This is a genomic window from Flavobacterium sp. C4GT6 (assembly GCF_036347315.1).
Taxonomy (GTDB): domain Bacteria; phylum Bacteroidota; class Bacteroidia; order Flavobacteriales; family Flavobacteriaceae; genus Flavobacterium.
In genome coordinates, this window is sequence record NZ_JAZGZU010000002.1 from 230,686 (window position 1) to 288,356 (window position 57,671).

The 57,671-nt window shown below is 37.4% G+C and carries 57 protein-coding genes and 1 tRNA gene (2 of these 58 only partly in view); 23 read left to right on the forward strand and 35 right to left on the reverse strand.

Annotated elements, in window-relative coordinates:
• Positions 1-652, reverse strand: the 5' portion of a protein-coding gene (locus tag V3Z67_RS03320) for a Nif3-like dinuclear metal center hexameric protein (protein ID WP_330441961.1). Its footprint begins 443 nt before the window's first position; the window shows 652 of its 1,095 coding nt (coding positions 1-652); its start codon is at positions 650-652; its stop codon lies beyond the left edge, outside the window.
• 95 nt (positions 653-747) lie between these two features.
• Between V3Z67_RS03320 and lpxK the strand changes: the two genes are divergently transcribed.
• Both lpxK and V3Z67_RS03330 read left to right on the forward strand, forming a co-directional pair.
• Complete coding sequence (gene lpxK / locus V3Z67_RS03325; protein ID WP_330441962.1) at positions 748-1,773, forward strand: tetraacyldisaccharide 4'-kinase; 1,026 nt, start codon at positions 748-750, stop codon at positions 1,771-1,773.
• Positions 1,745-2,557: a purine-nucleoside phosphorylase gene (locus V3Z67_RS03330; protein ID WP_330441963.1), complete on the forward strand. Its 813-nt coding sequence runs from the start codon at positions 1,745-1,747 to the stop codon at positions 2,555-2,557. The genes lpxK and V3Z67_RS03330 overlap by 29 nt, the downstream gene beginning before the upstream one ends.
• Before the next feature lies 1 nt (position 2,558).
• Here the strand turns inward: V3Z67_RS03330 and gap are convergent, their stop codons facing one another.
• From gap to recF, 8 genes are all read right to left on the reverse strand, one after another.
• Positions 2,559-3,560, reverse strand: a complete 1,002-nt coding sequence (gap, locus tag V3Z67_RS03335; RefSeq protein ID WP_330441964.1) for a type I glyceraldehyde-3-phosphate dehydrogenase — start codon at positions 3,558-3,560, stop codon at positions 2,559-2,561.
• Positions 3,561-3,590: 30 nt separating this feature from the next.
• Complete coding sequence (gene lipA, locus V3Z67_RS03340; RefSeq protein ID WP_330441965.1) at positions 3,591-4,481, reverse strand: lipoyl synthase; 891 nt, start codon at positions 4,479-4,481, stop codon at positions 3,591-3,593.
• A gap of 127 nt (positions 4,482-4,608) precedes the next feature.
• Complete coding sequence (locus tag V3Z67_RS03345; RefSeq protein WP_330441966.1) at positions 4,609-5,469, reverse strand: energy transducer TonB; 861 nt, start codon at positions 5,467-5,469, stop codon at positions 4,609-4,611.
• 221 nt (positions 5,470-5,690) lie between these two features.
• A complete protein-coding gene (locus V3Z67_RS03350; RefSeq protein WP_035130153.1) occupies positions 5,691-6,266 on the reverse strand; it encodes an RNA polymerase sigma factor in 576 nt (191 codons plus the stop codon).
• A complete protein-coding gene (locus V3Z67_RS03355; RefSeq protein WP_330441967.1) occupies positions 6,257-7,363 on the reverse strand; it encodes a glycosyltransferase in 1,107 nt (368 codons plus the stop codon). Before V3Z67_RS03355 ends, V3Z67_RS03350 begins: the two co-directional genes overlap by 10 nt.
• Positions 7,364-7,467: 104 nt before the next feature.
• Entirely contained in the window at positions 7,468-8,481 is a 1,014-nt protein-coding gene (gene murB / locus V3Z67_RS03360) for a UDP-N-acetylmuramate dehydrogenase (RefSeq protein WP_330441968.1), read from the reverse strand.
• A 42-nt stretch (positions 8,482-8,523) separates the two neighbouring features.
• Positions 8,524-9,192, reverse strand: coding sequence for a DUF2461 domain-containing protein (locus tag V3Z67_RS03365; RefSeq protein ID WP_330441969.1), 669 nt, complete (start codon positions 9,190-9,192; stop codon positions 8,524-8,526).
• A gap of 11 nt (positions 9,193-9,203) precedes the next feature.
• On the reverse strand, positions 9,204-10,283 hold the full coding sequence (gene recF, locus V3Z67_RS03370) for a DNA replication/repair protein RecF (protein WP_330441970.1): 1,080 nt from the start codon (positions 10,281-10,283) through the stop codon (positions 9,204-9,206).
• Between the two features lie 146 nt (positions 10,284-10,429).
• Between recF and V3Z67_RS03375 the strand changes: the two genes are divergently transcribed.
• The 4 genes from V3Z67_RS03375 (at position 10,430) to V3Z67_RS03390 (ending at position 13,623) form a co-directional block, all read left to right on the forward strand.
• Positions 10,430-11,209, forward strand: coding sequence for a tetratricopeptide repeat protein (locus V3Z67_RS03375; protein ID WP_330441971.1), 780 nt, complete (start codon positions 10,430-10,432; stop codon positions 11,207-11,209).
• 5 nt (positions 11,210-11,214) lie between these two features.
• Positions 11,215-11,709, forward strand: a complete 495-nt coding sequence (ribH, locus tag V3Z67_RS03380; RefSeq protein WP_330441972.1) for a 6,7-dimethyl-8-ribityllumazine synthase — start codon at positions 11,215-11,217, stop codon at positions 11,707-11,709.
• Between the two features lie 467 nt (positions 11,710-12,176).
• Positions 12,177-12,383: a DUF1772 domain-containing protein gene (locus V3Z67_RS03385; RefSeq protein ID WP_330441973.1), complete on the forward strand. Its 207-nt coding sequence runs from the start codon at positions 12,177-12,179 to the stop codon at positions 12,381-12,383.
• A gap of 229 nt (positions 12,384-12,612) precedes the next feature.
• A complete protein-coding gene (locus V3Z67_RS03390; RefSeq protein ID WP_330441974.1) occupies positions 12,613-13,623 on the forward strand; it encodes an aldo/keto reductase in 1,011 nt (336 codons plus the stop codon).
• A 19-nt stretch (positions 13,624-13,642) separates the two neighbouring features.
• Here the strand turns inward: V3Z67_RS03390 and V3Z67_RS03395 are convergent, their stop codons facing one another.
• The 5 genes from V3Z67_RS03395 to V3Z67_RS03415 form a co-directional block, all read right to left on the reverse strand.
• Positions 13,643-14,308, reverse strand: coding sequence for a hypothetical protein (locus V3Z67_RS03395; RefSeq protein ID WP_330441975.1), 666 nt, complete (start codon positions 14,306-14,308; stop codon positions 13,643-13,645).
• Positions 14,309-14,419: 111 nt separating this feature from the next.
• Positions 14,420-16,411 (reverse strand): S9 family peptidase, encoded by a 1,992-nt coding sequence (locus V3Z67_RS03400; protein ID WP_330441976.1) that lies wholly within the window; start codon positions 16,409-16,411, stop codon positions 14,420-14,422.
• A gap of 162 nt (positions 16,412-16,573) precedes the next feature.
• A complete protein-coding gene (locus tag V3Z67_RS03405; RefSeq protein ID WP_330441977.1) occupies positions 16,574-17,860 on the reverse strand; it encodes a hypothetical protein in 1,287 nt (428 codons plus the stop codon).
• A gap of 189 nt (positions 17,861-18,049) precedes the next feature.
• Positions 18,050-19,420 (reverse strand): APC family permease, encoded by a 1,371-nt coding sequence (locus V3Z67_RS03410; RefSeq protein ID WP_330441978.1) that lies wholly within the window; start codon positions 19,418-19,420, stop codon positions 18,050-18,052.
• Between the two features lie 64 nt (positions 19,421-19,484).
• Positions 19,485-21,092 carry a DUF6377 domain-containing protein gene (locus V3Z67_RS03415; RefSeq protein ID WP_330441979.1) on the reverse strand — a complete coding sequence of 536 codons (1,608 nt, stop codon included), beginning with the start codon at positions 21,090-21,092 and terminating at the stop codon, positions 19,485-19,487.
• A 423-nt stretch (positions 21,093-21,515) separates the two neighbouring features.
• Here V3Z67_RS03415 and V3Z67_RS03420 point away from each other — a divergent pair, with 423 nt between their 5' ends.
• The 6 genes from V3Z67_RS03420 to V3Z67_RS03445 all read left to right on the forward strand — a co-directional run bounded on the left by V3Z67_RS03420 (position 21,516) and on the right by V3Z67_RS03445 (position 30,994).
• Positions 21,516-22,034 carry a DUF5004 domain-containing protein gene (locus V3Z67_RS03420; protein ID WP_330441980.1) on the forward strand — a complete coding sequence of 173 codons (519 nt, stop codon included), beginning with the start codon at positions 21,516-21,518 and terminating at the stop codon, positions 22,032-22,034.
• A 7-nt stretch (positions 22,035-22,041) separates the two neighbouring features.
• Positions 22,042-23,118 carry a hypothetical protein gene (locus tag V3Z67_RS03425; protein WP_330441981.1) on the forward strand — a complete coding sequence of 359 codons (1,077 nt, stop codon included), beginning with the start codon at positions 22,042-22,044 and terminating at the stop codon, positions 23,116-23,118.
• Between the two features lie 30 nt (positions 23,119-23,148).
• On the forward strand, positions 23,149-26,079 hold the full coding sequence (locus tag V3Z67_RS03430; RefSeq protein ID WP_330441982.1) for a SusC/RagA family TonB-linked outer membrane protein: 2,931 nt from the start codon (positions 23,149-23,151) through the stop codon (positions 26,077-26,079).
• Between the two features lie 25 nt (positions 26,080-26,104).
• Positions 26,105-27,607, forward strand: coding sequence for a RagB/SusD family nutrient uptake outer membrane protein (locus V3Z67_RS03435; RefSeq protein WP_330441983.1), 1,503 nt, complete (start codon positions 26,105-26,107; stop codon positions 27,605-27,607).
• Positions 27,608-27,697: 90 nt separating this feature from the next.
• Positions 27,698-28,951: a glycoside hydrolase family 71/99-like protein gene (locus tag V3Z67_RS03440; protein WP_330441984.1), complete on the forward strand. Its 1,254-nt coding sequence runs from the start codon at positions 27,698-27,700 to the stop codon at positions 28,949-28,951.
• A gap of 21 nt (positions 28,952-28,972) precedes the next feature.
• Positions 28,973-30,994, forward strand: a complete 2,022-nt coding sequence (locus V3Z67_RS03445; RefSeq protein ID WP_330441985.1) for a glycoside hydrolase family 97 protein — start codon at positions 28,973-28,975, stop codon at positions 30,992-30,994.
• 54 nt (positions 30,995-31,048) lie between these two features.
• Here the strand turns inward: V3Z67_RS03445 and V3Z67_RS03450 are convergent, their stop codons facing one another.
• The 8 genes from V3Z67_RS03450 to V3Z67_RS03485 form a co-directional block, all read right to left on the reverse strand.
• The gene (locus V3Z67_RS03450) at positions 31,049-31,654 is read right to left on the reverse strand and encodes a 5'-methylthioadenosine/S-adenosylhomocysteine nucleosidase family protein (protein WP_330441986.1); all 606 of its coding nucleotides are present in this window, start codon (positions 31,652-31,654) and stop codon (positions 31,049-31,051) included.
• Between the two features lie 58 nt (positions 31,655-31,712).
• The gene (locus V3Z67_RS03455) at positions 31,713-32,651 is read right to left on the reverse strand and encodes a Na/Pi cotransporter family protein (RefSeq protein ID WP_330441987.1); all 939 of its coding nucleotides are present in this window, start codon (positions 32,649-32,651) and stop codon (positions 31,713-31,715) included.
• 107 nt (positions 32,652-32,758) lie between these two features.
• The gene (locus V3Z67_RS03460) at positions 32,759-33,523 is read right to left on the reverse strand and encodes an SDR family NAD(P)-dependent oxidoreductase (RefSeq protein WP_330441988.1); all 765 of its coding nucleotides are present in this window, start codon (positions 33,521-33,523) and stop codon (positions 32,759-32,761) included.
• A 113-nt stretch (positions 33,524-33,636) separates the two neighbouring features.
• A complete protein-coding gene (locus V3Z67_RS03465) occupies positions 33,637-34,575 on the reverse strand; it encodes a helix-turn-helix domain-containing protein (protein ID WP_330441989.1) in 939 nt (312 codons plus the stop codon).
• Positions 34,576-34,641: 66 nt separating this feature from the next.
• Entirely contained in the window at positions 34,642-35,352 is a 711-nt protein-coding gene (locus tag V3Z67_RS03470) for a hypothetical protein (RefSeq protein ID WP_330441990.1), read from the reverse strand.
• Between the two features lie 244 nt (positions 35,353-35,596).
• Complete coding sequence (locus V3Z67_RS03475; RefSeq protein WP_330441991.1) at positions 35,597-36,808, reverse strand: TlpA disulfide reductase family protein; 1,212 nt, start codon at positions 36,806-36,808, stop codon at positions 35,597-35,599.
• 68 nt (positions 36,809-36,876) lie between these two features.
• Positions 36,877-37,848, reverse strand: coding sequence for a phosphotransferase (locus tag V3Z67_RS03480; RefSeq protein ID WP_330441992.1), 972 nt, complete (start codon positions 37,846-37,848; stop codon positions 36,877-36,879).
• Positions 37,849-37,891: 43 nt separating this feature from the next.
• Complete coding sequence (locus tag V3Z67_RS03485; RefSeq protein WP_330441993.1) at positions 37,892-38,359, reverse strand: DinB family protein; 468 nt, start codon at positions 38,357-38,359, stop codon at positions 37,892-37,894.
• Positions 38,360-38,586: 227 nt separating this feature from the next.
• On the opposite strand from V3Z67_RS03485, the gene V3Z67_RS03490 reads away from it, so the two are divergent.
• On the forward strand, positions 38,587-39,195 hold the full coding sequence (locus V3Z67_RS03490; protein WP_330441994.1) for a hypothetical protein: 609 nt from the start codon (positions 38,587-38,589) through the stop codon (positions 39,193-39,195).
• Positions 39,196-39,369: 174 nt separating this feature from the next.
• Here the strand turns inward: V3Z67_RS03490 and V3Z67_RS03495 are convergent, their stop codons facing one another.
• Positions 39,370-39,975, reverse strand: a complete 606-nt coding sequence (locus tag V3Z67_RS03495; RefSeq protein WP_330441995.1) for an FMN-dependent NADH-azoreductase — start codon at positions 39,973-39,975, stop codon at positions 39,370-39,372.
• A gap of 113 nt (positions 39,976-40,088) precedes the next feature.
• On the opposite strand from V3Z67_RS03495, the gene V3Z67_RS03500 reads away from it, so the two are divergent.
• The gene (locus tag V3Z67_RS03500) at positions 40,089-40,454 is read left to right on the forward strand and encodes a winged helix-turn-helix transcriptional regulator (RefSeq protein ID WP_330441996.1); all 366 of its coding nucleotides are present in this window, start codon (positions 40,089-40,091) and stop codon (positions 40,452-40,454) included.
• Positions 40,455-40,651: 197 nt separating this feature from the next.
• Here V3Z67_RS03500 and V3Z67_RS03505 read toward each other — a convergent pair.
• Positions 40,652-40,726 (reverse strand) — tRNA-Pro (locus tag V3Z67_RS03505).
• A gap of 162 nt (positions 40,727-40,888) precedes the next feature.
• Between V3Z67_RS03505 and trxB the strand changes: the two genes are divergently transcribed.
• Entirely contained in the window at positions 40,889-41,842 is a 954-nt protein-coding gene (gene trxB / locus V3Z67_RS03510) for a thioredoxin-disulfide reductase (RefSeq protein WP_330441997.1), read from the forward strand.
• Between the two features lie 68 nt (positions 41,843-41,910).
• Here trxB and V3Z67_RS03515 read toward each other — a convergent pair whose 3' ends face one another.
• The 6 genes from V3Z67_RS03515 to V3Z67_RS03540 all read right to left on the reverse strand — a co-directional run bounded on the left by V3Z67_RS03515 (position 41,911) and on the right by V3Z67_RS03540 (position 46,732).
• Entirely contained in the window at positions 41,911-42,747 is an 837-nt protein-coding gene (locus tag V3Z67_RS03515) for a GIN domain-containing protein (protein ID WP_330441998.1), read from the reverse strand.
• An 82-nt stretch (positions 42,748-42,829) separates the two neighbouring features.
• Complete coding sequence (locus V3Z67_RS03520; RefSeq protein WP_330441999.1) at positions 42,830-43,309, reverse strand: nuclear transport factor 2 family protein; 480 nt, start codon at positions 43,307-43,309, stop codon at positions 42,830-42,832.
• A gap of 84 nt (positions 43,310-43,393) precedes the next feature.
• Positions 43,394-44,116: a head GIN domain-containing protein gene (locus V3Z67_RS03525; protein ID WP_330442000.1), complete on the reverse strand. Its 723-nt coding sequence runs from the start codon at positions 44,114-44,116 to the stop codon at positions 43,394-43,396.
• Positions 44,117-44,149: 33 nt separating this feature from the next.
• The gene (locus V3Z67_RS03530; protein ID WP_330442001.1) at positions 44,150-45,853 is read right to left on the reverse strand and encodes a PspC domain-containing protein; all 1,704 of its coding nucleotides are present in this window, start codon (positions 45,851-45,853) and stop codon (positions 44,150-44,152) included.
• Complete coding sequence (locus V3Z67_RS03535; protein WP_035130213.1) at positions 45,850-46,188, reverse strand: PadR family transcriptional regulator; 339 nt, start codon at positions 46,186-46,188, stop codon at positions 45,850-45,852. Before V3Z67_RS03535 ends, V3Z67_RS03530 begins: the two co-directional genes overlap by 4 nt.
• A 91-nt stretch (positions 46,189-46,279) precedes the next feature.
• Positions 46,280-46,732 carry a DUF4870 domain-containing protein gene (locus tag V3Z67_RS03540; protein WP_330442002.1) on the reverse strand — a complete coding sequence of 151 codons (453 nt, stop codon included), beginning with the start codon at positions 46,730-46,732 and terminating at the stop codon, positions 46,280-46,282.
• 156 nt (positions 46,733-46,888) lie between these two features.
• Here V3Z67_RS03540 and V3Z67_RS03545 point away from each other — a divergent pair, with 156 nt between their 5' ends.
• Positions 46,889-47,341, forward strand: coding sequence for a DUF4442 domain-containing protein (locus V3Z67_RS03545; protein ID WP_330442003.1), 453 nt, complete (start codon positions 46,889-46,891; stop codon positions 47,339-47,341).
• A gap of 91 nt (positions 47,342-47,432) precedes the next feature.
• A complete protein-coding gene (locus tag V3Z67_RS03550; RefSeq protein ID WP_330442004.1) occupies positions 47,433-48,341 on the forward strand; it encodes a TIGR01777 family oxidoreductase in 909 nt (302 codons plus the stop codon).
• 49 nt (positions 48,342-48,390) lie between these two features.
• On the opposite strand, the gene V3Z67_RS03555 is transcribed toward V3Z67_RS03550, so the two are convergent.
• Complete coding sequence (locus V3Z67_RS03555; protein ID WP_157482083.1) at positions 48,391-49,062, reverse strand: YceI family protein; 672 nt, start codon at positions 49,060-49,062, stop codon at positions 48,391-48,393.
• A 147-nt stretch (positions 49,063-49,209) separates the two neighbouring features.
• Here V3Z67_RS03555 and V3Z67_RS03560 point away from each other — a divergent pair, with 147 nt between their 5' ends.
• From V3Z67_RS03560 to V3Z67_RS03570, 3 genes are all read left to right on the forward strand, one after another.
• Complete coding sequence (locus V3Z67_RS03560) at positions 49,210-49,767, forward strand: nucleotide exchange factor GrpE (protein WP_442902256.1); 558 nt, start codon at positions 49,210-49,212, stop codon at positions 49,765-49,767.
• A gap of 31 nt (positions 49,768-49,798) precedes the next feature.
• Positions 49,799-50,923, forward strand: a complete 1,125-nt coding sequence (dnaJ, locus tag V3Z67_RS03565) for a molecular chaperone DnaJ (RefSeq protein ID WP_330442006.1) — start codon at positions 49,799-49,801, stop codon at positions 50,921-50,923.
• A gap of 138 nt (positions 50,924-51,061) precedes the next feature.
• A complete protein-coding gene (locus V3Z67_RS03570; RefSeq protein ID WP_330442007.1) occupies positions 51,062-51,517 on the forward strand; it encodes a hypothetical protein in 456 nt (151 codons plus the stop codon).
• A 53-nt stretch (positions 51,518-51,570) separates the two neighbouring features.
• Here the strand turns inward: V3Z67_RS03570 and V3Z67_RS03575 are convergent, their stop codons facing one another.
• Positions 51,571-52,188, reverse strand: coding sequence for an HAD family hydrolase (locus V3Z67_RS03575; RefSeq protein WP_330442008.1), 618 nt, complete (start codon positions 52,186-52,188; stop codon positions 51,571-51,573).
• Entirely contained in the window at positions 52,181-53,239 is a 1,059-nt protein-coding gene (ribD, locus tag V3Z67_RS03580) for a bifunctional diaminohydroxyphosphoribosylaminopyrimidine deaminase/5-amino-6-(5-phosphoribosylamino)uracil reductase RibD (protein WP_330442009.1), read from the reverse strand. Before ribD ends, V3Z67_RS03575 begins: the two co-directional genes overlap by 8 nt.
• 76 nt (positions 53,240-53,315) lie before the next feature.
• Between ribD and V3Z67_RS03585 the strand changes: the two genes are divergently transcribed.
• Positions 53,316-53,816: a GNAT family N-acetyltransferase gene (locus V3Z67_RS03585; RefSeq protein ID WP_330442010.1), complete on the forward strand. Its 501-nt coding sequence runs from the start codon at positions 53,316-53,318 to the stop codon at positions 53,814-53,816.
• Positions 53,806-54,651 carry a peptide chain release factor N(5)-glutamine methyltransferase gene (prmC, locus tag V3Z67_RS03590; RefSeq protein WP_330442011.1) on the forward strand — a complete coding sequence of 282 codons (846 nt, stop codon included), beginning with the start codon at positions 53,806-53,808 and terminating at the stop codon, positions 54,649-54,651. The genes V3Z67_RS03585 and prmC overlap by 11 nt, the downstream gene beginning before the upstream one ends.
• An 11-nt stretch (positions 54,652-54,662) precedes the next feature.
• On the opposite strand, the gene V3Z67_RS03595 is transcribed toward prmC, so the two are convergent.
• Entirely contained in the window at positions 54,663-55,904 is a 1,242-nt protein-coding gene (locus V3Z67_RS03595) for an ABC transporter permease (RefSeq protein WP_330442012.1), read from the reverse strand.
• Positions 55,905-56,072: 168 nt separating this feature from the next.
• On the opposite strand from V3Z67_RS03595, the gene hisS reads away from it, so the two are divergent.
• The gene (gene hisS, locus V3Z67_RS03600) at positions 56,073-57,443 is read left to right on the forward strand and encodes a histidine--tRNA ligase (RefSeq protein ID WP_330442013.1); all 1,371 of its coding nucleotides are present in this window, start codon (positions 56,073-56,075) and stop codon (positions 57,441-57,443) included.
• Between the two features lie 28 nt (positions 57,444-57,471).
• Here the strand turns inward: hisS and V3Z67_RS03605 are convergent, their stop codons facing one another.
• Positions 57,472-57,671, reverse strand: partial view of a hypothetical protein gene (locus V3Z67_RS03605; RefSeq protein ID WP_330442014.1) — the 3' portion only. The gene runs 31 nt beyond the window's last position; only the last 200 of its 231 coding nucleotides appear in the window; the start codon falls outside the window, past its right edge — the gene reads right to left on this strand; its stop codon occupies positions 57,472-57,474.

The window sequence follows — 57,671 nt, forward strand, 5'->3', positions numbered from 1 at the left end:
TGTTAAAAAGAGCTTTCAGTATTTTTGATTCTAAATGTTTTTCAAAAGTTACCTCGACTTTAATCTCTTTATCTTCTACAAAATCACCAGGCAATCCTATAGCGGGATTACTGTCTTCATTTCCCTGATAAGAACCAAACCCCTGTGAGGTAAAGCTGCAGTTTTCATAATTGCCTATGTTTCCGGCTCCGGCATCAAACAATGCATTGCGTAGTTTTTCTACATTTTCGGGTATGGTAAAGGTGATAAGTTTACGGATGTAGTTTTCTTTTGGAATTAAAACAGAAGTGTTTTTTAATCCTAAAGCATCACAAAATATTTTGTTTACGCCATGTTTGTGGTTGTCTAAAGCGGTGTGAACAGCATAAATGGCAATATCATTTTTTATCGCTTTAATAATGGAGCGTTCCACATAGTTTTTTCCGGTGATTTTTTTAAGTCCAGAAAATAGTATTGGATGAAAACAAACTATAAGATTGCAGTTTTTTGCAATGGCTTCATTAATAACGCTTTCCAGAGCGTCATGGCACACCAGTACTCCGGTAGCTTCGTTATTACTGTCGCCGGTAAGCAGGCCTACATTGTCAAAATCTTCGGCATAGGCTAACGGAGCCATTTGCTCTAAAACGGCAAGTATATCTTTTATTTTCATGAAAATGGTATAGCGTAAGCCCAAATTTAAAAATTATTGTGTGTAAGGCAAAGCCGAAGTTGAATTAATAGGGTAAAAAATTTTACATTCGTAGTATGAAATTAATCAGGAAAATTTTACTTCCCTTCTCCTTACTGTATTGGCTGGTTACGGCTATTCGTAATTTTTTATACGATACAGATTTTTTTAATTCACAGCAATTCAATGTGCCTGTTATCGCTATAGGTAATCTGAGTACCGGAGGCACAGGTAAGTCGCCTCAAACCGAATATCTTATACGATTACTGAAAGATAATTACAGGCTTGCGACTTTAAGCAGGGGGTATAAAAGAAAATCGGAAGGGTATGTCTTGGCTGATGCCAACGCTAATGCAGGTATACTGGGAGATGAGCCTTATCAGTTTTACAGTAAGTTTCCTGATATTAATGTGGCGGTAGATGCTAATAGGGTAAATGGTATTGAGAGTTTGTTGCAGTTGAACCCGAGTCCTGAAGTAATAGTACTTGATGATGCTTACCAACACCGTAAGGTTAAAGCAGGTTTTTATATACTGCTTACTGCTTATGGTGATATTTATGCCGATGATTATTTATTGCCTGCCGGAAATCTGCGTGAGGGCAGGAACGGGGCTAAAAGGGCTGATGTAATTGTGGTAACCAAATGCCCTATGAATCTAACAGAAGCTGAGCAGGAAAAAATTAAGAAAAAATTACGGCCTAAACCCGAGCAAAAGGTGTACTTTACTGCTATAGAATATGATGCTGTTGTTTATGGTGATAACAGTGAAATATCTACAAAAGAAGTAAAGGAGAAAGAGAAGGTGCTGGTTGCCGGAATAGCCAAACCAAAACCGTTTTTCGATCAGTTAAAAAACAGTTCTGATGTGTGTTTGACCTATCCTGACCATCATGATTTTTCAGCTAAGGATATTGATGATATACTTGCTGTTGCAAGAGACAGGATTGTGGTAACTACCGAAAAGGATTATGTGAGGCTTAAAGATAAAATGCCTGCTGGAAAACTGTTTTACCTGCCTATAAAAACTTCTTTTATTACTAATGGAGACGATTTTAATAAAGCAGTTTTAAACTATGTGGGAAAAAGTACAGCAAACGGTTAAATACCTTAAAGAAAAAACCGCTTATACTCCATCGTTCGGGCTCATATTAGGTTCCGGACTCGGTAACTTTCCTGATGATATTGATGTTGAGTTTACTATTCCTTACAGTGAAATTCCAAATTTTCCGCAAACTACCGTAGCCGGACATAACGGTGATTTAATATTTGGTAAAATAGGTAACAAAAATGTTGTTGCCATGCAGGGACGCTTTCATTATTATGAAGGGTACAGTATGCAGGAAGTTACTTTTCCTGTTAGGGTAATGAAGTTTTTGGGTGTAGAGCATCTTATCGTCTCTAATGCTTCGGGAGGAGTGAATCCGTTTTACAGAGTAGGGGATATTGTCCTGATTTATGATCATATCAATTTTATGCCGCAGCATCCTTTACGTGGTGCTAATGACGAACGTTTCGGTCCGCGCTTTGTAAATATGAGCGAACCGTATAGTCATGAAATGATTAATCAGGCGAAGGAAATTGCTGTCGAACTACAGGTTGATGTGAAAGAAGGAATATACCTTGGGTTACAGGGGCCTACTTTTGAAACACATGCTGAATACCGAATGGTAAAAATATTGGGGGCTGATTGTGTAGGTATGTCTACCGTGCCTGAAGTTATAGTAGCTAAACACATGGGGATGGAGTGCTTTGGGATTTCGGTAATTACCGATATAAGTGATGAGAAAAGTGTGGAAACCGTAAGCCACAAAGAAGTGCTTAAGGCAGCGGCAAAAGCCGAGCCTAAAGTACGAATGCTTATAAAAGAGCTGATAGCCCGTTACTAGCTTATTTGTTTAAATGAAGAATAAGATCTATAATTCTGGATGAATAACCTATTTCGTTATCATACCATCCTACCACTTTTACCATTTTGTCCAATGCAGATGTAAGCTGTGAATCGAAAAGGCATGAATTCCTGTTGCCTAAAATATCTACAGATACTATAGGGTCTTCGGTGTAAGCCAGTATACCTTTCAGTTCGTTTTCTGATGCTTTTTTGAAGGCGTTGTTTATCTCTTCAATACTCACTTCACGTTTTACATAGCAGGTAATATCGGTTAGTGAACCGTCCGGTACAGGTACGCGTATGCCACTACCGCCAATTTTACCATCAAACTCAGGGAAAATTTTGGTAAGTGCCTTTGCGGCACCTGTGGTTGTAGGTACTATGGATTGTGCTGCTCCGCGGGCACGTCTTAAATCCTTATGGGGCTGGTCGTGCAGACTTTGATCTGTAGTATAAGAGTGTACTGTTGTGATATAAGCCTGATTAATTCCGCAAAGGTCATTAATCACCTTCATCATTGGTGCTGCATTATTAGTAGTGCAGCTGGCGTTAGAGACTACTTTTTCAGTTCCGTCAAGTATATATTCGTTAACTCCCAGTACAACAGTTTTTATCCTGTCGTCTTCCGGTGGTGCCGAAAGTAATACTCTTTTAGCTCCTGCTTCAAGATGCTGGTTGGCATCTTCCAGAGTTTTGAATTTCCCTGTAGATTCCACAACAATATCAATGTCAAACTGTGCCCAGTTAATATCCTTAACGTGCCTGTTTCTTAAAAAGGGAAAGCTTTTACCGTTAATTATAATCGAAGTTTCTGTATGGGTAACTTCATGGGGCAGTATGCCGTGAATACTGTCATACTTAATAAGGTGAGCCATAGTTTTTGCATCAGCAATATCATTAATGGCTACTACTTCAATTTCAGGGTGGTTAAGTAAGAGCCTAAAAAGGTTTCGGCCTATGCGACCGAAACCGTTTATGGCAATCTTTATTTTTTTGTCCATTGTTTTAAAAACAATTACAGCAAAAAGCTATTAAAGGATGTGTTTTTGTGCTTTGTATGAAGAACGTACAAGAGCGCCGCTTTCTACATGACGGAAACCAAGTTCAAGGCCTATTTCCTCATATTTCTTAAACTGATCCGGAGTGATAAACTCTTTTACAGGAAGGTGTTTTTTACTTGGCTGCAGGTACTGGCCTATAGTAAGTACGTCTAGGTTTACAGCTCTTAAATCGTGCATTGTTTGGATAACCTCTTCTTCGGTTTCGCCAAGTCCAAGCATAATACCCGATTTAGTGCGGTTAATGCCATTGTCCTTAAGGTAACGAAGTACTTCAAGGCTACGCTCGTATTTTGCCTGTATACGTACCTCACGAGTAAGTCTTTTTACCGTTTCCATGTTGTGTGAAACAACCTCTGGGGCAACCTCAATAATACGATCTATGTTTCTCTCTATTCCCTGAAAGTCCGGTATAAGAGTTTCCAGTGTGGTGTTAGGGTTCATCCTGCGGATAGCCTTAACGGTTTCGGCCCATATTATAGAACCTCCGTCTTTAAGGTCGTCACGGTCTACACTGGTAATAACGGCATGTTTAATGTTCATTAGTTTGATAGAGCGTGCCACTTTTTCCGGCTCATCCCAATCTACCGTTTCGGGTCTTCCGGTTTTAACACCACAAAAACCACATGAACGTGTACAAACATTACCCAGTATCATAAAAGTAGCAGTACCTTCACCCCAGCATTCACCCATGTTAGGGCAGCTTCCTGATGTACATATAGTATGCAGTTTATACTTATCTACCAGTCCTCTTAATTCAGTATATTTTTTCCCTGTTGGCAACTTAACCCTAAGCCATTTAGGTTTTTGAGTAAGCAGTCCGTTTTGGGCAGTTGGTTTTGCAGTATCTAATACGGTTTCCATAATAAAAACTTTAGACTGCAAAGATAAGGTATATTTGTGGATATTATGTAATGATTCATTTTTATGGCTAAAGCTCTAAAAATGTTATTCTTTTATAAAGAAAAAGCCCCTAATCAGGGGCTTTTTTTTAAGATCTTATGTTAAGGGTTACGGGTAAGTTATAAGCTGTTCTTACAGGCTTACCGTTTTTAATACCCGGATTCCATTTTGTTTTAATGCTTTTAAGTACTCTAATAGCTTCATCACCCATTCCGTATCCCGGATCTCTTAGTACTTTTATGTTTGACATTGTTCCGTCTTTTTCCACAATAAATGAAACAAATACTCTAAGCGTCATATCTTTTCCTATGTCGGGTGCGTTGAATCTTCTGCTTACTGTTTCATAAAAAACAGATATTCCTCCCGGAAAATCAGGTTTTACGTCTACTTTAATATATTCTATTATACCGGTTCCGTTTTCGTCTCCGTTAGTGGTTCCGCCATCTGTGCGGTCTCCTGTTCCGTTTGGTGTACCAATATTTATTTCTCCGTTAGGGTTACCCGGTGTAGTTACCTGCCCTGGGTCTGAGTTTTCAAAGTCTTCCATAGTAGGTAAAGCAGCAGTTACCTCGTTAGCACTTACTATAACAGGTGTTGTAAATTCTGTCGTAGCGGTTACTGGTGCTGCAGCTTCTGCAGGCGGTTCAGGTATAACAGGTTCCGGCTCCCGTACCTCAGGAGGGGTAACCTCTTTTGTTAAATCGACAAATACAAACGGATCGTCAAGCTCAGTTTTATTCTCAGCAACCACTGGTTCAGGTTTAGGGTCTAGTCTGTTTGCAATTACAGGTATGGAAATTAAACCTACTACCAGAGCAACGCCTAGAAATAAGGCAATAACTGTATGTTTAGGGTTTTGCTGACGAAGCTGGTAGGCTCCGTATTTTTGGTTACGGCCTTCAAAAACAAGGTCTATCCATTTTTTTTCGAAAACGCTTACTTTTGACATAATAAGATGATTTAAAGTTTGTTAATAAGGAATGATTTTTATACTAAAACGTTTTCGATGTTTTTGATATTGTAGAAATTAGTATAAAATTCTTATAATATTTTATTGTGTGGAAAAGTAGGTTTTTTTGTATCAAGGGTAATGTCCTTGTTTGTTTATGAGATGTAAAGGTGTTCTCTACAGATAAAGAAGGTTGAGTAGGAGGGGCAGAAAAAATAGTTTTATTTTTTCTTTTTGCCATTGCGGATAATATCGGCAAGTAGTTTTTTTGCTCTTAGCAGTTTTATCTTTACGTTATTAAGAGGTTCGTTAAGCTGTTCGGCAATTTCCTGATAGCTTAGTTCCTGGAAATAACGTAGCTGTATTACTTCCTGATAGTGTGATTTTAACTGCTTAATACATTCCAGAAGACTGGAAAGGTTTTGTTCCTTAATCAGTTCATCCTCTGCGCTGGGGGAGCTGTCTGCAATATTGTACGCCTGTTGATTTTGTTCATCTGTGATTTCTATAAACAGTGAGGATTTCTTTTTTCTTAAAATGTCTATATGCACATTTTTAGCAATGGCTATAAGCCAGGTATTAAAGGCATATTCAGGATTATAAGTAGCAATTCTGTCAAAAGCCTTGGCGAATGTTTCTATAACAATATCCTCGGTATCAGTTTCATTTTGGGTGCGTTTAAGCATAAAGCCATATACCTCGTTCCAAAAAAAATCCAATAAAAAAGTAAAGGCAACCTGGTCGCCCTTTTTTGCCTTTTCTATATTGCTTTGTATAAGTTGAGAATTTATTTCCAAAGTACAGGTTTAGAGAACATATTGCTTATATAAACATTAAGCTGTGTGAAGATAAGGAATATTTCTATAAAAGGGAACCAGTATATTACATCCTTCTCCTTTAGTTTGCCTGCGCTGTAACCTACGGTTAACCATGCTATAAGGTAGCGGAAGCCTATAACGGGTACAACAAACATCCAGTCAAATCCGGCAATTAAAAGTCCGGCAGCGAATAATGGAAATAATAACTGTGCTATAAAGAACAGACGTATTTTTATCTTGTCTCCGGTTTTAAATTGCGAGTGTAGGTATACCTGTCTCTTTTTTTGTGCAAACCATTGCCCGAATGATTTTTTAGGAGGACAGTAGGTAAAACTTTCGGGAGTATAACAAACGGTAGTGTTTTTGCCTGTAGCTACCTGGTTTACAAACATAGCGTCTTCACCGCTTCTTACATGCATGTGGCTCATAAAGCCATTGGCGTTAAAGAATTCCTCTTTTTTGTAAGCCATGTTACGGCCTTCGCCGGTATAAGGTGATCCCATTTTTGCCCACGACATGTATTGGGTTGCCCTAAGCATTTCGTCAAAACGGATTATTTTATTAAGGAAAGAGTGTTTTACTTTTTCATAAGCGCCATATCCCAGTACAATGGTTTTTGTTTGTGTAAACTGTGCGCTCATTTGTGATAACCATTCGTTTGAAGAAGGGTAGCAGTCAGAGTCAGTAAATAATAAATAGTCTTTAGTAGCGGCTTTGATACCTAAGGTAACGGCAAATTTTTTGTTGGCCCAAAAGGCTTCGTTGTTTTCTACTTTAACCAAACGTATATTAGAGTACTGCTTCTCAAACTCTTCAAGCACATCGAGTGTTTCATCGCTAGAGGCATCGTCTATAAGTACTATTTCAAAGTCAGGATAATTTTGTTCGGCAATAAGCGGAACGTATTTTTTTAGGTTTTCGGCCTCGTTCTTAGCACAAACAATAACAGAAACAGGGATTTTTTTCGGGCTGACTTTATCTGGTTTTGAAAAAGCGAATTTTCCGAAAACAATAAGGTAATAAAATAGTTGTATTGCGGTTATACCGATAAATATATAGAAGGTAATGTTAAGCATACAGGTATTTTTTGATTGGCGTTTTAATGGTGCAAAATTAGGAAAAAGTCTTGTTTCTTCCTTTTGTTTGTTGTTAAGTGTTAGGTAATAATTGTAATAAAAAACTATATAATATTAACTTCAGCCTCAATACGGATGCCAAAGTTGTTATATACGGTTTCCTGTATTTTTCGGGACAGGTTCAATAATTCCTGGCCGGTAGCATTGCCATAATTTACAAGTACCAAAGCCTGTCTTGCGTGTACACCTGCATCGCCAAAACGTTTGCCTTTAAAGCCCGACTGTTCTATAAGCCAGCCGGCAGGGACTTTTACTTCGGTTTCAGATATTATATAGTGTGGCATTTCAGGATGCTGACTGTAAGCTAAATCAAATGCTTCTTTAGAGATGATAGGGTTTTTGAAAAAGCTACCGCTATTGCCCAGTTCTTTTGGGTCGGGCAATTTACTTTGTCTGATGTTTATTACCGCATCGCTAACATCTTTTATTTCCGGTGTTGTAATGTTTTTTTCAGATAGCTGTGCCATAATGTCCCCATAAGCAGTGTTGATTTTATGGTCTTTTTTGGTAAGCCTGTAGGTTACCGATACTATAATGTATTTGTTTTTTAAACTGTTTTTGAAGATGCTTTCGCGATAGGCAAACTCACATTCTTCCTTTGTAAAGGTTTTTATTTGCTGTGTGGCAATATCCATAGCTTCACACGAAACAAAAGAGTCTTTTATCTCAGTGCCATAAGCGCCTATGTTTTGTATAGGGGTGGTGCCTACATTACCGGGGATAAGCGACAGGTTTTCAAGTCCGCCATAATTGTGTTGTATGGTGTAAAGTACAAACTCATGCCAGTTTTCACCAGCCATAGCTTTTAAATGTACATGGTTGTCATCTTCAAAAACTACCTTTATACCTTTAAGGTTTACATGTATAACTAATGAATGTATATTTTGGGTAAGCAGCATATTGCTGCCACCTCCAAGTATGAATTTTTGTTTGCCTGAGTTTTGCTGAAGAACCTTTTTAAGCTCGTTTACAGAGTTCACCGAAACAAATTCATCTGCAAAAGCCTCAATTCCAAATGTATTATGATTTTTAAGCGGGTAGTTTGAAATGATTTCCATAATTATGGGTTAGTTTACCGGTGGCAAAATTACATATTTTAACTACTCCTCGGTAGTCATGGCGCGGTTTATATATTCTATAAACGGTTGCATAACCAATAATTTTTTTGCAGTCTCTTCAATAAAGTTTTTACTGGCAAGGTCTTTATCGCTAAGTTTATGTGTTACAGTGAAACTTTTTAGTTTTAAAAACTCAATTGCCGGATGGTTTTTATCATAATCTTTAGGAGCAGTTTTCAGGCTTTGCTCTCTGTCCAGTGTTCCGTAAAACTTTTTGAATTCCTTGTTTTCGAGTATCTCCTCAAGGTCTTCATAAAAGCCTGCAATTTCACGGCGCATTTTTTTCAGTGAAACCGGGTCGGGCATGTGAAGGCCTCCTGCAATAAAGCTGGCCCCTTTTTCTATATGAAGGTAATAACCACCCATGTTGAACTCCTTATTACCTGCCGACATCCATATACCCATATTAGTTTTATAGGGAGATTTGTCTTTAGAGAAACGGATATCCCTGTTTATTCTGAAAGAGCAGTTTTTAAACTCCAGGTGTTTTAATGATTCATCGCCTGCGCTAACTTCCTTAATCAGGGCTTCGGTAACGGCTTTGTAGTCTTTTTTATATTCGGCATATCTTTTTTGATTTGCCTGAAACCATTCGCGGTAATTATTTTGTTTAAGATCTTCCAGAAACGGAAGTATGGTTGCTGGTAACATAGTTGTATAAGTTATAAGGTAAATATACGATAACTTTGGTGAGTTGACTTTACGATTTCTTCGGTACGTTCAGGGTGGGTGTCAGATATAAAAATCTGTCCAAAAACTTTATCGTTCACCATTTGTACTATTTTAGAAACCCGGGTCTCATCAAGCTTATCAAAAATATCATCAAATAAAAGGATAGGGAGTACGCCGCTTTGCTTCTTCATAAAGTCAAACTGTGCAAGCTTGAGCGCAATCAGGAAAGATTTTTGCTGTCCCTGCGATCCGAATTTTTTAATAGGATGTTCATCTATCTCAAACGAAAGGTCATCTTTATGAATACCTACACTGGTGTATTGCAGTACCCTGTCACGTTGCAGGTTTTCTTCCAGTAGCTTATCAAGTGTTTGTTCGTGCAACTGACTTTGATATACTAATGATATGTTTTCTGCCGAACTGGTTATGGCATGATGGTGTGCATTGAATATTGGGATAAAATCGGTTAGGAATTTTTTTCTTTTCTCGAATACCGAATGTCCCAGTGCGGTAAGTTGCTCATTATATATAGCCAGTGTCTCTTTATCAAAAGTGTGGTTAAGGGCAAAATACTTAAGCAAGGCATTTCGTTGGGCAATTACTTTTTGGTAGCTTATTAGTTCCTGCAGGTAAGTGGGATCCAGTTGCGAAATAACACTGTCTATAAACTTACGCCTGGTTTCGCTTCCTTCCATAATAAGGTCATTGTCTGAAGGAGAAATGATAACCAGAGGTATGAAGCCTATATGTTCAGAAAACTTATCGTATGCTTTTCCGTTTCGTTTTAAAACTTTTTTCTGTCCTTTTTTAAGGCTGCATACAATTTGTTCGCTTCTGTTATTTTTTTCAAAAGTGCCATCTATTACAAAAAACTCCTCTCCGTGCTTTATATTTTGTATGGCAAGAGGGTTAAAATAGCTTTTTCCGTAAGATAAATGGTATATTGCATCCAGTACATTTGTTTTACCTATGCCGTTTTTTCCCACAAAACAATTAATCTTTGAGTCAAACTCAAAATTGCCTTCAGATATATTCTTATAGTTTAGGAGGGATAAATTTTTTAGATACATTTGTAACTGTGTTCTTGATAGTGAGAACATTGTATAATTAGTGTACTTTTATAAAAAGAGCATGCAAATTATTGAAAAATATCGACAAAAAGGTATTTTAATATTCAATAAAAATTTTATTTTTGCGGCTCACTAAATTAAATTAGATGGCAACATATAACAAAAGAGGGTATAAAGCTCCAAAACCAGCTGAGGTGAACGAAGTAGAACCGGAAGAAACTTTTGACGGTCAAAGTACAACTGAGGAAGTGTTTAATACACTTGACGAAAAAGCCTCAAAGACTGAAGAATGGGTAGCCAATAACCAAAAACCAATCATTATTGCAGTTGCTGTAATAGCAGTTGCACTTGTAGGTTATTTGTTTTATGGACGCGTTGTAGTTGAGCCAAAAGAAACTGAAGCTGCTAACGATTCATTCCAGGCACAACAGTATTTTATTCAGGCTTCTAACGCTACAACAATAACAGAAAAAGATTCATTATACAATCTTGCACTTAATGGTGGAGAAGCTAAAATGGGACTTTTATCTATCGTTGAAAACTATTCTGGTACAGATGCTGCAAACGTAGCTAATTATATGGCTGGTATGGCTTACCTAAATACAGGTAAATACAAAGAAGCTGTAGAGCGTTTACAGGAGTACAAAGGTAAAGAGCTAACAACCGGTATTCTTGCTAAAGGAGGAATTGGTGATGCTTTTGCTCAAACAGGAGAAAACGAAGAAGCTTTAAAGTATTATGCTGAAGCTGCAAAAATGGGTGATGATGCTCTTGCTACACCTCGTTTTCTTTTCAAAGCGGGTCAAACTGCTTTAACATTAGGTAAAAAAGAAGAGGCTAACAAATATTTCAATGAGTTAAAAACGAAATACGAGTCGGCTCCTGAAGCTAATAATATTGATGCTTACATAGCAGTAACAGAATAACTGTAATGGCTACAGCTAACAAGAATTTATCACAATACGATAAAAACATGGTCCCAAGCGCGAAAGAATTTCGGTTTGGGATTGTTGTTTCAGAATGGAATGAGTCCATTACTGAAAATTTATATAAAGGAGCTTTTGAGGCTTTAATTGAAAACGGCGCTAAAGAAGAAAACATTATTAAATGGGATGTGCCGGGAAGTTTTGAGCTTATTTATGGTTCAAAAAGAATGATTGATACCCAAAATGTAGATGCTGTTATCGCCATAGGTAGTGTAATACAGGGTGAAACTAAACATTTTGATTTTGTTTGTGAAGGAGTTGCACAAGGTATTAAAGACCTGAATGTTTTAACCGATGTTCCGGTAGTTTTTTGTGTGCTGACAGACAATACTTTACAGCAGGCTATAGACCGCAGCGGAGGCAAACACGGTAATAAAGGTACCGAGGCTGCTATCGTAGCTGTTAAAATGGCGAATTTAAGAAAAGAAACGCGAGGTTAATTCAACTATTTTTTGTTACTTTGTAGTGTAATTAAAAATTAAATAATTATTTAATTTTTAAAACCAAAAAATGCATATCTTCGTATAAAGATAAAAAAAAGCCGGATAAATTAAGGTAAGGTGTGGTTTACCGGCTTCCCTTCTATTTTCGAATAGAAGGGTTTTTCATTTTATAGGGGTACTGTTTCTGATAATCAGCTTGTTAGAGCCCTTTCTTTTTTTGCATAATATATTTTTTGTTGTATTTTTCCAAAAACATTTAGAAGTTAATATTATCTCAAAAAGATTATATTATGAATACTTTTACCTCTATTATTCATATTTTAACTTTATTGTCTACAGCTCTTATGGCTGGGATATTCTTTTCTTATTCGTTTTCTGTAAACTCCGGTTTGGGGCGGCTTAATGATTTTGCGTATCTTTTAGCAATGCAGTCTATAAATAGAGATACTTAATCCGGTATTTTTTTGTGCTTTTTTGGGGCAGTTGTTTTACTCCCTTTAAATGACTATTTACAGTATGACGGCAGACTTACAATTAATTTTTCACTATTTGGTCTTTCGGCAGCGTTTTACGTCATAGGACTGTTTGTTATTACCATTTTAGGAAATATGCCTTTAAATGATACGCTCGAAGCTTTTGATTTGGGAAATGCAAGTCAGGAAACCATTTAAGGTATGAGTGGAACCTTTGAAGGTTCCTGGAACAAATGGCATAGCATTCGTACTGCAGCTGTTGTTATTTCTTTTTTATTACTTAGTATTTCTTCGGTACTTCCTAAAAGGTAATTGTTTGAATTTTGTAATAATCTGATTGATTGGAGCAATATAAGTCGCTGATATTATGATGAAATTTGTGTAATTGCATAGCAGTTATAATTCTAATCATATAAATCAAAAAACAATGAAGTATAATTTTTTAGGAAACACAGGATTGTTAGTTTCTGAAATTTGCTTTGGTACCATGACGTTTGGCGGAAGAGGATTTTGGGAAGCTATAGGTAAAATTCAGCAGGAAGAGGTAAATGGACTAATTAAGGCTGTAGTAGATTCGGGAATTAACTTTATAGATACGGCTAATGTGTATTCTTATGGGGAATCTGAAAGGCTGTTAGGTCAGTCTGTAAAAGACTTAGGTTTAAACAGGAATGAACTTGTTATAGCCACAAAAGTGCGTGGTCGTATGGATGAAAAGCCTAACAGTATTGGTTTGTCACGCTACCATATATTCAATTCGGTTGATGAGAGCCTGCAACGTTTGCAACTGGATCATATTGATATATTATATGTACACGGTGTGGATAATCGTACTCCGGTTGAAGAAACCATGAGAGCGCTTAATGATATAGTACTATCCGGTAAGGTAAGGTATATTGCCGTATGTAACTGGCCGGCATGGATGGTGATGAAAGCACAGGGAATAGCTGAGAAGAATGGATGGAATAAATTTATTGGCTTGCAATATTACTATTCGCTTTCAGGGCGTGATATTGAAAGAGAAATTGTTCCTTTGGCTTTAGATCAAAACCTTGCTATTATGCCTTGGAGTCCGCTTGCCGGTGGTTTCCTCTCCGGTAAATACACAAGGGAAGGTCAGGCTTCGGGATCACGCCGAGAAACTTTCGATTTTCCCCCTGTAAACAAGGATAAGGCATATGATATAATCGACGGACTTGTACAAATAGGGGAGGCACACAATGTGACCCCGGCACAGGCAGCCCTAGCGTGGGTACGCCAACAACAGGGAATTACCAGTACAATTATAGGTGCTAAAAATATCAGTCAGCTTCAGGATAATATCAAATCGGTTGATGTGGAGCTAACCGAAAAAGATTTACAATTGCTTGACGAATTGAGTGCCCTGCCAAAAGAATATCCGCAATGGATGGTAGAGCGTCAAAATGCCGACAGATAATAGAAGAAAAAAGCTGAACTTATAGTTCAGCTTTTTTTATAATTCCATCTTTTTCAAGTTGTTTTAAAAGAGTTTCGGTATAACCTTTTACAAAATTCTCTAAATCTGTAGGGTTGTAAGTGGCAGATTGTGCCGACCAAATAAGCTCTTCGCTGGCTGTATCATATAAATTGCTTTCCAGATAGAAGGTCTTATCAGTGGTGTAATATCCAGGGTCGTACATCATAGGGTAAACATTGGAGTAATATCCGTAAAAATTACCATAATATCCCATTCCCATACCCATTGGGTAGTAAGAGGTAGAACCGGGAACATATCTTGTTGAGGTTTCCTTGTCTTTTAATGCTACGGTAAAAATGGTTTGTGCATTTGTAGCTCTTATCACTTCAAGAAGTTCTTCTCTTGAAGGCATATTGTCTTTAGTGAAAGTTCGTGTAAATACGTTATGACTTTTAAAACTCTCTACATCTCTTTGGCTTGCCTGAAAAGCCAATTCATTTTCCAGTACGGTTTTAGCATTCATGTTTGAAGTAAGTACAGCAATGAATACGCTTTTTATATTCTCATTTTTAATTTTCTCTTTATTAGCCCACGATCCGGTCATTTGGGTATTCGATCCGGCACAGGAAAGCATAAATGCTGTTAATAATAAAAAGAAAAACGGATAGGTTGTTTTTTTACTCATAATATGTTGTATTGTAGTTGGTTATTTTAAAGATAAGGTTTGTTTTCTTAAAATTTTCCCAATACAAAATAAAAAAGCCTCCCTTAAGAGGAGGCTTGGGTAAAACTATTTTTATTGTTTTAAATGCTTTGCAAAAAAGCCCATCATGCATTTATAAAGCTCAAGCCTGTTATCCTCATGCCCAAAACCATGCCCTTCGTTATATTTAACCATATAAGGTACATCAAAACCACGTTTCCTTAGGTTTTCTACTACCTGGTCTGATTCGTTTATGTTTACCCTTGGATCATTAGCGCCTTGTACCACAAATAGAGGTTTGGTTATCTTGTCTACATTAAGGGCAGGAGATACCTGTTTCATGATTTCGATATCTGTTTGTGATGTTTCGTCATACCACTGGGCGTAAACCTGTTTTAGGTAAGGCTTCCAGTAAGGCGGGAACGATTTGAAAAAAGTAAATAAATTAGATACCCCTACATAGTCCACTCCACAGGTGTATAGGTTTGGGGTTTTTACAAGGCTTCCAAGAGTTGCCAGTCCGCCATAACTACCTCCGTAAATGGCTATTTTGGAATCGTCTATTATACCAAGCGATTTCACATAAGCTACACCGTCTTCTAGGTCATTAAGCATTTTTCGGCCTATCTGTTTGTTTCCCGCAAGGTAGAATTCTTTACCATATCCACCAGACCCCCTGTAGTTTACCTGTAGTGTAGCGTAACCTCTGCTGGCAAAAAGTTGCGTTTCAGGATTAAAGCCCCATACATCCCTTGGTCCGTATGGGCCGCCGTGAGGGTTTACTATGAGCGGGACTTTTTTCCCGTTTTTAGCCTCATTAGGGATGGTTAGGTAACCGTAAACAGTAAGTCCGTCCCTTGAGGTAAATTTCACAGGACGCATCTCTGCCATATCCTCTTCCTTAAGGTTTGGCATAAGGTTAAATATTTCCTTGAAGGTGTCTTTTTTGGCATCATAAAAATAATAAATACCGTAAAGCTTATCACTGCCTACGTAAAGCAGGTATTTGTCTTCGTCGTCGGTTACATTGGTGATGGATACTTCCTTGTCGCCAAATTGTTTTTTGAATTTCTTATATAGTTTTTTGTAGGTTTCGCTAACGGGTACAACTTCCGATTTTTCTCCGGTATAGTAATAAGCGTCCAGTTCATATCCTCTCTTTCTTGAGGTTTCGGTACCACTTAGATCGTAAGTATCGTTAGAGAATATCTTTTTTATTGTTTTGTCTTTTTCAAAATCATACAGTACAATTTCTTTGGTGTCGTTGTCTAGATTGGTTAATACATACGCATCGTGCGGATTTGATGAGGCATAATTAAATTCCAGTATGGAAAACTGTTGCTGCCAGTTGGTTTCCTTAGCTTTTTTGAACGGTTTGTCGTTGCCAAGTCTGTAATAGAGAACATAGTCGGTGCCGTTTTGTTGTTGGGTATAAGCTTTAAGATTGCCGTCCTTGTCAAAATCATAACCGCTTATAGGGTTGGATAGATCGGTATTTTCAAAAAGCTTTTCCAGCTCACCTGTATTGATATTTATTTTGTAAGGCTCAAATACCTGCGGATTATCTTTGTTCATTTCGATAATCATGTAATCCTTTTGGTCTTTTAAGCTATTAAGAATATTTACTCTTACACCATCAAACGGGGTAAGTTCCTTTTGGTTAGCTCCGTCAAGGTTTACGGCAAACAGGTGGAAATTTTCATTTCCGCCGTTATCCATTATATAGATAAGCCTGTTGTTGTTAGCCCATCCGTAACCCCTTACAAGGTCTTTACCTTCTTCTATAACGCGGGTTACTTTATCGGTTGCTGTGTTTTTTACATACACATGTCTTTTTCCTTTATCATCTTTTTCCATGTAGGAAAAAAACTTGCCATCAGGCGAGAACTTAAACGAACTTTGCATCGGTTTTTTGAAATAATCTTCTACCAAATACTTGTAGCTGCCTTTTTCCTGTGCTGCCAGTTTTTCAAGTTCCTGTTTTGACGATGGGAGGGAAGTATTCCCGGGAAGGTCTGTTTTTTCTTGTGCTGCCATACCTGTAAATATAGCAAAAGCAAGAAAGTTCAAAATTAACTTTTTCATTTCTTACAGTTTTAATAATTGATTTAATGATTGATGACTTTAAATATATTAATTATATCGGTAGGATTTTGATTTAATGAATGTTATTCGACTATATGCATAAAAAAGCACTTGTATGATTGTCACACAAGTGCTTTGAAAAACAGATAACAAAACAATCAATTAATCATAATCGCTGTATCGTACTGCAAATACGCAACGGTTGTCCTGTCCGTATTTAGAACTTTCATATTCGGTAAGATTCCAAAGGTAGCCTGTACTGCTGTCGTAGTATAGGTCTTCTGCACCATGAGGCCAACGGAAACGTGTTCCGGCACCATCACCACTGTAGTGACGTACCAAACGAGCGGTAGAACCTTCGTAGCTGCTGTTTCCTGTAGTGGTTACTAAACTGGTAGAAGCCTGACCTCTCCTGTAAACACCCTGTACACGGTATACCGGTCCGTTATTTCCGGTAGTATTATCCTGTGGTTCCAGCTGTTGTACTGATTGCCCCGTATTAATCTGTCCGCTTGAGTTAAGCGCAAATCCATATATCTTAGGAGTTTGGTTATCACTTGGCGTAAGGTACTGACCTGTCCATAGTCTTGCCTCACCATCATTACCTGTACCTAATGAAATACAAGAATAAGGATTGGCATTGTCTATATCATAATAACCAATTTGCGGGAGCACATAAGAATAGTTGAATGCTTTTAGTGTACCATCAGTCTCACGGCCTATACGGTTTTTGGTGCTGTCTCCCGAAACTGCGATAAGTTTTCTGATGTCAAACACACGCATCCCCAGTTTGGTATCTACAACATAAATTTTGTTGTTAGAATAAGCTACACCGCCTGCGTGGATGGTAACCGGACAAAACAGGTCTAACTGATCGTAAGAATTGGTAGATCTGTATAGGTTGCTGTTACTCATGTTGTTTTTGTCCTGCACTAAAAGGATGTGTCTGTAAGTGATATTATTCATATCGGTAATATCAACAAGGGCAATACGAACACCTTTGTGCTGGTTGTAAACTCCCGAAATAGTACCCGGGCCAACACCATACCATGTTGCCAAAAGAAATTTGCGGCCACCCCAGTTAAAACCGGTTAGTCCCTGTGGGCGCCATTCTTCTGTACTTTCGTCACCGCTGTTCCATTTGAAACCGGTAACCTGATTTGCCGATGGAATGTTAAATCCATACACGCTGTTATAACCGCTTTTTGTGCCAGAGCGGTTAAGGTTAATATCGTCTGGCTCAAGGAAGCCATACGGTGATAGTGAGTTTACAAAGTTGCTTTCGTCTGTGTAACTAATCGGCAGACTGAGAAAGGCCTTTGTTGTCACTTTTGTGGTGTCCTGAGATGTTGCAGCATCTTCAGAAACGGGCTCAAAGTCGTTTGAGCATGAACAAATCGCTCCAGCCATAAGCAGGGCCGCGAACTGTTTCAAGTAAGTGGTTTTCATTTTTATGGTTTTTAATAATTATTCGGCTTATAAGCAGCAGAACAATTTTTCCATCAGCTCCCGCACTTCATGAAAATGTTATTGCCTGTAAAAATTCAAATAAAAGTAAAATATCCCATAAAAAATTAATTTGTTTATTACTAAAATATTAATAATGAAACATGAAATTTTGAGATAAATAGCAGATGTTTAATTTTCTGCGTTTTTGTGTTGTATTTTTTTCTGATGCCTTTTGGAGTAAAACCATGCTCCGGCTGTAAGCAACAGGTAAAGCACTACAATTGCGGCCATTTGTTCCCATTTATTTTTGAGTTCGTAATATAAAATAAGGACGCTGCCTAAAGAGAGTCCGGCAATGGCTAACACAGTAATAATTGCCGAGGATTTTGTTTTGTCTTTTATTTTATAATTGGCAATAGCCATTAATAATGATACCAGTAAAAAGGTAACACTACCAAATTCCAGTATAAGTTCCAGTCCGCCAATAAGGATTAACACACCTGCAAAAGCTGCCATAAAAAGGGTAGCGTTTTTAGGGATTTGGTTTTTTCTTTTGGTTAGTATATCCGGGAAATAACCATCATCTGCAATGGCTGCCAACTGTCTTGATGCTCCAAATACGGTTCCGCTAATGGCGCTGCTGGTTGCCAGTAAAGCTCCTGCTATAACTATGGTGCTGCCCAGTTTACCCAATACTTCGCCCGCACCCGATGCCAAGGCGTATTCTTTGTTCTCAATTATCTTTTCGGCAGGTATGGCAAATAATGCCCCCATAGATATTACCACATAAATCAATACCGCCAGTACTATGGCACTGTATATGGCTCTCGGGATATTTTTATCGGGGTCTTTCATTTCGTTTACGGCATTAATAACGAGCTGAAATCCTTCAAAAGCAACAAAGGTGACCGATGATACGATAAGGATATTCATGATGCTGGATTTTTCGGCATCCACAGCCATGGTTTCCATAAATTTAGCAAAGCTGGTATCGCCATTTTGCATAAGTACTACCGATATTATGGTTAGTAAAACCAGTTTGGTATATACCATTATATCCTCAATTTTACCCATACCGTTTACACTCCAAAGGTTAATTGCGGTAAACAGGCCTATAATTCCAAGCGCGACAGCTTTACGAATCCACATATTATCTGAAAAATCAGTGCTACTGATGGCATAAGAGGAAAAGGTATAAGCATAAAGTGCGAGTGTACTTATGTACCCGAATATTACATACCATCCTATAACAGAAGCCAGGAAAGGTGTTTTGGGATAGGTTTTTTTATAAAAGGCATAGGTAGCACCTTCATCTTTATAATATACGCCTAGTTTAACATAAGAGTAAGCAGCGAGGGAAGCTATAATACCACCCACTATAATAGCAAAAGGTGTTACGTTTCCTATTATTGCTACAGATATTCCCAATATGGTGAATATACCACCGCCTACCATTCCTCCTAAAGCAATGGCAATAAGTTCTGCCAGTCCTAGGTTTTTAGTTTTAGATTGTAGTCCCATGTAAGGTAATTTTGAGGTAAGTATAACAAAGTTACCCATTTGTAAGAAAAGAAAACATTAAATTTAGCTTAAATCCTTCTGAAAAAAATGTGAAGTGATAAAGTTATATGGTTTTTATAGCCATAATCTTCTCTTCAAATATTTCCTTGCAATGTGATTTGCTTTTAATACGTGTTTTGTAGGTGTAAACAGTTGATACCGATAGTTCAAGAAAATCGGCTATCTGGTTACTGTCTTGTATGCCTAGTCTGTAAAGGGCAAATAAGCGCATTTCAGTATTTAAAAGTTCCCCTTTTTTGATAACGGTTTTATGGTCATCGGGGAAAAGTGTATTAAAGTCTTCAATAAAAGTGGGGAACAGTTTCAGGAAAATCTCATCAAATTGGCGGAATAGGTTTTCTCTTTCCTTTTTTACGTTATAACGCTTAAGGCTGGTAATAACCTCGTCGGTTTTTTTGGAAATTATTTTCTGTATGGTACTTTTTTGTAAATGGTCAATTTTGTTAATGAAGTCGGATGTAGCTTTTATAAAGTAAGCTATATATTCTTCTTTAATGATGTTAGCCTCGCTAAGACTGTTATTCATTTCCTGTAGTTTGGCATACGATTCGGCCATTGCTTTTCGTGAAGCATTACGTTCTTTAAGCTGCCTAAAGATAATAACCAGAAAAATTATAATAATGACTGATAATACAGCGAGTAGTATTACTACGGCTTCCAGTATATCGTTTTTATCTTTTATCTTATTAAGCTGAGCCTTTTCTATAATAGGCAGTATGGTGGAGATTTCAATTTTACGGTGTCGGGCATCATAAAATGTAGCATCGTCCATTGCCAGGTTAATATACCTATTGGCTTTTTCCAGGTCACCACTTTTAAATAATTCGTTTGCTAGGTTACGCAGGGCAACAGTTTCCTTTGTAGCATTCTTTACATCGGCAATAGCGGCAAGACACAGGTAGTGGATTCCTTTTTCCTTTAAACCCTGTTCAGAATAGATATAACCGAGGCTTGAGGTGGCAATACCATAATATTCTGTAGGTAGTTTGTAATTGTTAATCCAATAACTAAAGGCAAATTCGGCACCTTTGCGGTCCTGTTGTTTCATGCGCTTCAGGCTAATGGCTGCCCAGTACTCATTAGTATTGGTGTCTACAATCATTATAGCCTGCTCTATATACTTTGTACCTTTTTGTATGTAATTGATGTTATAACGGGGATCGCGGGTATAATCGGCAAGGTCATAATAAGCACGTGCCTTTACCGAGAAATATTCATAACGGGTTTTTATATCCAGTCGGTCTTCATTTTTAATACTGCAAAGCGTGTCTATAGCCTCTTTAAACAATCCGGAGGATAGTAATACAAAACCTTCCTTTATTTTGGCTTTGGCAAGCAGTTCTGAATCTTTTAAATGAAAAGCCATGTTCTTTGCCTGCTCTATATAGTAATAGGCAGAATCATATTTAAACGATTTGTATTCGTCAAAAAGTGACATATAGGTGTTGTACAAAGCTTTTTTATCATCGCTTAGTTTAAACTTTTCTATATGTACTTTCAGTTCGCCTATGGCAGCATATTTCTTTTTTACATAATACTCCTTATTGGCAAGGGCTTTATCCAGTTCCTGCAATACGGGATCGGTCTCTTTAGGTGTGCTGAACAAAGAGAAACAGGTAAAAAGTAAGAGAAAGGTGATGTGTTTTTTCATTGCTGCCGTAATAGCGCATAACAAGGTGTTATAACCTCATCATTACCTCGCGCAGTTGTTAATCAAGGTAAAAACTAATGATTTTTTTAACAGATTATTTTTAAGATGTAAAAATACGGGAAAAGTTTTCATCTTAACAATAAAATCATTTAATATATAAACAATTGAGAAAAATATCCTTATTAAATTTTGATATTCTTATTATTTTGATTTTTTACTTCCTTTAAATTGTCTAAACATCTACTTGATTTTTTAAGTATAAATAATTTATTAATTAATTGTTTGTCAATTGCTTATTATAAATAATAGCCTTGATTTATCTTGATTTTTATTCAATGTTTTTTTTAAGAGTTTTTTAAGGGCTAGTTTCGTCATATCCTTTTTATAGGGAGTAACTAATTACCTAACAAAACAACAACATTTATGAGAAGTAAAATTATTTATGGGTTAGCTATCATGGGGCTTATTGCGGTAGGCTGTAATGATCCTGATGATGGTAGTTATGTAAATCCTGTTACCATTTATGAGAAAATGGAAGGTGACTGGGGTTTAATGAGTTTAAAGATGGTAGATGAGTATGCGAAGGCAAACGCTATCGAACCGTCTGAACAAAACATGGGAGCTTATTTTAATTATGAAGATTTTAAAATAAGGTTTAGTGTTGACGATAATATGGAACCTACTACTTATGAAGTAATGGGTGATGTGCCCCCTTTATTTCCGGCAAACGGTTACTGGAAGCTGAGCTCTGCTTTCCAGCAACCAAAAGGCGAAGCAGTAAAGATCTATTTATATAGTGATGCTCAAAAAGCACAAATGACCGATGAACTTAAACTGGTTGCTGTACCCGGTAGCGGTGAGCAAATGGAACTTCAGCTGGTAAGGAAGTCAGGAGGCATTGCGTTTGTGTCTTATTCGTTTAAGTTAAATGCAGTTAATTAACGACAACATGAAAAAAATTATACAATTTATAGTATTAGCCTTTGTTTTACTGCCGGGCGTTGCCAGGGCACAGGAGGCAGCAGGGTCTATAAACGACATGTGGTCGTTCCCTGTAGTATATGCTTACGACGAAGAAGTGACTTGGTTTTTTGATCTTTCCACTACAACGTTTGCGGCAGAATCTGATGTTTATTTATGGATTTGGTCTCCATCTGAACCGGATGCCGGAAACTGGGAAAACTCCTCAGAATTTGCAAAACTTACCTATGAAGGGGACATGATATGGAGCTTTACGCTTACTCCTACAGAATACTTTAATATGACTCCTGAAGATATTGCAGCCAGCGCCGGATTTTGGTTCAGGCTAAAAGACCTTACAGGTTCGTTACAGTCTGAAGTGCATAGTATGGCTTATACTGATTATTCATCGTTTGCAGGTTCGGGGGAGTTATGGAGATCATACCCATCGTCACCGCTTATTGATGAGGGGATAAGTATTCTTTTCAATGCCAATCTGGCCGATGGTTTTGAAGATGCTACAAGTGTACATTTCCACAGCGGACTTAACTTTTGGGATATTGCTATTGAATATCAGTCATGGATTCCGGAAGTGGTTGAAAAAACCCAGTTAAAAAACATGGGTGGAGGGATCTATAAAATGGACCTTATACCACAGGAATATTATGAAGCTCCCGACGGATATGTAATGGAAAACATTGCTTTCCTTTTCGTAAAAGATGACTGGGCTGGAACAACAGCCGATCAGGTACTTTATGCAGGTGAGTTTATTCCACCTCCACCACCGGTATTTACATTCTTCCCTCAGCAAATTAGCAAAAAAGACTTTTTAGGGATAATAAGAACAAACAACGAACCAGGAATTAATACCCTTATCTATACGGTTACTGCAGGTACGGTAGAGGTTACGGGCGAAATTACAGGTGGTATTAGTGAGATTAAAGGATTTGTAAACTTGGTGTCTGCGCTACAAAATGTAGATGTAACCGAAATACATGTTCTGGTTAAGGATAATACTGACAAAACAATTTCAGACACTACCATCCCGCTTAAGCATCTGGACTAATAAACCACAATCAACTTAAAAAACCATTCGATGAATAGTAAAAATACTAAAGCAGGCCTGCACAAGGTGTTGGTTAATAAATCGCTGGTACTCACATTTGTCATGCTTTTTCTTTCGGTTGTTGCATTTGCACAGGGGAAAAAGCAGGTATCGGGTACTATTAACGATAATACCGGTATGGGTATGCCGGGGGTGTCGGTAATTGAGGTAGGTACAACAAATAGTGTGGCTACCGATATTGACGGGAAATTTGTTATTACAGCTACTGTAGGCAGTACGTTGGAAATATCTTTTATAGGTTATGAAACACAAAGCGTAACCGTAACCGAAAATACATCAAACATTGAGCTTACTTTACAGGAAGGTGCATTGATGCTTGATGCTGTAGAACTGGTTTCTGTAGGTTATGGTACTATGAGAAAACAGGATTTAACAGGAGCTATATCAACCGTAGGAGAAAAAGACCTTGTAAAAGGTAACGTTACTTCTACCGAGCGTGTGCTACAGGGTAAAGTTGCCGGTTTAGCAGTTGTTCAGGATACCGGTGATCCAAGTAGCGGTTCTTCACTTCGTTTAAGAGGTGGTACTTCGCTAACGGCAAGTAACAGTCCGCTTATCGTGGTAGACGGAGTAGCTGGTGTAGACATTAACGTTGTACAGCCTTCAGATATCAAATCGATAGATGTACTTAAAGATGCTTCGGCTACAGCCATCTATGGTTCAAGAGGAGCTAACGGTGTTATTATCATTACAACAAAAAGCGGCAAAAAAGGACTTTCTGTAGTATATAACGGTTTTACCAGTGTTGGTAAAGCATCAAATAATTTAGATCTTCTTTCTGCAAACCAGTGGAGAGCTTATGTTCGTGATAACAACTTAATGGACGCTGTTGATTATGGCGCAGATACGAACTGGCAAAAAGAAATTCAGCAAACTGCTTATTCACAAAATCACAGCCTTAGCATTAATTCGGGTTCTGAAGATGGCGGACTTCGTGCATCGCTTCAGTATTTTGATAACGAGGGTATCATTAAGCGTTCGGGAATGGAGCGTTTAAGCGGTAATATTAGTGTTTACCAGTATGCTCTAGATAAAGCTATTAAATTTGATATGGGCTTAATGGCTAATATTGACAAATGGCATCCGGTAGATTACAGAATTTTTGAGCGTTCGTTCAATCTTAACCCTACAATTCCTGTTTATGATGAAAACGGTGATTTTACATCTGTAGGAGGAACATTATACGAAAACCCTGTTGAGATACTTACCAACCGTACTGCCGATAGTAAAAGACACAGGTTATTAGGCTACTTTAAAACAGAAGTAAACCTGTTTAACGACTTTAAAGCGGTTGTGAATACTTCGTTAGAACACAATGCTCTTAATGCCGATCAATACAAACCATCGTATGCTGTACTTGAAGGTAGAACCGAAAACGGTTACGGACAAAAAACATATGGTGAGTACACTACAGCACAGGTTGAAGCGTACCTTAACTATAACAAAATGTTTGGTAAGCACAGTGTAAACGGTATGCTGGGTTACTCTTACCTTGAAAATGTATACGAAGGTTTTGGTGCACAGCGTAGCGGTTTTGAAACAGATTTATTTGGCTACAACAATCTTGGAGCGGGTTACAACTACCGTTTAGGTGATGTTTACTCTTACAAAGGGAAATCAAACTTGGTTTCTTTCTTCGGTAGGGCAAACTATTCTTACGATGGTAAGTATATGGCAACAGCAACTGTAAGAAGAGATGGCTCAAGCCGTTTTGGTGCAAACAACAAATGGGGTGTATTCCCTTCTGCATCGGTAGCGTGGAGAATCTCTGACGAGAACTTTATGGACTGGTCTGATAACTGGCTAGGAAACCTTAAAATAAGAGCAGGCTATGGTGTTACTGGTAACCAGGATGGTATTGGTGAGTATAAATCCCTTTCAATATTAGGAGTGGGGCAGGATAGCTACTACAACCCGGCTACAGATTCATGGAGCCTTGCTTATTCGCCAACACAAAACCCTAACCCTGATCTTAAATGGGAGGAAACACAACAGCTTAACTTAGGTTTAGACTTTACTTTATTTAACAGAATATCAGGTTCGTTTGAGTACTACTCAAAAACAACTAAAGATTTATTATACACTTATCAGGTACCTCAGCCACCTTACTTAGTGGGTACTATGCTTGCAAACGTAGGTGAACTTTCTAACAAAGGGGTAGAGCTTACATTAAGTGCCGATATTATTAACAACGATAAGTTTACATGGAGTGTAAATACTAACTTCTCTCACAACAAACAGATGATTGAAAAATTATCTAACCAAACGTATGATACAGATGTAATTTACAGTGGTTCACTTCACGGACTTTCGGGTATGTCTAACCAGTTCTCTCAAATCATTGCCGAAGGTTATCCTGTAGGAACATTTTGGGGTAAAGAGTTTTTAGGTTTTGATGAGAACGGAGAGTTTATTTTAAGCGAAGAAGATAAAGCTATTGGTGATGTTCAGCCAGATCTTATTATGGGTCTTAGTATGAACTTTACTTACGATAAGTTTGACTTTGGCTTTACCAGTTACGGTATGTTTGGTCAGGAAGTACTTAATGCAACAAACATGATGCTTTATACTCCAAACAGGTTACCGGCATACAACGTTCCTGATGACTTTATCGGTTCGGGTATCAATTCGGCACCAACATTCTCAAGCTACTGGATAGAGAAAGCATCTTTCTTCAGGCTTCAAACGGTAACGCTTGGTTATACTTTTCCGTTTAAGGACAACGGTTCTAAGCTTAGAATATATGTGTTAGGTGAAAACCTTGCAGTATTTACAAATTACGATGGTACAGACCCTGAGGTTAACCTTACCGGTCTTGATAATCCGGGTATGGACAGGTTTAATAACTTTCCAAGACCAAGAACTTTCTCTGTAGGTCTAAACTTCACCCTGTCTAAATAAGTGATTTGATAATCCTAAAATTAAAATGATGAAAACCAAAATAACAGCATTATTCTTAACGTCTCTTTTTGCACTGTCGTGTACAGATCTTGATGAAGATTTGTATGACAGAGTTAAAGACGACAACTTTGGTAATACACCAAGTGAAGTGGAAGCACTTGTAGGTGGGGCCTACTCATCCCTTAGAGGGTTTAGCGACGGAATCTCAAATTCATTTCCGGGTAGCGAATATGTATTCTTTTTAAACGCAGTAACTTCAGACGAGACTGTTATCCCTACAAGGGGTACCGACTGGTTTGACGGCGGACAGTGGCAAAGGGCACAAACCCATACATGGCTAGCCAGCGACGGTATGATACTTTCGGCATGGCGTTACTGTTATGCAGGTATTGCTAAAGTAAACTCTATTATTTACCAGATAGACAAATCAGGACTTACCGATGAGGCTAAAGCTCCTATATATGCAGAGCTTAGATCGGTTCGTGCCTATTACTACTACATGTTGTTAGACATGTTTGGTAATGTGCCAATCGTAACAGATTTTGAAGATCAGGGATTACCGTCTAACTCAACACGTCAGGAAGTGTATGACTTTGTGGAAACGGAGTTACTGGAGTCGTTACCTTACCTTAAATCAGAAATTGTATATTCTAAGTTTACTAAAAATGTAGCTTACGCTTTATTGGCAAGATTATACCTTAATTCAGAAGCGTTTATTGGTCTGGCCCGTTGGCAGGATTGCATCGATATGTGTCAAAATGTATCGGGCTATTCACTAACGGTAGATTACTTTGCCAACTTCGCTACAGAGAACCAAACATCAGGAGAGATAATTCTTTCTATTCCTTACGATAATGCTGCAGGGACAGTGGGTAACTATATGTCTTCAATGAGTTGTCATTACCTGCATAGGTTTACTATTTCGCCAACAGGAGATTATCCTTGGAGTGCTAATGGTATGGCCGCAGAGCCGGGCGTTTTCTCGAGCTTTGAAGAAGGAGATGTGAGAAGAAACGCAATGGTGGAAGGTGAGCAAATTAACCTTGCAACAGGTTCGGTTATTATTATGGATAGTGGTGAGCCGCTTATCTATACCGAAGAGATTCCTGACTTTACCAATTCTGCACAAAATGTAGGGGTACGTTTAGGAAAATATGAAATGAAAGCAGGAGAGCAATGGGAAAGAGATCACGACCTTGTTGTTATCCGTTATGCTGAGATACTTATGATGCAGGCAGAGTGTTATGTTCGCTTAGGTTCGCCTGGGCAGGCACTTCCGTTTGTAGAGCAAGTAAGAATGCGTGCAGGACTGGATACTCCTGATACGATAGATTTAGACTTCATTGATCAGGAACTTCGCAGGGAATTCCTTTTTGAGGGAAGAAGAAGGACAGACAATATTAGGTTTGGTACATTTTTCCAACCTGGTTGGGAATTAGGTACAACAGAACTTTTCAGAGCCATCTTCCCTATACCGGAAACCGTATTGTCTACCAATACAAATTTAGAACAAAATCCGGGTTATTAAGAAGTTAGTAGTAGTGCCGGTCTTCCATGTTAGGGTTAGTTCATGGTAGGCCGGCATATTTTACTTTACTGAAGCTTATATTTTTAAATAATGAACAGATATTTTACACTATTATTAAGCGGTGTTATTGCTATAGCCATAAGCTGCAACAGTTGCAGTAAGGACGATAGCGGTAAAGAAACCGTTGGGGGAGGGCAGGAAGAAACCTTTGATCCTGTTGCTGTGACCAAAACAAACAGCACTAAAATCTACATGCATTACATGCCGTGGTTTGAAACTAAAGAAAGCAGTGGTAACAACCAGTGGGGCTACCACTGGACTATGGCAAACAAAAACCCTGACAACGTTGGTGCCAACGGGCAAAGGGAAATTGCTTCACATTATTATCCTTTAATAGGACCATATCATTCGGGAGACCGCGATGTTATTGAGAACCATTTACTGCTGATGAAGTATTCAGGAGTAGATGGTATTTTAATTGACTGGTACGGTACTTATGATATTAATGATTTTAAGGACTTAAAGGAAAACTCAGAGCAGTTAATTGATATGCTGGATGAGGTAGGATTAAAATTTGCCATAGTATATGAAGACAGGTTTTTAAATGATATTGTACAGGCAGGGCTGGCTCCTACAGTTACCGGCGCAGCAAAAACCGATTTAGGTTACATGCAAAGCAATTACTTTAATACTGATGAATATATTAAAGTAAACAACAAACCATTGTTGCTAAACTTCGGGCCTATTGTGATGCAGACGCCAGAGGAATGGACTGCCGCTTTTAGTAATCTTAGTACCAAACCAACTTTCCTTACTTTATGGAATGAATCAAGCGAGGCAGGTGAAAATGCTTCGGGCGAATACTCATGGGTTTATGAGAATAATGCCAATCTTAATAATTTCTATGTAAATAATCTGCCTAACCTTGGTGTGGCAATGGGCAGCGCTTACCCGGGGTTTCATGATTACTATGCCGAAGGCGGTACATCTACCGTTATTGGCTGGACAATAGATCATAACAACGGGGCAACGCTCGATGAAACCCTTAACATGGCACAAAATGCCAACCTTGATTATCTGCAACTGGTAACCTGGAACGACTTTGGCGAAGGCACCATGTTTGAGCCTACAACAGAGTTTGGTTACAGCTACATACAAAAAGTAAAAACATTTGCGGGAGTACAAAACACCGGAGATGTATTTAATGAGATAAGTAAACTTTACGATTTAAGAAAAGAGTATAAAGGCAATCCTGATATTCAGAAAAAGCTTGATAAGGCATTCAATTATTTTGTTTCAATGCAAGCCAATAAAGCGATAGAGCTACTAAACGAAATTCAATAACAATTGTAATTAATGCAAGTAATGAAAAATAAATTATTCAGGTTGTGCCTTACGGCTTTTGCTTCGGTGATGATATTATCATGTGGTACCGAAGAGAAAGTATATACAATATCTTCTCCGGGAAACACAAACGAACTGGTATTTAAGTTAACAGAAAAAGGAGAGCCACAATACAGTTTTTCCTTAAACGGAAAAACGGTTATAGAACCTTCCTTAATGGGATTTGAATTTCAGGAAGCCAGTAAAATGACTGATGGCTTTGAGGTGGTAAACACCGAAGAGAAATCGGTTGATGAAAACTGGGATCAGCCTTGGGGAGAGTTTAAAACAGTTAGGGATAACCATAAAGAATTAGTAGTTCATTTAAAGGAGTCTAAAGGCGACGGTCGTTTAATGGATATCATTTTCAGGGTATTTGATGACGGACTTGGTTTTAGATACTATTTCCCTGAACAGCCTAATATTGGTGAGGTTAAAATAGCTGATGAGGTTACCCAGTTTACCTTCCCTTTTGATAACGATGTATGGTGGATACCTGTACATGGTGAGAACAGCTACTATGAAAGTTTTTACCGCAAAACAGCCATGAGTAAAACCGATACCATAAATACTCCGGCGACTTTTGAAACAAAAGACAGCCTGTTTGTAGCTATACATGAAGCAAACCTAACCGATTTTGCCTCTATGACATTGCTTAAAACTAATGGTAATAGTTATAAAAGTGATTTAGTGCCGTGGGCAGATGGGGTTAAGGTATATGCAAAAATACCTTTCCAAACACCTTGGAGAACCGTTATGGTAGGAACAAAAGCAGGAGATCTTGCCATGTCTACATTAACGTTAAACCTTAACGAACCATGTAAGATTGAAGATACATCGTGGATTACCCCAATGAAATATGTGGGTATATGGTGGGGTATGCACCTTGATAAATACACCTGGGGACAGGGAGAAATACATGGTGCTACTACCGAGAATACCAAAAAGTACATTGACTTTGCTGCTGCAAATGGTTTTGATGGCGTTTTAGTAGAAGGATGGAATGAAGGATGGGATGGTGACTGGACAGCCGATGGTACTGCCTTTAGCTTTGTAAAGCCTTATCCTGATTTTGATTTGGAAGAAATAACAAGATATGCTGCTGCAAAAAATGTACGTCTTATCGGGCATCATGAAACTGCAGGTGCAGCAAGTCACTATGAAAGCCAGCTGGAAGATGCATACAGCCTTTACAATAAGGTTGGTGTTAATTCGGTAAAAACAGGATATGTAAATAAGTATCTGGATAAAAAGGAATGGCATGACAGTCAGTTTGGTGTGCGTCACTACAGAAAAGTAATAGAAACAGCTGCCAAACATCATATCATGATTGATAACCACGAACCGGTAAAGGGGACAGGACTTTGGCGTACATATCCTAACCTTATGGCTCAGGAAGGAGCAAGGGGGCAGGAGTATAATGCATGGTCGGCAGACGGAGGTAACACACCCGAGCATACTACCATTATGCCGTTCACGAGGATGCTTGCCGGTCCGTTTGACTTTACTCCGGGTAACTTTAACTTTGATTACGAAACGCCAAACAAAGCGATGGTGCAAACTACGGTTGCAAAGCAACTTGCTTTGTATGTGGTAATATTCAGCCCGCTACAAATGGCTTCCGATTTACCTGAAAATTATGAGGGTAGGGCAGAGTTTCAGTTTATTAAAGATGTTCCTTGCAATTGGGAAGAGAGTAAAGTACTTGATTCTAAAATTGGGGAATATGTAACTATTGCCCGTAAGGATCGTAATAGCGACGAGTGGTTTTTAGGCTCTATAACTAACAGCGATGCACGTAAAATAGCTCTTCCGTTAAACTTCCTGAAACAGGGAGTGCCTTATAAGGCAGAAGTATACAGGGATGGTGACGGTGCTGATTATAAAGAAAATCCTTATCCGGTAAGTATAGATGTAATGACGGTTAACAGTACTTCTGTTCTTGACCTTAATCTTGCTCCGGGTGGAGGTACAGCTGTACGATTTATACCAATCACCAATTAGAGGATTGTATTTGTGATTTTGTTTAAGGAAAACGGGGCTATAAGCCCCGTTTTTTTATTCTGTAATGATATTGTTTAATGTAAGCTTTAGTGCTCTTGCAGCATTTTTTACCATTTCGGGCCAGTCAACCGCAGCGGTGTCATCGGCTCCGTCTGAAATATATTTAAGGCATAAAAACGGAATGTTTTCCTGTTTGGCTATAAGTGCTAACGGGTAGGCCTCCATGTCTATCACATTATAATCTTCGGTGTTGTGATCCATTACAAAACTGTCTCCGGTACCACATATTCCGTGAGGTAGGGTTTCTATTTTAATTCCATATTCTAATACAGGTAAATGTATAGAGAAAGGCGTTTGGTACTTTTCAAAGCCCAGTGCGGTTACATCCATATCACGCTGTACAAAATTGGTGCAGCAAACTACATCGCCTCTTTTGTGCGAAGTACTTCCGGCAGAACCTAAATTGACTATGATAGAAGGTTTGTTGTCGTGTATGCTCTTCATTAGGTTATACATGGCGTTTAGTTTACCTATGCCTACAAAAAGGGTGTTTACATCTTTAAACTCATGAGTAGCTTCTGATTCCAAAGCGAAAACATACAAAGGTTTTTGCAGTAACTCTGATGTAGAGGGTAATGTATTGTGGGTAGTAACAGACATGATTTGTAATAATTTCTGCAAATTTAGCTTAAATATTCAAAACCATAGTTATGCTTGTTTAGGGTAACATTTCTCCTTTAGGTTTGAATAATGATGCAAACTGATGGCAAACCGGTAGCAATACAATAGCGATAATTAAATTGAATATTAAATGTGCTAATGCTGCCTGATAAGTAATGTTTGATGATATGCTTAATATGAGGTTTTCAAACAGTTTGTAAAACGGTAAATATATTACTACGCCAATAGCATTAAAAGCAAGGTTGGCCAATGCTGTTTGTTTGGCTACTTTTCCAAGTTTTAACGACGCTATAAAGGCTGTGGTAGTTGTACCTATGTTAGAACCTACTATAATGCCTATGGCGCTGTCCAGCCCTAAAATATTCTGGGAGCATAATATTATGGTTAAACCAACGGTAACCGAACTTGACTGGCAAATAGCTGTAATGAGAATACCATACAATATTCCTATGAACGGATTTGAGGCGTAACCAAGGAAATCTACCAAATCAGGACTGTCCTTAATAGGGGTAAGGTTCATGCTTATCAGTTCAAGGCTAAAAAGTATTAGTCCCATGTAAAACACGGGTTTTGAATATAGTTTTATCCTCTCTGGGAAATAACCCATAACGAAACCTAAGGCAAGTAGTATGATTCCCAGTGCTTCCATTTGGAAAGAAACCAACCAAGCTGTAACGGTTGTTCCCAGGTTACTACCTAAAAGTATGGGTAAGGAACTCTCAAACAGTAATACCCCCGAATCTACAAACGAAACTACTATGGAAATCACTGCACTACTGGACTGTATGAGTGCTGTGCCTACAAACCCCAGTAAAAAAGCTTTTATTTTGGAGTGTGACAGGGTTGTAAGCAGTGATTTTATCTTTGAGTTAGCTTCACTTTTTAAAGTATCCGAAAAGCCTTCAAGGCTATGGGTAAATAACCCGATTGCAGCAATAACCGATATGAGGATTTTTAGCCAGTTTAGTTCTTCCATGTCGGGATTGGTTGGTTAACAGGAGTAATGTATTTAAAGATAGAAAATTTTTATAAACAAAAAGCCGGACGTTTGTCCGGCTCATTCAAAAATAAAGAAATTATGTTTTATAGCATCATACCGCCCGATACTTCTATACGCTGTCCGTTTATCCAGCGGGCTTCATCGGTACATAAAAAGGCAACCACTCCGCCAATATCATCCGGTAAGCCTACGCGGCCTAAAGCGGTAACAGAAGCTATTTGATTGTTAACCTCTTTGTTGTCTCTTACATGGCCACCGCCAAAGTCGGTCTCAATAGCGCCCGGAGCAACAATGTTAGCAGCAATTTTACGCGGACCTAATTCTTTAGCAAGGTATCTTGTAAGTACTTCAATGGCTCCTTTCATAGATCCGTAGGCAGATGATCCGTTAAAAGAGAAACGTGCCAGTCCTGAAGATATGTTTATAATACGCCCGCCTTCATTGATATAAGGTAATGCCTTTTGTGTAAGGAAAAACACTCCTTTGTAGTGAATATTGAATACCTCGTTTACCTGTTCTTCGGTAGTGTCTTCAAAATTGGAATATAGTGCTGTTCCTGCATTGTTGATAAGAAAATCGAAGTTAGGACTTCCGGTGTTTTCTTCAAGATGTTGGGTGGCTTTTTTAATAAAACCTTCAAAAGATGATACATCGGCAGTGTTTAACTGGTAAGCAATAGCTTTTTGTCCTAATGATTTGATTTGTGCAACTACCTCGTCTGCTTTTTCCTTATTGCTGTTATAAGTAAATATTACATCAATTCCTTTTTGTGCAAGGCTAACTGCCATGTTTCTGCCTAAGCCACGGCTACCGCCTGTAACTATAGCTATTTTGGTTCTTGTTTCCATATTAATAAAAATCAATTTTTAGTTGTTATTATTTTATGGTACAAAGTTCCGTCAAAAAGCCAAGGTGCGGTTTGCAAACATCAATCGGTTATTTGTAAAATTCAAATATAGGGTTAGGATCTAAAGGTAAGCGGAGCCAGTGAGGTTTGTTTTTTAAAGAAATTAGAGAAATGGGCAACTTCTTCAAACCCCAGGCTGTCGGCTATTTCAGATACATTCCAGTCGGTTTGCTTTAAAAGGATTTTTGCTTCCTGTAAAATACGTCCGGTTATAATGTCGGTAGTGGTTTTACCTGTACTTTCTTTTAGTACTTTGTTGAGGTGGTTTACATGTATGGCAAGTCTTTCGGCGTACTCTTTTGCTGTGCGTAACTGTAGTTTTTGGGTAGGAGACTCTATAGGGAACTGGCGTTCTAAAAGCTCTATAAAAAGAGATATGATACGTGTTGATGCATTTTGCTCTGACCGAAGGGTAGAGGCAGGCTGTAGTTTTTGTCCGTAATGTATAAGCTCTGTAAGATAGTTACGTAACAGGTCGTACTTGAATTCGTAATCAGAGTTGATTTCCTTTTGCATCTTTCTGAAAACGAGTTCGATTTCATCTGCCATTGCATCATCTATTTCAAAAACAGGATATCCGCCCGACTGGAATATTGGCAGATCGTCTATTACCAGTCCGCTTTTATTTTTAATAAGGAACTCATGGGTAAAAACACAAAACAACCCTCTCTGGTTCTCATCTAATGGATACCAGTGGTAAGGTACTTTTGGTGTGGCAAACAGCAGGGCGTTTTTCTCAACGTTAATCACCTTATCGGCATACTCGGCGCGGTTTTTCCCTCTAATCAGGCTTATTTTGTAATAGGCTCTCCTGTTATAGGGCATTACATTTTTTTGCTTTACCTGTTTTATGGTTTCCGAAATGTCAAACACATTAAAATGCCCTACCTCTTTACTTATACCCGGAGGTAAAAGAGTGTCTAAATCCTTGCCTGTAAAGTTTACGGCTTCTTTATAAAATTCTTCGAGCGATGTGTTTTTAATGGTTTTCATAACTACCGTTGTTTGCAAAATTCAAAGGTAGTAAATGTTTTTTTAAAAGCAGGTAGGTTAGGTAGTTCATAACTTTTTATATACTTCCTTATATTCCTCGTCAGTTATGTACCCTACAATTTTGATGTCAAACTTCTTAGTTTTATCGTTATAATCCAGTTCAATTTTTTCGCCATGAAGGAATAGGAACAGTCCGTCGGTTAAAAAGTAATCTTTATTTTCTACGTATGGAGTATTGAGGTGATTACTATATTTCGTATGATTATGGATTTTCGAAAGTTGTTGTGTTTCGGTTATTATAATATTACAAGGTTCAAACCTACACATGGCAGATACATGAGCGAATAAAGTTTTTGTTTGATTAGCTTTTACAGTATCCTGATTCATGCCTCCTGCAACCAAGCCTAAATCTCTAGTTGTTTTATTTTTTAATGTAACAGTTCCTCTTTTCGTATTATTTACCGGTCTTATAACAAAAACAGAACAACAGCATCCCTGATAGATTTCATAGGTTTCACCTTCTTTGAATTTGGCAGGAAATCGTAATGTGTCGTTATAACTAACAACCTCAAGTAAGTCAAATCCTTTTTTATTAATAGCTATATTTATTATGGTGTCTTTTTCTCCAAAATACTGATTGTTGATTTTAAACTTTACATAGCTGGTTGTGTCCCGATAGCTTGGGTGCACAACTTTGTGGTGTATTGTTACAGTTTGTGATTTGAGATTTGAAAAGCAGACTGTAATCAGGATAAGTGTAAACAGAATTTTTTTCATAAAAACTATTCTATTAAAAATGATAACATTCAAATAAACAAAATATTATGATAGGATTAATCCTATTGTTTTTTATAGATGTACTACACTCCGGTATGGATACTTATTTAATGCTTTTATCTCTCTTCAAAAAGCCTTAACTTTTTTGAATATGTTATTAAAATAAATAGGTTTTAAAAAACTTAAAAAGGAAATCATTTTAATAAAAAAGACCTCCTGAGTAAGGGAGGTCTTTTTAACTGTATTAGTTTAGTGTTTTTTCTAAATGTTGCCTTACTTCTTCGGCTGTTGGGTTTACAGCTATAACAGTTCCGGTTTTATCAATAAGGAATACTTTGCCTCCAGCGCTTGGGATACCGTATTTTTGCCATATTTTATTTTCTCCATCTACATCTGTTAATTGTAACCATGGCCATTTTTCTTTTTCAAGAAATTTAGTAAGTTTTTCTGTATTATCCTTTTCTCTTGCAACGCCAATTACGGTAAAGCATTTGTCTTTAAAATCATTGTACACAGGTACCATGCTCTTGCTTTTTGCAATACAAGGGGCACACCATGTTGCCCATAAATCAAGTAAAGCTACTTTTCCTTCAATTTGGGTTGATAGTGTTATCGGGTTACCGTTCAAATCAGGAGCTGTGAAGTCTATAAATTTTTTACCTGCTTTAATGCTTTTTCCTTTAATAAGATTAAGTGCTACCTCATTATAAGGATGGTTAGGAAAGTTATTTGATAACTTTTCGTAAAGCTTGTAGGTTTTGTTAACGTCAATAATGTCTTGGTTTATTAAATTTTCTAAAAGCAGGTAATAAGAAACAATAGAGGAAGGATTATTTTCTGCCCATTTTATTCTACTTTTTATAATTTTAGAAACTTTTTCATTAAAAGCCTTTCCTTTAGTAGTGTATACTTGATTAAGTCTTCTTAAACTATCTGTTTTTTTTAGCCAGGTATTTTTATCGGTTGACATTAGCTTATCAGCATCCAGGAATGCTTTTGTTCTGTAGTTTCCTTCCTCCTTAAGCTTTGTTTCCTCTTGGTTGAGGCTTTTCAGTTTTGTATTATATGCATCATTAATTGTTTTATACTCTTTATTTAACTGCCCTCCTTCTACTGTGTTTTTATCAAAATTTTCTTCTGAATGTACAGTAATATTTATATCTGTGTTTTCAAGGAATATCAATGTAAATTGACCTCTTCTCGTCTCCTTTGCTTTACCTAAAAAAAGCTGATAGCTTTCAGGGTTTTCTATGTGGGCTATATACTCAAATTTACCATCAATAACAGGTATCTCTATAGCAGGCTCAGTTAAGTCTTCATAGGGTCTTACGAGTATTACAGACTCAGTGTCAGTGTCAACAACAGTACCGTTTATATGGCAAACGTCTTCTTTTTTGGAACAGTTAATTAATAATAATGCAGTAAATAGTAATACTAATTGGTTTGAAAATTTCATTTTATTGGTTTTGTAAAGTGTGATGTCAAAAATAGGGATTTTCTTATGTAATTACATAATTAAACTTGTTACTCTTTAGTGTGATACTCCATCCAACTTTCAATTCTGCCTACATACATTTTAAGGTAGTTTTCCGATAGGAAAATATTAGACCAGTCAAAACGTTGTGACTGCACGCCCAGATAAAAAATAAAAACCGCAGCTGCTGCATGAGGAATAATATTCAGTTGCTGTTGTGAAAGTGTATTTATACTTTGATATCCGTTTATAAAAGCCTGGGCTTTTTTACTGTATACCTCTTTGTTCGGTTCAATAATAAACAGATGTTTGCAAAAGTAAGCTACGTCTAATATCAACGGTCCGTTACCAAAGAAATCAAAATCAAATACCGTTACCTCATTCTCATTGGTAATCGCCATATTGTCGTACCACATATCCATGTGTACCACACCCTGTTCTAAAGGTATTAGTTCAAACAGTTGCTTTATGTCATTACCCAAAGCTTTTAGATACTGCATTTCAGGAAGATCATCATGAAAATAGGTATTGGCATATTGGTACGGTAGTTCGGTAAGTGTTTGTGTATTATAATTAATTCGCTTAGAGGTTTTACTTTTTGTTGCCTGATGGAATTTACCCATTATCGTGCCGATGTAAAAACAGGTGTCTTCGTCTATAAAGCGTACTTTCCCTCCCTCAGCAAATGAAAAGACAACTGCATAGCGAATCCCTTCGGGTGCGTTTATTTCCTGAATGTAATTACCATTTGCATCAGGGACAGGGTAGGAAATATTCAGTCCCTTTTCTTTTAAAGATAAAAGCAGGCTTATCTCTTCTTCAATTTCCTGTTTAGTGCGCCAGTTATGGCAATATAACCTAAGTACATGTTTGTCGCTCTTACCTGTTAACATATAGGTGTGATTCATTCCGGTACGGAAAAGAGAACAGCAAGTGCTGTTGTCTAGATCATATTGCGAAATGATAAAGTCGCCAAGTTCTTTTGCATTAAGGATCGATCTTGTTACAGGGAAAGTTTTCATGCCGGTTTCTGACTAAAGGGCGGCAAAAATAGTAAAGATTAGTTTAATCCCATATAAAAGGACGATCTATACCCATTGCTCTTAAATAGGAAAGAAACTGGCCGGCGTGAACAGATTCATGATAACCTATGCGAAGCAAATATGCGGCAAGATTCTTTTTTTTGCCGTTACCGGGATGCGTTATTTGTGTTTCTTCAAGTTCTTTTTGGGTAAACTTTTTAATGCTGTCTAAAAACGTTTGGCGATGAGGTGATGCAAATTCCAGTTCATCCTGTACACTTGTGTAAGGAAGATTTTCCCATGGTGTGGTATAGTTTGTCATGTCTCCCTGATTAATTATTATGTTCCATCCGTAATCAGCCTGTAATACATGGCGTATTAATTCTATTGCTGTCATGGCATCATTATCAGGTTTCCAGTTGTAATATTCTTTAGGAAGGCTTTCCCAAAGAATAATACTCCTTCGTCTTATTTGTTCCAGGTGATTGATAATAATTTCGTTAAGTGTCATTTTGGATGGTTTAAATATGTAAGGTGTTTATGAGAGCTGTGGTAAAATTAAAATATTAGCAGAAGTTTAAAAACAATAAAATAAAAAGTTCAGGTTTCCATTGTAGTTTTTTATTTTTAGAAGCAGAATGATTAATTATCGCTATTTATTTTGTTATGTTTCTCATATCTTTTCCTGTAATAGCAAAAAATAGAGATATAAAATATTTTATCAATCAATTTTTATAAATGAATCTTCAACCGTTAAAAATACCATCAGGCTGGACAGTAGAGTGGAATTTGTTGACCGAAACAGATCCGACGTATGAAACTATACATGAATTTGCAGGTAGTTTACTGCTGGTAAATTCATCAACACGATTAAAAGCTATTGATGTATGCTGGCAACCGGAAGCCGATATTAACGGCGCATACCAACTGCAGGTTGTTTTACTATTGCCAAAATTTAACAGCAAAAAAAATACAATTGAGTATGAAGGTGTTTGGGAAGCTCCAGAACTGGAGTTTATAACCCAAAACCGACTGGAATTAGTAGAAAAGCTAAATGATTTACTATTTACTTTAAAACCATATAGTGATACTCGGATTTTATTAAAACCGGGTATTGTGGATGAACCTAATGAGGCTATAAGACAAGATTTGTTAGCGAATGGTTTAACAAAAGAGGTTACGGAAAGCATTATGGCCTCTAACCATAAAAAACTTCAGGAGCTGATTTTAGATCATAAAGATGTTTCTAAAGAAATTGTGAAGGAATTATTTCAATGTGGAGCAGGGAAAGGCGTTAAAAATAAAGCGAAACAGTTACTGAACAGTAAGGCGTTTAAAAAAGAATAAAATAACAAAAAGCTCCATTGAAAACTGGAACTTTTTGTTGGTATGGCAGAAAGGCTCTAGGTTATTACAAAATTTTTTATATCAATAAGTTGTAGGTTTGCAAAGGTTATGGTTACGTGTTCCGTGATATAGCGAAATCTATCCAACATTTAAACCTGATTTAAGATAATTTAATTAGTCAATTGTAATATCTGCAATAGCTTTTTCCATAGCTATTTCCTTAATTCCGGGAACTTTAAGACCTTCGGCTCGGAATACTGTAAGGTTTGTCATCCCCAAGAAGCCAAGGAAAGCTTTCAGGTAAGGGGCAACAAAATCATTAACTTTTCCCGGACCTTCTGAATAGATGCCACCGGATGCCATGGCTACATATACTTTTTTACCGGTTACCTTTCCAACAGGGCGGCCGTCTTCCCCATATCCAAAAGTGACTCCGGCTCTGGTAATATGGTCAATCCATGATTTTAGAGATGAGGGAATTGTAAAGTTGATAAGCGGAGCGCCCATTACAATAATGTCAGCTTTCATTAATTGTTCAACCAGTTGGTCTGAGAGGCTAATAGATTTTCGGTCATTTTCAGTCATTTGCTCTTCAGGAGTAAAGAAAGCGCCTAGTACTTCCGGAGTGAGGTGTGGTAGTCCAAGCTCTACAAGGTTTAATTCTTCAATAGTACTTCCGGGGTATTTATCCTGAATTTGTTTCACTATAGTATCTCCTAACTTAATACTATATGACTGTTTACCCATCAGGCTTGATTTAATATGGAGAATTTGTTTCATAAGTGTAAAAATGATTTGTATTTAATAGCAAAGGTATGGTTTGGAGGTATGTAAAAGATAGTAGTTACCTAATGGAAAGCGGTTACTTTTAGGGAAGTTACTATCTTTGCTCTATGGAAACAATTGAAAATAAAGTACTTCCAACGAAAGAAGAATGTGCAGGGTCGCTCAAAAACGTTTTTGATGCTATATATGTTTTAAATGGAAAGTGGAAATTGCCATTAGTGCTTTGTCTTATGCATTCTTCAAAACGCTTTAATGAAATTCAGAAGGAAATAAAAGGCATTTCGCCAAAAGTATTGGCTAATGAACTGAAAGATCTCGAATTAAATTTTCTGATTAAGCGTAATGTGTATCCAACAACTCCGGTTACCATTATTTATGAAGCTACAGACTATAGTCATACACTGAAAAATATACTGGCTGAATTGAGTAATTGGGGTGAGAATCACAGAAACAAGGTAAAAGGTAAAATTTAAATAAAACATATAATATTTACTGTCTATGTCGCCATCATAATGTATTTCTATGGTTACATCGTTACATCCTGTCGTCAATATTATTTGTCTGACCAATGCATAATTTGGATTTAGACAAGCTGTAGATTATATATACTGTATACATTTTGTAAGGTGATTAAAATAAAAAAGCTCCAGTTTTCACTGAAGCTTTTTTGTCGGGGTGGCAGGATTCGAACCTGCGACCTCCTGGTCCCAAACCAGGCGCGATGACCGGGCTACGCTACACCCCGTTTCTCCGTTAAGAGGTTGCAAATATACTACTAAAAATCAATTTTCAAAGCCTATAGCAAAAATTTATTTTTGCATAGTCAAATCTGATATATAAGTGTAGTTATTTTTTTAATTAAAACTTACATTTGCAACTCTTTGAATTAAAACTAACAGTTAAAACTATGTCTGATTCTATCGAAAAAATAAAATGTCTTATCATCGGTTCAGGTCCTGCAGGTTACACTGCGGCTATTTATGCTGCAAGGGCAGATATGAGTCCGGTTATATATACAGGTATGGAGCCTGGAGGTCAGTTAACCACAACTACCGAAGTTGATAATTTTCCGGGATACCCTGAAGGTATTGATGGACCTACCATGATGGTGCAGCTGCAACAGCAGGCTGAGCGTTTTGGTACAGAAGTACGTATAGGGATGGTTACCGCTATTGAACTTAGTAAAGAACACGGCGGATGGCATAAAGCCACTATTGATAATAATAAAGAAGTGCATGCGCAAACTGTAATTATATCTACAGGAGCTACGGCTAAATATCTTGGGTTACCAAGTGAGCAACGACTTAGAGGTGGTGGAGTTTCTGCCTGTGCGGTTTGTGACGGTTTCTTTTACAGAGGCCAGGATGTGGCTATCGTAGGGGCAGGGGATACTGCTGCCGAAGAGGCTACTTACCTTGCAAACATCTGTAAAAATGTTACGATGCTTGTAAGAAAAGATTTCATGAGAGCTTCTAAAGCAATGCAACACCGTGTAGAAAACACACCTAACCTAACCGTACTTTATAATACTGAAGTTGATGAGGTGCTAGGTGAGCAGGTTGTTGAAGGTTTAAGAACAGTAAATAACCAAACAGGTGAGAAAACAGAAATCCCTGTAACAGGTTTATTTATTGCTATTGGTCATAAACCAAACACTGATATTTTTAAAGGTCAGCTTGATATGGATGAAACAGGTTACCTTATCACTCAGGGTAAATCTACCAAAACAAACTTACCGGGTGTATTTGCTTCCGGAGATGTTCAGGATAAAGAGTACCGACAGGCTATTACAGCAGCCGGTTCTGGTTGTATGGCGGCTCTTGATGCCGAGCGTTACCTTGCAACACTTGATAATCATTAATATTTGTCATAATGATATAAAAAAAGCAGTGCTATTGCACTGCTTTTTTGTTTTATAGATGTTTACTTTTATAGTTCTCTCTTGTAAATAGAGGCACTGTCGGCAAAAGTTTTAAGCTCTATTTTAGCATCTCCGTAAAAGCCTATTTCGGCTTTTCCTTTGGCGGTGATTACAGCTGTTTCGGCTGCCATAACGTTTGTGTTTGAATATCCTTCGGCAACCAGTTCAAGGTTTTTAACCGTAAATTTAGCCCCGGTAAACGATGCACTATTGTCTACTCTTAACAGGGCGTTTAATGCATCACCTTCTATAACTGCCTCACTTTCCTGGTACAGATCAAACTTAGAAGAGTTTGATGCGGCAACCAGTGCCTTAAGAGTAGCTTTTTTGCTTAACTCAAAAACACAGTCATTTCCTTTATAGTTTATTTCGGCTTTCGTTTTGTCGTTTAGATATAAACTAAAGTTAGATGCCTTTACGTTTAGGTAGGATTTAGAGTAATCAAAGTTTTTAACGGTGATAGTATCTACTTCAAGGTCGGCAAGGGCATTAATAACAGTTTCGTGCCTTCCCGTTACACTTTTAAGATTTTCGGTATAGGTCACCCTAATAATAAATTTTTCAAAACGGGTAACGTCTTTAGAAGTGTAAATCCTTAGTGTACTTCCGTTTACATCTGTTTGGATAACTTCGTGCAGGTTGTCATCAGCTTCAATCTCAATACCTTCTCCGGCACCTTTAACAAGAAAGATTTCAACGTTATCTTCCACTTCAATATTTTCAAAAGCTGTTACTTCCCTTTGGGAAACGGTAACATTTTTGGTTCCTTTTATTTTGTCTTTGCGCTGTGCGAAAGCTGCTGTGCTAAGCAGTACTGAGAATACGATTACTATAAACTTTTTCATATTATTATTTAGAAACGGTTTGTAGCAAATATATAAAAAAACACCGGCGGTAATCGGTGTTATAACGTAGTAAACGATAAAATTATTCTGCTGGTTTATGATTGTAACTGAGTATGCGTGACATTTTCCACTTTCCGTTTTCCAAAAGCCACAAGTGAGTAAATTTTGCCGTTCCGGTTTTTCTTTCCACACCGTTTTCTACAATATAGAACTCGTGGTCACCACTAAGTATAGCTCCGTACCCAACCATAGGGTGTACCTCAAAGGTGCTTAGTACAGGTTTACGCAGTATTTTTTGTGAACCGTTGCAAATGTTTTTACGTATGCTTTCCATCAGTTTATCACAGCCTTTACTAATACCTCCCTTGTCGTGGTAAAATTCTACATCGTCTGTAAAAAAAGTTCTCGATTTTTCAAGGTCGCAGGTGTTGTAGGCTTCAAACGCAAGGCTGTCTAAGGTAATTATTTTAGCTTCGAGTTCTTTTTGTGTTTCCGGGAATTTGTCCTGACCAGTAACAATGCCTGTTGTTAATGCAGCAATAAGAATAATTAATTTTTTCATGACTGATAGTTTTTTGATTGATGATTGATGATAAAATAAAAAAAACACTGTGGTCAGCAGTGTTTTTTAGAAATGGCCGGGAGGTTAATCCTGTTTTACAGTGCCCCCCGAAGAAGTGTTTTTATTTACTGTTGCAGGATTTCCTGCAAATAATACCGATCCTCCGCTTGATGCTTCGGCATCAAGGCTGTTACTTGTGTTAACCAAAACTGTACTACCACTTGAAGCTTCGGCGTTGGCTGCGTTTACTGCTAAGTCCTTTGCATTAATATTACTTCCGCTGGAAGCATCTGCTTCCAGTTTTTGAGCTTTTCCTTTTACTTTAAGGGAGCTTCCGCTACTAGATTCGGCTCTTACATTTACAGCTTCTGCACTTACTTCAAGTTGACTGCCACTGCTGGAAGATAAACCCAGGTTTTCACTTTTAATAGTGTTTTTGCTAATAATATTAGCACCCGATGATGAAGCTATTCTTTCTATAACCGGCATGGTAACTATAACCTTTTTTGAGGTTGCTTTTTGTATACCTACGTCGGTTGTGATAACAAGTTCGCTACCTTCAATTTTTGTAGATATGTGTTCCTGCAAATTTTCGTCGGCTTCAACAGTTATTTTTTTTGGGTTCCCTTGTTCAATAACAACTTCAAGTCCGCGGTTCCCTGATACCGATGTAAAATTACCGTCGGCATTCCTTTCGGTGGTTACTACGTTTCCGTCTCCGTTTATCCCAAATCCGCAGGATGAGAATAATAAAGCGGTCACTATGGCTATTACGGCTTTTGTGATATGAGTTATAATTTTTGTCATGATTTTGGTTTTAGCTGGTTTAACTTATTGTTTTTAATTGATTGTATCTTTTTGCTTGTCTTTTATCTGGATACTAATATTGGTATTACCCTCAGATACTTTTATATGACCATGTGCCTCAAGGTTGTTTTCTTCCATTTCTTCATCTTCCATTTCCTCTGCCGGGCAGTCAAGACAATCAAGATCATCACCATTTAGCTGGTATATGTGGCTTTCGTCATTATAAGGAATGTACAATGAGTAATCACTCCTGTGGTAGTGCCTAATACTTTTGTCAGCATTTATAACAGTGCCTTCCGGTAGGTATACATAAACCTTAACTCTTTGACTCCTGAATTTGTTTTTCAAATCGGTAACCAAATAATTGTCTAAAGTTAATTTATTTCCTTCTAAATCAAAATTATAGTTTATTTTTTCGGCTCTTTTCCTAGCGTCGCTTATAGTACCCCCTTCGGCTACTTTTTCAACTTGTATATATGGAGTATCGGCATCGGTTTTCATAAAGAATAACTGTATGCTGTTTGAGAATATCAGGTTATTGCCTGTTGTGTCTTGTGTAATCCTGAAATCAGTATTGCGGTCTACAGTTTTTGCATAAAATTCATTATAGCTGAACTTTATATTTAATGTATCTGTAGGGCTAATCAGTATCTGTTCCTTTTTCATTACTTTACCGTCATAAGCTACTTCGGTAGCCTGCCTGATGCCCAGGTAGATTGAGAAAGCAATTGAAATCAACCATATTCCTAATAAGCTATATTTAGTAACATTGCCTACAGGTTTAGGGTTTTCTACCAGTATTTTAAGACCTAAAAGGAATAGGAAGAAAAACGGTATGCCTATAGTTAGTAACCCAATTAAGGCTAAAATCCATAATGGGACTTCGGTATAATTGGCAAAGTTCATAACATCATGCCATGGTCCGCCTGGTACGGCTGATGTAAATAAAACTGTAAAGAAGAATATTATAAGTCCTCCAAGAGTTGTGGCTGAAAATATAAGTATTATAGCCCCAATTACTTTAGAGATAGCTTTAAAAATAGCCATGAATACACTGCCTATGCCGTTACCTATTCTTTCGGCTCCGGTTTTTGCGTCGTTTCCCAATTTGTTGTAGTCTACATTTTGAAGTTTTGAGGAAATACTGTCTATTTCCTCACGAACCTTTTTTTCTATATTGGAGATGTTTATCTGTTCGCCTTTCATTTCAAGTTTTTCGGTAGTGGTAATGGCTTTTGGTATAAGTATCCAAAGCAGGATATAAACCAGTAAGCTGGTACCAAATGAAATAAATGGTGAAATAATAAAGATTATCCTTACCCATAAAGGATCTATCCTGAAGTAATGTCCAATACCCGCACATACACCCGCAATAATACTTGATTCTCCGTCACGGTAAAACTTCCTTGTTCGGTGTTCCGGATTGTAGTAAGTGCTACCGGAATAAGATGATGAAGAGTCTGCTGTAGTGTCTTCGTCAATTTTATAATCTTCCGGTTGCCCCATAATGGCAATAACTTCGTCGATTTCTCTGGTACCTACAACCTGTTTATCGTTTTTGATCTTGTCAGACAAAAGCTCCGCAATTCTGGCTTCAATATCATTCATGATCTCTTCTTTGCCGTCCGGAGACAGAGATCGTTTGATAGCATCAAAATAACGATTTAGTTTTTGATAGGCATCTTCGTCTATATGAAAGAAAAAGCCTCCTAAATTTATACTTACTGTTCTGTTCATGACTGTGAGTTTTGACTTGTGATTACGTTTACTGCGTCGGACAATTCTGTCCAGGTGATACTTAGTTCTTTTAAAAATTCTTTACCTTCATCGGTTAAGCCATAGTATTTTCTTGGTGGCCCCGATGTTGATTCTTCCCAGCGATAGCTTAGAAGACCGTCGTTTTTAAGCCTGGTAAGCAAAGGGTAAACTGTACCCTCTACCACCAGCATCTTTGCGTTTTTTAAGGTATCAAGAATTTCTGATGTGTAGGCATCTTTCTCTTTTAAAATGGAAAGGATGCAAAATTCCAATACCCCTTTACGCATTTGCGCCTTTGTGTTTTCAATGTTCATAAGACTCCTGTGTTTTAATTGAACTGTTCATTTTTTGATTGATGATTGATGATGATTTGATTGATGATTGAAATAGGGTTGGCTGATTTGTTTATTTAATAAATTTTATTGTTAAAGGGTAATTGTAATTTTCTCCGTTACTGTTTCTTACTGATGCATACATTATTAAAAAGAATTCCAAAACTTTCATTGCTATCAGGATCAGTACGGCTAATATAGCTATGGTTGCAATGCCTGTTATTTTCTCGGCACTAAACTGTTCGTGTACAAAATGAAACTCATTAACAGCATTAAAGCTCAAATCACTTAGTGTAGTATATAGTAAAAGTGGTATGGCTATAATGATAAGTAGTAATGAATATAAAAAAAGACTAAGCTGGAAGTTTATTATTTGTTTACCATTATAGTCTACAAATTTTGAATCCTGCTTTTTAAGGCTCCATATTAATGTAGGGAATATAAAGTTTCCAAACGGTATAAAATACTGTGTATATGCGCTAAGTTGCATTAATATGGCTGTGTTACGGTTTGCTGTGGTTTCCATAGTATATGGGTATATCTATTAATATTCTATGCAAATATATGGTTTAAAAAAGGTATTATGCAATACAAAGTACCTAAAATTAACATAATTTTAACAAATTAAAAAAGATATAATATTCACTATTTAATTGTTATATTCGCATGTAAACCAACTACTATGAACTTCACACCAACTAAACTCAATACCTTTTTAATGGTAAAATTACCTTCGGCCTACTTATGCGGAGTGCGGGTAAAACACATTACAAAAGAGCAGTGCATTGTAAAAGTAAGGCACCGCTGGATGAACCAAAATCCGTTTAACTCCATGTATTTTGCTGTTCAGGCTATGGCTGCCGAATTAACTACAGGTGCTCTGGTTATGTATCATATACAAAATAGCGGTAAAAAAATATCAATGCTCGTAGCAAACAATAAAGGGAACTTTACCAAAAAGGCTAAAGGACTCATAACTTTTACGAGTAATGATGGTAACCTTATTGAAGAAATGATCCATAAAGCTATTGAAACAGGAGAGGGGCAAACCTTCTGGATGAAGTCAATAGGGGTAGATGAGGCGGGAGATCAGGTCTCTGAAATGGAGTTTGAATGGAGTATTAAGGTTAAATAATTTGTAAGGATAAAATCACAAATTTCAGTTAAAGCTTATTGTTTAACTTTTATTTAAATATTCAGGTTTTAACTTTGTTAAAAAAGCAACTATGAGAGTTTTGATAACCGGTGCTACCGGGCTAGTAGGGAACGAACTGGTTTCTTTACTGCTTAACAGAGGTATTCAAATAAACTATCTTACCACATCAAAAAGCAAAATAAGAAAAGATGATTCTTATACAGGGTTTTATTGGAATCCTGAAAAAGGAGTTATAGATGAAGATTGTATTAATGGAGTTGATGTTATAATTCACCTTGCAGGTGCTCCTATCGCTAAACGTTGGACGGACAGTTATAAAAAAGAAATACTAAACAGCAGAATTGTAACTACAAACATGCTCTATAATCTACTTAAGAGTAAGGAGAATAATGTACATCAGTTTATAAGTGCATCGGCAATAGGGATATATCCTGATAGTATGGATGAGGTTTACTCTGAAGATAATACAGTTGTGGATGATTCTTTTGTTGGAAAGGTAGTTGAGAAATGGGAAGAAGTAGTAGACAAAATCAAAGAGCTAGAAATAAGAGTAGCCAAAATAAGAATAGGCCTTGTGCTTTCATCTAAAGGAGGTATGCTTGCAGAACTGGCAAAACCTGTTAGTTATGGTGTAGGCTCAGCATTTGGTTCAGGCAAACAAATACAATCCTGGATTCATATAGAGGATTTAGTAGAGATATTTTTCTATGTATTGAATAATGAAATGGAAGGTGTGTTTAATGCTGTGGCGCCTTATCCTGTTAGCCAAAATGATTTGGTTAAATGTGTTGCCAAGGTTTTAAAGAAACCATATTTTATGCCTAATGTGCCTAAGTTTGTAATGAAAATGATGCTGGGAGATATGAGTATGTTAATGTTTACAAGTCAGAATGTCAGCGCAAAAAAAATAATAGCGACAGGGTATCAGTTTAAATTCCTTTCGCTTGAAAAAGCAATAGCTAATGAGCTAGTGAAATAAAAAAACCTCCTGCGAAACAGGAGGTTTTTATTTTTAATGATAAAAGCTATTATTTAGCAGCTTTTACATTTACTTTAATTTCAATTTCATCATCTACATATTTGTCACCAAGGTTGTCAAATATACTTTTAGATGAGTAGTTTACTTTCCATAAAGTTCTGTCAATTTTAAAGCTTTCGCTTACAAGAGTAACAGCCTCCGGAGTAACAGTAATAGTTGCAGGGAACTTAATGTTTTTAGTAGTTTCCTTAAGTGTAAGGTTACCTTCTACCATAGTTTTGCCTTCTTCCTGAGTGATACCTGTAATTTCAAAAGTACCTGTAGGGTATTTGTTTACGTTAAAAAAGTGGTCTGCAGTTTCTTCTTTACCTAAACCTTTAAGGTGTCCTTCAAGATCCTCTTTACCGTTACCAGCCTCAAGATCGGTTACAGTGATAGAGTTCATGTCTAAAGTAAATTTACCAGACTCTACAGAATCATTTTTTACAGCAAACTCACCTTCACTGATTTTAATAGTACCTGTGTGTTTTCCTGTTGGTTTAGAACCTGTCCAGTCAATCACAGACTCTTCGGTGTTAACATTGTATTTTACGGCTTCTGCAGTAGCTTCTTTAGCTTCAACTGCTTCTGTTGTTTCAGCGTTATCTGTATTGTCTTTTTTACAAGATACAGTTAAAGCAAGTGAAGCACACAACATAAGTAGGGTAAACTTGTTTTTCATATTATTTTATTTAGATGAATAATTGACACAAATCTAAACAAATTCCGTAAAAAATAAATGTGACAATTTGACATTTATATCTATTTGGCAATACATTTGCACTCGGTTTTGAACTATATAATAATGTTTAAGAAAATATTCAAAAATATGAGCCAGGAAAATTCAGAAAATGCTGAAAAAGATTTAACACAGGAAAATGTGATTAATGAGAGTGAAGAAACAGTAAATGAAGGTATTGCATCTGCCGAAGAGTTGACTCAGGAAGAAAAACTTAAGGAAGAGCTGGCTAAAGAAAAAGATAAGTTTTTAAGACTGTTTGCAGAATTTGAAAACTATAAAAAAAGAACATCTAAAGAAAGAATTGATCTTTTTAAAACTGCCAATCAGGAAGTACTACAGGCTATGTTGCCAGTACTTGACGATTTTGACAGGGCAATGGCTCAAATTTCAAAAACTGAGGATGAGGTTATGCTAAAAGGAGTAGAGCTTATACATAATAAGCTTAAAGATACGTTAGTATCTAAAGGTCTTGAATTAGTTGATATTAAAATTGGTGACGATTTTAATGCTGATTATGCAGAGGCTATTACTCAAATACCTGCCCCAAGTGAAGATCTTAAAGGGAAAGTGGTTGATGTAGTGGAAAAAGGTTACAAGCTTGGAGAAAAAATTATCCGTTTCCCTAAAGTGGTTATAGGTAACTAATTTTAAGGAACAGAAAAAAGCAAACACAAGGATGAAAAAAGATTATTACGAAATACTTAGTATTGAAAGGACTGCTACTACAGAGCAGATAAAAAAGGCTTACCGAAAGAAGGCCATAGAGTATCACCCTGACAAAAACCCTGGTAACAAAGAGGCAGAAGAGAACTTTAAACTGGCTGCAGAGGCTTATGAGATTCTTAGTGATCCTAATAAAAAAGCCCGTTACGATCAATACGGTCATGCTGCTTTTGAAAATGGCGGCTTTGGCGGTGGCGGAGGTATGAATATGGATGACATATTCAGTCAGTTTGGCGATATCTTCGGAAGTGCTTTCGGCGGAGGCTTTAGCGGCTTTGGCGGTTTCGGTGGTGGCGGAGGCCAGCGCAGAATGAAAGGAAGTAACCTTCGTATAAAAGTAAAACTTACCCTTGAAGAAATTGCTAACGGTGTAGAAAAGAAAATCAAGGTTAAGCGTAAAGTACAGGCACAGGGAGTTAGCTTTAAAACCTGTCCTACCTGTAATGGTACCGGTCAGGTAATGAAAGTTACCAATACTATATTAGGTAGAATGCAAACTGCCTCGAGTTGTCACTCATGTGGCGGTACAGGTCAGATTATTGAATCTAAACCAAATCATGCCGATGCTCAGGGTATGATAATGGAAGATGATACAGTATCAATCAAAATACCTGCTGGTGTTGCAGATGGTATGCAGCTTAAGGTTTCGGGCAAGGGTAACGATGCACCGGGTAATAACAGCATACCTGGTGATTTAATTGTTGCTATTGAAGAAATAGAGCACGAAACATTAAAACGTGAAGGTGAAAACCTGCATTTGGACCTTTATATTAGTTTTGCAGAGGCAGCTTTAGGTACTAATAAAGATATAGATACTGTAAACGGAAAGGTTAGAATTAAGCTTGAAGAAGGTATTCAGTCGGGTAAAATATTAAGGCTTAAAGGTAAAGGTGTACCTAGTATAAACAGCTACGGAAGTGGGGATTTACTGGTACATGTTAATGTATGGACACCTAAAAAACTGACTAAAGAACAAAAGCAGTTTTTTGAAAATTCATTAACTGACGAAAACTTTACTCCTAGCCCCGAAAAATCAGATAAATCTTTTTTTGAAAAAGTTAAAGATATGTTTTCATAATTTAAGATAAATTTATATATTTGAAATTCACTAGGTAACTAGTGGATTTTTCTTTTTCATAGCAATTTTTCCCATCCTTATGCCAATAGGGGTGGGTTTTTTTATTTATCTTTATAACGCATCAAATACTGTTTTATTATGAAGAAAAATATTATTAAATCAATTTTTGTCCTTAGTGCGGCAATATTCCTTACAAGTTGCGGAAAAGATAAAACCAATAAAGTACACTGTGGTGTTGAAATGTCGGCATTTCAGGCTATGGAACTTAAAAAAATAGGTAATGGTGGTTATACCTTTTCTGACGACGATAAAAAATTAGCTGCAGATATTATCGAAACCCTAAAAGGGCTTTTTGATAATAAATACGACATCAATTTAGGTTTTATAGAAAAGGATGATCAAAAAATAAGCCTTTATGTAATTGTGCCTGATGATGAGGAAGTGATTGATAAAGTAAGTTGCTATTTGATGCAGCATGATTTTGACGGTAGATTGCCTGAAACAAGAAACCTGTTGTTTTACACAGATTCTTATGATAAAATCCTGATAGGTATTAAAACCGATTCTTCTGCAGAAGAAGAAAGTGCAGAGTAATAATAAGATATAAAATTATTTAAAGGCAGCACACAGCAATGTGTGCTGTTTTTTTATACCTCTTCGAGGGAAATGATTTTTTTATTGAAAAGCTCTGTTACATCCTCCATTTCAGGGTTTATAGTCCATACTTTAAAGCCTAATAGTTCGGCGGCATCAGTATTAAACTTTTTGTCGTCTATAAGCAGGGTTCGCTTTGGCTGAATATCGTGATTATTTATAATGTAAGTGTAGGCCTCTTGTTCTGGTTTTCTAATGCCAATTTCATGAGAGAAATATACGCGTTCAAAACACTGATAAAAATCCATGTAGAATGACGCTCCCGCATCATGCTCAAATTTTTCTATATGTATGGGGTCGGTGTTGCTAAGAAGGAATAAACGGTAGTTGGCCGATAGTTTTTGTAAAAATTCCAGTCTGTGTAGCGGGAAATCCCCAATACCTGCGTTCCATGCTTCTCTAATTGCAATTGGATCAGCATTTGGTATATAAGCCTTAATTCCTCTTATAAAATCATCCTCCTTAACTTTGCCGGTTTCAAATTTTTTTTCCAGTTGGTCCAGTTCTTCCGTCCATTCCTTTAGTCCAAGTTTTTTCAGCGCATTGTCGCGGGCTTCATTATCTTTATTGATAAAAACGTCGCCAAAATCAAATACGATAGTGTTAATCATGATTTCTGAAAATTAAAAGTTCGTCATTGAGTACAAAGTACTTTTCTTTTGCTGTGGCTTGTAATGCCGGCGCTTTTATTCCTTCATGAAGAAGGGTTTTACCTTTAAAAACCCTTGCTTCGTCCCACAGGTTTGCATCAATAAACGTTTGCAGGGTTTGCCTGCCGCCTTCAATTATAACCGACTGTAAGTTGTGGTTATAAAGTACATTAGCAATCGTTTGTGGGAGATTACTATCAAAATTTATTTTTTCAAAAAGGAAACTCCCTAAATTAGGTAAATTCTCTTTTTCTGTCAAAATAATTGTGTTTATTTTTTGTTTTTTAACAAAATAACTGTCAGATATTCGGTTTTTTCTGTCTAAAATTACACGTGTTGGATTGTTTCCTGTCCAGTCTCTTACGTCCAGTTTTGGGTTGTCGTCTAAAACAGTAGTGGTTCCTGCCAGTATTGCCATCTCTTCACTGCGCCATTTGTGAACCAGCTGGCGGGAGTAGGTATTGGTAATCCATACGGGTTTTTTATCTTCATTGTTTCTCGTTTCCGGTAACGGACTCAAAAAACCATCGGCTGTTTCGGCCCATTTTAAAATGATATAAGGACGCTTTTTTTCGTGATAGGTGAAAAAGCGACGGTTAAATTCACGACATTCTTTTTCCAGTACGCCAACAATCACTTCCCTGCCGGCTTCTTTAAGTTTGCGTATGCCATTACCGGCTACTTTCTCATGCGGATCTGTAGTGCCTATTACTATGGTTTTTATCTGTTCCCGTATAATCAAATCACAACACGGCGGAGTTTTGCCATAATGACTGCATGGCTCGAGGCTCACATAGAGTGTGGAAAGTGGTATTAAGTGTTGGTTTTGGGGCTTTACCGAATTAACACAGTTTACTTCGCCATGAGGTCCGCCATAGGGAGAGGTGTGTCCTTCTCCTATAATAATATCATTGTATACTAAAACCGCACCTACCGATGGGTTAGGCATTGCTTCTCTTAATCCGTTTGCTGCCAAATCAAGGCAACGCTGCATGTATATTTCGTGATTCATGGGCGATGAAGTAGTAAGAAATCAAAGTTACAAAGTTTTGTGCAGCCGTAAATCCATTATTGGTTAGTTTTGTACTATGGATTCAGTTATCATCAGACCAATAGCACTTGCCGACAATAAAATTGTGGCAAAAGTAATACGTGATGTGCTTATAGAACATAATGTTCCTAAGGTAGGTACTGCCTATGCCGATGTGTCACTTGACAGTATGTTTGAGACTTATACGCAAAATAACAGTGTTTACTTTGTTATTGAGAAAAATGGCAAAATTATTGGAGGTGCTGGTATAGCACCATTGGAGAATGGACCCGGTGATGTATGCGAGCTGCAAAAGATGTATTTTCTTGCTGAAGCACGCGGACTGGGTTTAGGAAGCCTTATGATGGAAAAATGTCTTGAAAGCGCTTCTGGTTTTGGTTTTAAAAAATGTTATTTAGAGACCATGCCTTATATGGAAGATGCACAAAAACTGTATAAAAAATCGGGTTTTGTATATCTGGATGCTCCAATGGGTAATACCGGACATAATTCGTGCCCGGTGTGGATGATAAAAGAACTGAACACAAATGAACATTAGAGAATACCGCGCCTTTTTTTTAGATACGCTAAGCAAAGCCTACGATACTGCTGAAGCGGAGAGTCTTTTTTATATATGCCTTGAAGAACTTAAAGGCTGGAAAAAAGTTGACTTGGCAATGAACAGCAATGCCGAACTGGATAGGGTAGAACTTGTTAAATGGAATGAAGTATTAACTCAACTGGAGCAGGAGAGGCCTATACAGTATATTTTTGGTAACGCTCATTTTTACGGACTGGAATTTTTTGTTGATGAAAATACCCTGATACCGCGACCTGAAACAGAGGAGCTTGTAGAGTGGATTATTAATGAAAATAAAGGAAAGAAAGATATTAAAATACTTGACATAGGTACTGGTAGTGGTTGTATTGCTATAACCCTCGCTAAAAACCTGCCTCAGGCTAAGGTGTATGCCATAGATGTTTCTAAGGATGCTTTGGCTAAAGCAAGAGGTAATGCCGTGCGCAATGAGGTAGATGTAACTTTTATAGAGAAAGATATTCTTGTGGCTGATTCATTACCGGAATCTTTTGATGTTATCGTTTCAAATCCACCTTATGTCCGTAATCTGGAAAAGCAGGAAATAAAGAATAATGTACTACAGTATGAGCCGCACCTAGCACTTTTTGTAGATGATAACGACCCATTGCTTTTTTACAGAAAGATAGCTAAGCTGGGTGATGAGTCGCTTGCTGCTAACGGGAAAATTTATTTTGAGATAAACCAGTATTTAGGTCCGCAAACTGTTACCATGCTTCAGGAAGAAGGCTATAAAAATGTTATCCTTAAAAAAGATATTTATGGTAACGACCGTATGGTGTCGTGCGATATTTAAATAGAAATAGATTATTCGTATCGTAAAGATTCTACCGGATCTAAAGAAGCGGCTTTAACAGCAGGATACGCCCCTGATATTATAGTAACAACTATAATTGTGGTTAAGGCAGCCATTGTAGCTCCCCATGGCATAGGGAAATCGGTTTTCATTAATAGGGATGCGCCATAACCTGTGAGTAAACCTAATACAATACCAAGCAAACCTCCTAAAAAGCTTATTATTAGTGTTTCTGTAAGAAACTGTCCGGCTATGGTATTTTTTTTGGCACCAAGTGATTTGCGCACTCCAATTTCGCGGGTTCTTTCGGTTACCGATACCAGCATGATATTCATAAGTGCTATGGTAGAACCAAAAACGGTAATGATACCAATGCACCATGCAGCATAATTTAAAATATTGATTTGCGACATAAGGCGTTGTAACAATTCGTCACTTCTGGCAATACCAAAATTATTATCCTCTACAGGGTTTAGTTTTCTAACCCTTCTCATGGTAATGGTAGCTTCATCTATAGAGCCGTCAAGCATATCCTTGTTTTGGGTTTTAACCTTTATGTCATAATTAATGTTTGGAGCGGTAAATAACGATCTTGCTACCTGTATAGGTAATAAAACTCTTAAATCCTGCCTGTTGCCAAAGGTAGATCCCTGTTCTTTTAATACACCTATTACTTTGAATCTTGCACCTCTTATAGAGATTGTTTTTCCTATTGGGTTAACATCTTTTAAAAGTCCTTTTTCAAAGTCAGAGCCTACTATGCAAACGTAGTTGTTGTTTTGTATGTCAAAAGTAGTAAAGTTTCTGCCTGATGTTGTTTCCAGTCCGGAGTTACCAATAAAATTATGGTCTACACCAAGTACGCTGATTTCAGGGTCTGTTTTTTCTGAACCGTATTTTACTTCTATATCACTTGCTGCAGTAAAAGATAGCGATACTGCCGATCCTGGAAAGTGATACTTGTCCTGAAATGATTTTGCCTGTGGGTAGGTAATGTTCGGGTTTACTTTTGCAGTCCTGTCGTTTTGTCTTATCTGTTGGGAAAAGTCATAACGGCTAATAGAGAAAGTGTTGGTTCCCATTGCCGAAAAGTTACCGGTAATAGTATTTTCAAGTACCTTAACGGTGGCAAGTATCCCTACAAGCGCCCATATACCTACACCAATAATAATAACGGTAAGTATGGTGCGCAGGAGTTGCGTTTTAATGGAACTAAAGGCAATTTTGGTATTTTCCCTTAACAGGCTAAACATAGATTTTGCAATTTAGCCACTAAAATACATAAATTGTTTTAGCTATTTGGTGTAAAATTTATCAAGTATACTTAATGTGTTACAAAACCTTATAATAGAAACGTAAACTGTAAGCCAAAAATGGTAAACTGTATTATATTTGCATTTAAATTAAAAATAAGATTTACTATGGCACAAAAACCGGGAATTCCTAAAGGAACAAGAGATTTTTCACCTGCTGAGGTGGCTAAGCGTCAATACATCATATCGGCGATAAAGCATCATTTTGAGACTTTCGGATTTCAGCCAATAGAGACTCCTACGTTTGAAAACTCATCTACCCTTATGGGAAAATATGGGGAAGAAGGAGACAGGCTTATTTTTAAGATACTTAATTCAGGTGACTATCTGGCTAAAGTTGATGCTGCACTTCTTGAAAATAAAGATAGTATTAAGGTAGCTTCACAAATATCTGAAAAAGCACTTCGTTATGACTTAACTGTACCATTTGCACGTTATGTTGTACAGCACCAAAACGATATTGTGTTTCCGTTTAAGCGTTACCAAATCCAACCGGTATGGAGGGCAGACAAGCCTCAAAAAAGCCGTTACAGGGAGTTTTACCAGTGTGATGCCGATGTTGTAGGTTCAAAATCGTTATGGCAGGAAGTAGAGTTTGTACAGCTTTATGACGGTGTGTTTACGTCGCTTGGGCTAAACGGAGTTACCATTAAAATCAATAACCGTAAAATACTTTCGGGTATTGCAGAGGTTATTGGAGCTAAAGATAAGCTCATTGACTTTACTGTTGCTCTGGATAAACTTGACAAGATAGGTGAAGACGGCGTTAAAAAAGAGATGCTTGAAAAAGGCATTGGTGAAGATGCAATACAAAAAGTACAGCCATTGTTTAATTTTACCGGAAGTATTAATGAGAAGCTGGATAAGTTAAACGAGCTACTGGCTACATCTGAAGAAGGATTGAAAGGAGTTGAGGAGCTTCGTTTTATATGTGATAATGTTGCGGCTATAGGTTTAGGGGAGTCAATCCTTGATCTTGATGTTACACTGGCACGCGGACTTAACTATTATACGGGAGCGATATTTGAAGTTTCGGCACCTGCCGGAGTTAAAATAGGTTCTATAGGTGGTGGCGGAAGATATGACGACCTTACCGGTATATTCGGGTTAAAGAATATGAGTGGTGTAGGTATATCTTTTGGGCTTGATCGTATATATGACGTGATTGAGGAACTTAACCTGTTCCCTGATACCGTTACAGAATCGACTAAAGTATTGTTCATCAACTTTGGAGATAAAGAATCGCTATATGCTATGAAAGCTGCGAAACAGTTAAGAGATGCAGGTATTAAGGCAGAGCTTTATCCTGATTCGGCTAAAGTTGGCAAACAATTCCAACATGCTGATAAGCGAGGCATACCTTTTGCGGTATTAACAGGCGACGAAGAGATAAATAATAACACTTTTACGCTAAAAAATCTTGCTACCGGAGAGCAGGAGCAGGTAAGTTTAGAAGAGTTAAAAAGTAAAATTAAATAATAAAGAAGCCTTCCGTTCGGGAGGCTTTTTACATTTCAACTGTTTCGATTTTGTTTCTGGATATTATGCCTGTTGTATCTTCCAGTATGGTTATTCCTAATATCTCAAAAGGACGCTCCATAAAGCCGTATTGTGAAATATAATCCATAGCCAGGCTGTCAAAACTATCAGGGTGTAATACAATTGCTACACTGTCTGTTAATTCGTTTTCCAGAATATAATCCCGTA

Bases quoted from the DNA above. Each gene is read 5' to 3' on its own strand.
- lpxK (WP_330441962.1), top strand. From the start codon at position 748: ATGAAATTAATCAGGAAAATTTTACTTCCCTTCTCCTTACTGTATTGG.
- V3Z67_RS03330 (WP_330441963.1), top strand. From the start codon at position 1,745: ATGTGGGAAAAAGTACAGCAAACGGTTAAATACCTTAAAGAAAAAACC.
- gap (WP_330441964.1), bottom strand. From the start codon at position 3,560: ATGGACAAAAAAATAAAGATTGCCATAAACGGTTTCGGTCGCATAGGC.
- lipA (WP_330441965.1), bottom strand. From the start codon at position 4,481: ATGGAAACCGTATTAGATACTGCAAAACCAACTGCCCAAAACGGACTG.
- V3Z67_RS03345 (WP_330441966.1), bottom strand. From the start codon at position 5,469: ATGTCAAAAGTAAGCGTTTTCGAAAAAAAATGGATAGACCTTGTTTTT.
- V3Z67_RS03355 (WP_330441967.1), bottom strand. From the start codon at position 7,363: ATGCTTAACATTACCTTCTATATATTTATCGGTATAACCGCAATACAA.
- murB (WP_330441968.1), bottom strand. From the start codon at position 8,481: ATGGAAATCATTTCAAACTACCCGCTTAAAAATCATAATACATTTGGA.
- V3Z67_RS03365 (WP_330441969.1), bottom strand. From the start codon at position 9,192: ATGTTACCAGCAACCATACTTCCGTTTCTGGAAGATCTTAAACAAAAT.
- recF (WP_330441970.1), bottom strand. From the start codon at position 10,283: ATGTATCTAAAAAATTTATCCCTCCTAAACTATAAGAATATATCTGAA.
- V3Z67_RS03375 (WP_330441971.1), top strand. From the start codon at position 10,430: ATGGCAACATATAACAAAAGAGGGTATAAAGCTCCAAAACCAGCTGAG.
- ribH (WP_330441972.1), top strand. From the start codon at position 11,215: ATGGCTACAGCTAACAAGAATTTATCACAATACGATAAAAACATGGTC.
- V3Z67_RS03390 (WP_330441974.1), top strand. From the start codon at position 12,613: ATGAAGTATAATTTTTTAGGAAACACAGGATTGTTAGTTTCTGAAATT.
- V3Z67_RS03395 (WP_330441975.1), bottom strand. From the start codon at position 14,308: ATGAGTAAAAAAACAACCTATCCGTTTTTCTTTTTATTATTAACAGCA.
- V3Z67_RS03400 (WP_330441976.1), bottom strand. From the start codon at position 16,411: ATGAAAAAGTTAATTTTGAACTTTCTTGCTTTTGCTATATTTACAGGT.
- V3Z67_RS03405 (WP_330441977.1), bottom strand. From the start codon at position 17,860: ATGAAAACCACTTACTTGAAACAGTTCGCGGCCCTGCTTATGGCTGGA.
- V3Z67_RS03410 (WP_330441978.1), bottom strand. From the start codon at position 19,420: ATGGGTAACTTTGTTATACTTACCTCAAAATTACCTTACATGGGACTA.
- V3Z67_RS03415 (WP_330441979.1), bottom strand. From the start codon at position 21,092: ATGAAAAAACACATCACCTTTCTCTTACTTTTTACCTGTTTCTCTTTG.
- V3Z67_RS03420 (WP_330441980.1), top strand. From the start codon at position 21,516: ATGAGAAGTAAAATTATTTATGGGTTAGCTATCATGGGGCTTATTGCG.
- V3Z67_RS03425 (WP_330441981.1), top strand. From the start codon at position 22,042: ATGAAAAAAATTATACAATTTATAGTATTAGCCTTTGTTTTACTGCCG.
- V3Z67_RS03430 (WP_330441982.1), top strand. From the start codon at position 23,149: ATGAATAGTAAAAATACTAAAGCAGGCCTGCACAAGGTGTTGGTTAAT.
- V3Z67_RS03435 (WP_330441983.1), top strand. From the start codon at position 26,105: ATGATGAAAACCAAAATAACAGCATTATTCTTAACGTCTCTTTTTGCA.
- V3Z67_RS03440 (WP_330441984.1), top strand. From the start codon at position 27,698: ATGAACAGATATTTTACACTATTATTAAGCGGTGTTATTGCTATAGCC.
- V3Z67_RS03445 (WP_330441985.1), top strand. From the start codon at position 28,973: ATGAAAAATAAATTATTCAGGTTGTGCCTTACGGCTTTTGCTTCGGTG.
- V3Z67_RS03450 (WP_330441986.1), bottom strand. From the start codon at position 31,654: ATGTCTGTTACTACCCACAATACATTACCCTCTACATCAGAGTTACTG.
- V3Z67_RS03455 (WP_330441987.1), bottom strand. From the start codon at position 32,651: ATGGAAGAACTAAACTGGCTAAAAATCCTCATATCGGTTATTGCTGCA.
- V3Z67_RS03460 (WP_330441988.1), bottom strand. From the start codon at position 33,523: ATGGAAACAAGAACCAAAATAGCTATAGTTACAGGCGGTAGCCGTGGC.
- V3Z67_RS03465 (WP_330441989.1), bottom strand. From the start codon at position 34,575: ATGAAAACCATTAAAAACACATCGCTCGAAGAATTTTATAAAGAAGCC.
- V3Z67_RS03470 (WP_330441990.1), bottom strand. From the start codon at position 35,352: ATGAAAAAAATTCTGTTTACACTTATCCTGATTACAGTCTGCTTTTCA.
- V3Z67_RS03475 (WP_330441991.1), bottom strand. From the start codon at position 36,808: ATGAAATTTTCAAACCAATTAGTATTACTATTTACTGCATTATTATTA.
- V3Z67_RS03480 (WP_330441992.1), bottom strand. From the start codon at position 37,848: ATGAAAACTTTCCCTGTAACAAGATCGATCCTTAATGCAAAAGAACTT.
- V3Z67_RS03485 (WP_330441993.1), bottom strand. From the start codon at position 38,359: ATGACACTTAACGAAATTATTATCAATCACCTGGAACAAATAAGACGA.
- V3Z67_RS03490 (WP_330441994.1), top strand. From the start codon at position 38,587: ATGAATCTTCAACCGTTAAAAATACCATCAGGCTGGACAGTAGAGTGG.
- V3Z67_RS03495 (WP_330441995.1), bottom strand. From the start codon at position 39,975: ATGAAACAAATTCTCCATATTAAATCAAGCCTGATGGGTAAACAGTCA.
- V3Z67_RS03500 (WP_330441996.1), top strand. From the start codon at position 40,089: ATGGAAACAATTGAAAATAAAGTACTTCCAACGAAAGAAGAATGTGCA.
- trxB (WP_330441997.1), top strand. From the start codon at position 40,889: ATGTCTGATTCTATCGAAAAAATAAAATGTCTTATCATCGGTTCAGGT.
- V3Z67_RS03515 (WP_330441998.1), bottom strand. From the start codon at position 42,747: ATGAAAAAGTTTATAGTAATCGTATTCTCAGTACTGCTTAGCACAGCA.
- V3Z67_RS03520 (WP_330441999.1), bottom strand. From the start codon at position 43,309: ATGAAAAAATTAATTATTCTTATTGCTGCATTAACAACAGGCATTGTT.
- V3Z67_RS03525 (WP_330442000.1), bottom strand. From the start codon at position 44,116: ATGACAAAAATTATAACTCATATCACAAAAGCCGTAATAGCCATAGTG.
- V3Z67_RS03530 (WP_330442001.1), bottom strand. From the start codon at position 45,853: ATGAACAGAACAGTAAGTATAAATTTAGGAGGCTTTTTCTTTCATATA.
- V3Z67_RS03535 (WP_035130213.1), bottom strand. From the start codon at position 46,188: ATGAACATTGAAAACACAAAGGCGCAAATGCGTAAAGGGGTATTGGAA.
- V3Z67_RS03540 (WP_330442002.1), bottom strand. From the start codon at position 46,732: ATGGAAACCACAGCAAACCGTAACACAGCCATATTAATGCAACTTAGC.
- V3Z67_RS03545 (WP_330442003.1), top strand. From the start codon at position 46,889: ATGAACTTCACACCAACTAAACTCAATACCTTTTTAATGGTAAAATTA.
- V3Z67_RS03550 (WP_330442004.1), top strand. From the start codon at position 47,433: ATGAGAGTTTTGATAACCGGTGCTACCGGGCTAGTAGGGAACGAACTG.
- V3Z67_RS03555 (WP_157482083.1), bottom strand. From the start codon at position 49,062: ATGAAAAACAAGTTTACCCTACTTATGTTGTGTGCTTCACTTGCTTTA.
- V3Z67_RS03560 (WP_442902256.1), top strand. From the start codon at position 49,210: ATGAGCCAGGAAAATTCAGAAAATGCTGAAAAAGATTTAACACAGGAA.
- dnaJ (WP_330442006.1), top strand. From the start codon at position 49,799: ATGAAAAAAGATTATTACGAAATACTTAGTATTGAAAGGACTGCTACT.
- V3Z67_RS03570 (WP_330442007.1), top strand. From the start codon at position 51,062: ATGAAGAAAAATATTATTAAATCAATTTTTGTCCTTAGTGCGGCAATA.
- V3Z67_RS03575 (WP_330442008.1), bottom strand. From the start codon at position 52,188: ATGATTAACACTATCGTATTTGATTTTGGCGACGTTTTTATCAATAAA.
- ribD (WP_330442009.1), bottom strand. From the start codon at position 53,239: ATGAATCACGAAATATACATGCAGCGTTGCCTTGATTTGGCAGCAAAC.
- V3Z67_RS03585 (WP_330442010.1), top strand. From the start codon at position 53,316: ATGGATTCAGTTATCATCAGACCAATAGCACTTGCCGACAATAAAATT.
- prmC (WP_330442011.1), top strand. From the start codon at position 53,806: ATGAACATTAGAGAATACCGCGCCTTTTTTTTAGATACGCTAAGCAAA.
- V3Z67_RS03595 (WP_330442012.1), bottom strand. From the start codon at position 55,904: ATGTTTAGCCTGTTAAGGGAAAATACCAAAATTGCCTTTAGTTCCATT.
- hisS (WP_330442013.1), top strand. From the start codon at position 56,073: ATGGCACAAAAACCGGGAATTCCTAAAGGAACAAGAGATTTTTCACCT.